Annotated in this window: 59 protein-coding genes, 2 tRNA genes and 1 pseudogene (2 of these 62 only partly in view); 8 read left to right on the forward strand and 54 right to left on the reverse strand. The window is 73.7% G+C overall.

Annotation, left to right across the window (positions count from 1 at the left end; genetic code table 11):
- From G7072_RS12035 to rpsB, 5 genes are all read right to left on the reverse strand, one after another.
- Window positions 1-637 carry the 5' portion of a phosphatidate cytidylyltransferase gene (locus G7072_RS12035; RefSeq protein ID WP_166086673.1) on the reverse strand. Its footprint begins 239 nt before the window's first position, so the window shows 637 of its 876 coding nt (coding positions 1-637); it begins with the start codon at window positions 635-637; its stop codon lies off the left edge, out of view.
- Window positions 638-645: 8 nt separating this feature from the next.
- Complete coding sequence (frr, locus tag G7072_RS12040; RefSeq protein WP_166086675.1) at window positions 646-1,203, reverse strand: ribosome recycling factor; 558 nt, start codon at window positions 1,201-1,203, stop codon at window positions 646-648.
- A 78-nt stretch (window positions 1,204-1,281) separates the two neighbouring features.
- Window positions 1,282-1,998 (reverse strand): UMP kinase, encoded by a 717-nt coding sequence (gene pyrH, locus G7072_RS12045; RefSeq protein ID WP_206063099.1) that lies wholly within the window; start codon window positions 1,996-1,998, stop codon window positions 1,282-1,284.
- A gap of 139 nt (window positions 1,999-2,137) precedes the next feature.
- Window positions 2,138-2,950, reverse strand: a complete 813-nt coding sequence (gene tsf / locus G7072_RS12050; RefSeq protein ID WP_166086677.1) for a translation elongation factor Ts — start codon at window positions 2,948-2,950, stop codon at window positions 2,138-2,140.
- A gap of 135 nt (window positions 2,951-3,085) precedes the next feature.
- Window positions 3,086-4,099, reverse strand: a complete 1,014-nt coding sequence (rpsB, locus tag G7072_RS12055; protein WP_166086679.1) for a 30S ribosomal protein S2 — start codon at window positions 4,097-4,099, stop codon at window positions 3,086-3,088.
- 373 nt (window positions 4,100-4,472) lie between these two features.
- On the opposite strand from rpsB, the gene G7072_RS12060 reads away from it, so the two are divergent.
- The gene (locus tag G7072_RS12060) at window positions 4,473-5,087 is read left to right on the forward strand and encodes a M23 family metallopeptidase (RefSeq protein ID WP_166086681.1); all 615 of its coding nucleotides are present in this window, start codon (window positions 4,473-4,475) and stop codon (window positions 5,085-5,087) included.
- Between the two features lie 7 nt (window positions 5,088-5,094).
- On the opposite strand, the gene G7072_RS12065 is transcribed toward G7072_RS12060, so the two are convergent.
- From G7072_RS12065 to G7072_RS12080, 4 genes are read right to left on the reverse strand one after another with little or no spacing between them, the layout of a single operon-like run.
- Window positions 5,095-6,027: a tyrosine recombinase XerC gene (locus tag G7072_RS12065; RefSeq protein ID WP_166086683.1), complete on the reverse strand. Its 933-nt coding sequence runs from the start codon at window positions 6,025-6,027 to the stop codon at window positions 5,095-5,097.
- Window positions 6,028-6,062: 35 nt separating this feature from the next.
- On the reverse strand, window positions 6,063-7,199 hold the full coding sequence (gene dprA, locus G7072_RS12070; protein ID WP_166086685.1) for a DNA-processing protein DprA: 1,137 nt from the start codon (window positions 7,197-7,199) through the stop codon (window positions 6,063-6,065).
- Window positions 7,196-8,818 carry a YifB family Mg chelatase-like AAA ATPase gene (locus G7072_RS12075; protein WP_166086687.1) on the reverse strand — a complete coding sequence of 541 codons (1,623 nt, stop codon included), beginning with the start codon at window positions 8,816-8,818 and terminating at the stop codon, window positions 7,196-7,198. Before G7072_RS12075 ends, dprA begins: the two co-directional genes overlap by 4 nt.
- Window positions 8,818-9,183 (reverse strand): YraN family protein, encoded by a 366-nt coding sequence (locus G7072_RS12080; RefSeq protein ID WP_166086690.1) that lies wholly within the window; start codon window positions 9,181-9,183, stop codon window positions 8,818-8,820. The genes G7072_RS12075 and G7072_RS12080 overlap by 1 nt, the downstream gene beginning before the upstream one ends.
- Window positions 9,184-9,374: 191 nt before the next feature.
- Here G7072_RS12080 and G7072_RS12085 point away from each other — a divergent pair, with 191 nt between their 5' ends.
- Window positions 9,375-9,794: a hypothetical protein gene (locus tag G7072_RS12085; protein ID WP_166086692.1), complete on the forward strand. Its 420-nt coding sequence runs from the start codon at window positions 9,375-9,377 to the stop codon at window positions 9,792-9,794.
- Here the strand turns inward: G7072_RS12085 and G7072_RS12090 are convergent.
- The 27 genes and pseudogenes from G7072_RS12090 to G7072_RS12215 all read right to left on the reverse strand — a co-directional run bounded on the left by G7072_RS12090 (window position 9,791) and on the right by G7072_RS12215 (window position 35,931).
- Complete coding sequence (locus G7072_RS12090) at window positions 9,791-10,099, reverse strand: DUF2469 domain-containing protein (RefSeq protein ID WP_166086694.1); 309 nt, start codon at window positions 10,097-10,099, stop codon at window positions 9,791-9,793. The genes G7072_RS12085 and G7072_RS12090 overlap by 4 nt on opposite strands.
- Complete coding sequence (locus tag G7072_RS12095; protein WP_166086696.1) at window positions 10,099-10,821, reverse strand: ribonuclease HII; 723 nt, start codon at window positions 10,819-10,821, stop codon at window positions 10,099-10,101. Before G7072_RS12095 ends, G7072_RS12090 begins: the two co-directional genes overlap by 1 nt.
- The gene (lepB, locus tag G7072_RS12100; protein ID WP_240916912.1) at window positions 10,818-11,651 is read right to left on the reverse strand and encodes a signal peptidase I; all 834 of its coding nucleotides are present in this window, start codon (window positions 11,649-11,651) and stop codon (window positions 10,818-10,820) included. Before lepB ends, G7072_RS12095 begins: the two co-directional genes overlap by 4 nt.
- Before the next feature lie 46 nt (window positions 11,652-11,697).
- Window positions 11,698-12,057 (reverse strand): 50S ribosomal protein L19, encoded by a 360-nt coding sequence (gene rplS, locus G7072_RS12105; RefSeq protein WP_166086698.1) that lies wholly within the window; start codon window positions 12,055-12,057, stop codon window positions 11,698-11,700.
- A 200-nt stretch (window positions 12,058-12,257) separates the two neighbouring features.
- Window positions 12,258-12,653: a GNAT family N-acetyltransferase gene (locus tag G7072_RS20050; RefSeq protein ID WP_240917286.1), complete on the reverse strand. Its 396-nt coding sequence runs from the start codon at window positions 12,651-12,653 to the stop codon at window positions 12,258-12,260.
- 117 nt (window positions 12,654-12,770) lie between these two features.
- Window positions 12,771-13,481: pseudogene (gene trmD / locus G7072_RS20055) on the reverse strand (tRNA (guanosine(37)-N1)-methyltransferase TrmD); the annotation flags it as partial.
- Complete coding sequence (rimM, locus tag G7072_RS12115) at window positions 13,478-14,044, reverse strand: ribosome maturation factor RimM (RefSeq protein ID WP_166086703.1); 567 nt, start codon at window positions 14,042-14,044, stop codon at window positions 13,478-13,480. The pseudogene trmD and the gene rimM, both read right to left, overlap by 4 nt.
- 25 nt (window positions 14,045-14,069) lie before the next feature.
- Entirely contained in the window at window positions 14,070-14,312 is a 243-nt protein-coding gene (locus tag G7072_RS12120) for an RNA-binding protein (RefSeq protein WP_166086705.1), read from the reverse strand.
- Window positions 14,313-14,316: 4 nt separating this feature from the next.
- Window positions 14,317-14,889 (reverse strand): 30S ribosomal protein S16, encoded by a 573-nt coding sequence (gene rpsP / locus G7072_RS12125; protein ID WP_166086708.1) that lies wholly within the window; start codon window positions 14,887-14,889, stop codon window positions 14,317-14,319.
- A 168-nt stretch (window positions 14,890-15,057) separates the two neighbouring features.
- Window positions 15,058-16,140, reverse strand: coding sequence for an amidohydrolase family protein (locus G7072_RS12130; protein WP_166086710.1), 1,083 nt, complete (start codon window positions 16,138-16,140; stop codon window positions 15,058-15,060).
- Between the two features lie 46 nt (window positions 16,141-16,186).
- Window positions 16,187-17,752 (reverse strand): signal recognition particle protein, encoded by a 1,566-nt coding sequence (gene ffh, locus G7072_RS12135; RefSeq protein ID WP_166086712.1) that lies wholly within the window; start codon window positions 17,750-17,752, stop codon window positions 16,187-16,189.
- A 55-nt stretch (window positions 17,753-17,807) separates the two neighbouring features.
- Entirely contained in the window at window positions 17,808-20,087 is a 2,280-nt protein-coding gene (locus G7072_RS12140; protein ID WP_166086715.1) for a [protein-PII] uridylyltransferase, read from the reverse strand.
- 112 nt (window positions 20,088-20,199) lie between these two features.
- Window positions 20,200-20,538, reverse strand: coding sequence for a P-II family nitrogen regulator (locus G7072_RS12145; protein ID WP_166086717.1), 339 nt, complete (start codon window positions 20,536-20,538; stop codon window positions 20,200-20,202).
- Complete coding sequence (locus tag G7072_RS12150; protein ID WP_240916914.1) at window positions 20,535-21,866, reverse strand: ammonium transporter; 1,332 nt, start codon at window positions 21,864-21,866, stop codon at window positions 20,535-20,537. The genes G7072_RS12145 and G7072_RS12150 overlap by 4 nt, the downstream gene beginning before the upstream one ends.
- Window positions 21,867-22,075: 209 nt before the next feature.
- The gene (gene ftsY / locus G7072_RS12155) at window positions 22,076-23,233 is read right to left on the reverse strand and encodes a signal recognition particle-docking protein FtsY (RefSeq protein WP_166090081.1); all 1,158 of its coding nucleotides are present in this window, start codon (window positions 23,231-23,233) and stop codon (window positions 22,076-22,078) included.
- Window positions 23,234-23,272: 39 nt separating this feature from the next.
- Window positions 23,273-23,443 (reverse strand): hypothetical protein, encoded by a 171-nt coding sequence (locus G7072_RS12160; RefSeq protein ID WP_166086719.1) that lies wholly within the window; start codon window positions 23,441-23,443, stop codon window positions 23,273-23,275.
- 125 nt (window positions 23,444-23,568) lie between these two features.
- Window positions 23,569-24,069, reverse strand: coding sequence for an acyl-CoA thioesterase (locus G7072_RS12165; protein ID WP_166086721.1), 501 nt, complete (start codon window positions 24,067-24,069; stop codon window positions 23,569-23,571).
- Window positions 24,066-27,629: a chromosome segregation protein SMC gene (smc, locus tag G7072_RS12170; protein ID WP_166086723.1), complete on the reverse strand. Its 3,564-nt coding sequence runs from the start codon at window positions 27,627-27,629 to the stop codon at window positions 24,066-24,068. The genes G7072_RS12165 and smc overlap by 4 nt, the downstream gene beginning before the upstream one ends.
- A 176-nt stretch (window positions 27,630-27,805) precedes the next feature.
- Window positions 27,806-28,009 (reverse strand): hypothetical protein, encoded by a 204-nt coding sequence (locus tag G7072_RS12175; protein WP_166086725.1) that lies wholly within the window; start codon window positions 28,007-28,009, stop codon window positions 27,806-27,808.
- 112 nt (window positions 28,010-28,121) lie between these two features.
- The gene (gene mutM, locus G7072_RS12180) at window positions 28,122-29,012 is read right to left on the reverse strand and encodes a bifunctional DNA-formamidopyrimidine glycosylase/DNA-(apurinic or apyrimidinic site) lyase (RefSeq protein WP_166086727.1); all 891 of its coding nucleotides are present in this window, start codon (window positions 29,010-29,012) and stop codon (window positions 28,122-28,124) included.
- A 6-nt stretch (window positions 29,013-29,018) separates the two neighbouring features.
- Window positions 29,019-29,762 (reverse strand): ribonuclease III, encoded by a 744-nt coding sequence (gene rnc, locus G7072_RS12185; RefSeq protein WP_206063443.1) that lies wholly within the window; start codon window positions 29,760-29,762, stop codon window positions 29,019-29,021.
- Window positions 29,763-29,866: 104 nt separating this feature from the next.
- Window positions 29,867-30,052, reverse strand: a complete 186-nt coding sequence (gene rpmF / locus G7072_RS12190) for a 50S ribosomal protein L32 (protein ID WP_166086731.1) — start codon at window positions 30,050-30,052, stop codon at window positions 29,867-29,869.
- Window positions 30,053-30,175: 123 nt separating this feature from the next.
- Window positions 30,176-30,694, reverse strand: a complete 519-nt coding sequence (locus G7072_RS12195; protein ID WP_206063100.1) for a DUF177 domain-containing protein — start codon at window positions 30,692-30,694, stop codon at window positions 30,176-30,178.
- Window positions 30,695-30,840: 146 nt separating this feature from the next.
- Window positions 30,841-31,326, reverse strand: coding sequence for a pantetheine-phosphate adenylyltransferase (coaD, locus tag G7072_RS12200; RefSeq protein ID WP_166086733.1), 486 nt, complete (start codon window positions 31,324-31,326; stop codon window positions 30,841-30,843).
- A gap of 22 nt (window positions 31,327-31,348) precedes the next feature.
- Window positions 31,349-31,945 carry a 16S rRNA (guanine(966)-N(2))-methyltransferase RsmD gene (gene rsmD / locus G7072_RS12205; RefSeq protein ID WP_166086735.1) on the reverse strand — a complete coding sequence of 199 codons (597 nt, stop codon included), beginning with the start codon at window positions 31,943-31,945 and terminating at the stop codon, window positions 31,349-31,351.
- Window positions 31,942-34,209, reverse strand: coding sequence for an ATP-dependent DNA helicase RecG (locus G7072_RS12210; protein ID WP_166086737.1), 2,268 nt, complete (start codon window positions 34,207-34,209; stop codon window positions 31,942-31,944). The genes rsmD and G7072_RS12210 overlap by 4 nt, the downstream gene beginning before the upstream one ends.
- A 15-nt stretch (window positions 34,210-34,224) precedes the next feature.
- Window positions 34,225-35,931, reverse strand: coding sequence for a DAK2 domain-containing protein (locus tag G7072_RS12215; RefSeq protein WP_240916916.1), 1,707 nt, complete (start codon window positions 35,929-35,931; stop codon window positions 34,225-34,227).
- Window positions 35,932-36,134: 203 nt separating this feature from the next.
- Between G7072_RS12215 and rpmB the strand changes: the two genes are divergently transcribed.
- Window positions 36,135-36,320: a 50S ribosomal protein L28 gene (rpmB, locus tag G7072_RS12220; RefSeq protein WP_166086739.1), complete on the forward strand. Its 186-nt coding sequence runs from the start codon at window positions 36,135-36,137 to the stop codon at window positions 36,318-36,320.
- Window positions 36,321-36,399: 79 nt separating this feature from the next.
- On the opposite strand, the gene G7072_RS12225 is transcribed toward rpmB, so the two are convergent.
- The gene (locus G7072_RS12225) at window positions 36,400-37,431 is read right to left on the reverse strand and encodes a thiamine-phosphate kinase (RefSeq protein WP_166086740.1); all 1,032 of its coding nucleotides are present in this window, start codon (window positions 37,429-37,431) and stop codon (window positions 36,400-36,402) included.
- 117 nt (window positions 37,432-37,548) lie between these two features.
- Here G7072_RS12225 and G7072_RS12230 point away from each other — a divergent pair, with 117 nt between their 5' ends.
- Together G7072_RS12230 and G7072_RS12235 are read left to right on the forward strand one after the other, a co-directional pair.
- The gene (locus G7072_RS12230; protein WP_166086742.1) at window positions 37,549-37,785 is read left to right on the forward strand and encodes an Lrp/AsnC ligand binding domain-containing protein; all 237 of its coding nucleotides are present in this window, start codon (window positions 37,549-37,551) and stop codon (window positions 37,783-37,785) included.
- A gap of 95 nt (window positions 37,786-37,880) precedes the next feature.
- Window positions 37,881-38,378, forward strand: a complete 498-nt coding sequence (locus tag G7072_RS12235) for a DUF3515 family protein (protein ID WP_166086744.1) — start codon at window positions 37,881-37,883, stop codon at window positions 38,376-38,378.
- A gap of 9 nt (window positions 38,379-38,387) precedes the next feature.
- On the opposite strand, the gene G7072_RS12240 is transcribed toward G7072_RS12235, so the two are convergent.
- Window positions 38,388-39,542, reverse strand: a complete 1,155-nt coding sequence (locus G7072_RS12240; protein ID WP_166086746.1) for a D-alanine--D-alanine ligase family protein — start codon at window positions 39,540-39,542, stop codon at window positions 38,388-38,390.
- A gap of 33 nt (window positions 39,543-39,575) precedes the next feature.
- Here G7072_RS12240 and G7072_RS12245 point away from each other — a divergent pair, with 33 nt between their 5' ends.
- Window positions 39,576-40,691 carry a PLP-dependent transferase gene (locus G7072_RS12245; RefSeq protein WP_166086748.1) on the forward strand — a complete coding sequence of 372 codons (1,116 nt, stop codon included), beginning with the start codon at window positions 39,576-39,578 and terminating at the stop codon, window positions 40,689-40,691.
- Between the two features lie 34 nt (window positions 40,692-40,725).
- Here G7072_RS12245 and G7072_RS12250 read toward each other — a convergent pair whose 3' ends face one another.
- Window positions 40,726-41,727, reverse strand: coding sequence for an NAD(P)H-dependent glycerol-3-phosphate dehydrogenase (locus G7072_RS12250; protein WP_166086750.1), 1,002 nt, complete (start codon window positions 41,725-41,727; stop codon window positions 40,726-40,728).
- Window positions 41,724-42,521: a lysophospholipid acyltransferase family protein gene (locus G7072_RS12255; protein ID WP_166086752.1), complete on the reverse strand. Its 798-nt coding sequence runs from the start codon at window positions 42,519-42,521 to the stop codon at window positions 41,724-41,726. The genes G7072_RS12250 and G7072_RS12255 overlap by 4 nt, the downstream gene beginning before the upstream one ends.
- A gap of 142 nt (window positions 42,522-42,663) precedes the next feature.
- Between G7072_RS12255 and cofC the strand changes: the two genes are divergently transcribed.
- Window positions 42,664-43,398, forward strand: a complete 735-nt coding sequence (gene cofC / locus G7072_RS12260) for a 2-phospho-L-lactate guanylyltransferase (RefSeq protein WP_166086754.1) — start codon at window positions 42,664-42,666, stop codon at window positions 43,396-43,398.
- Window positions 43,399-43,525: 127 nt separating this feature from the next.
- On the opposite strand, the gene G7072_RS12265 is transcribed toward cofC, so the two are convergent.
- From G7072_RS12265 to leuC, 3 genes are all read right to left on the reverse strand, one after another.
- Complete coding sequence (locus G7072_RS12265) at window positions 43,526-44,419, reverse strand: HU family DNA-binding protein (RefSeq protein WP_166086756.1); 894 nt, start codon at window positions 44,417-44,419, stop codon at window positions 43,526-43,528.
- 230 nt (window positions 44,420-44,649) lie between these two features.
- Window positions 44,650-45,243: a 3-isopropylmalate dehydratase small subunit gene (gene leuD / locus G7072_RS12270; RefSeq protein WP_166086758.1), complete on the reverse strand. Its 594-nt coding sequence runs from the start codon at window positions 45,241-45,243 to the stop codon at window positions 44,650-44,652.
- A 29-nt stretch (window positions 45,244-45,272) separates the two neighbouring features.
- The gene (gene leuC / locus G7072_RS12275) at window positions 45,273-46,682 is read right to left on the reverse strand and encodes a 3-isopropylmalate dehydratase large subunit (protein WP_166086759.1); all 1,410 of its coding nucleotides are present in this window, start codon (window positions 46,680-46,682) and stop codon (window positions 45,273-45,275) included.
- A gap of 89 nt (window positions 46,683-46,771) precedes the next feature.
- Between leuC and G7072_RS12280 the strand changes: the two genes are divergently transcribed.
- A complete protein-coding gene (locus tag G7072_RS12280) occupies window positions 46,772-47,491 on the forward strand; it encodes an IclR family transcriptional regulator (protein ID WP_166086761.1) in 720 nt (239 codons plus the stop codon).
- Between the two features lie 40 nt (window positions 47,492-47,531).
- Here the strand turns inward: G7072_RS12280 and G7072_RS12285 are convergent, their stop codons facing one another.
- The 11 genes from G7072_RS12285 to G7072_RS12335 form a co-directional block, all read right to left on the reverse strand.
- Entirely contained in the window at window positions 47,532-47,939 is a 408-nt protein-coding gene (locus G7072_RS12285; protein ID WP_166086763.1) for a hypothetical protein, read from the reverse strand.
- Window positions 47,936-48,391 carry a hypothetical protein gene (locus tag G7072_RS12290; RefSeq protein WP_166086765.1) on the reverse strand — a complete coding sequence of 152 codons (456 nt, stop codon included), beginning with the start codon at window positions 48,389-48,391 and terminating at the stop codon, window positions 47,936-47,938. The genes G7072_RS12285 and G7072_RS12290 overlap by 4 nt, the downstream gene beginning before the upstream one ends.
- A complete protein-coding gene (locus G7072_RS12295) occupies window positions 48,388-49,107 on the reverse strand; it encodes a hypothetical protein (protein WP_166086767.1) in 720 nt (239 codons plus the stop codon). The genes G7072_RS12290 and G7072_RS12295 overlap by 4 nt, the downstream gene beginning before the upstream one ends.
- Complete coding sequence (locus tag G7072_RS12300) at window positions 49,104-49,673, reverse strand: hypothetical protein (protein WP_166086769.1); 570 nt, start codon at window positions 49,671-49,673, stop codon at window positions 49,104-49,106. The genes G7072_RS12295 and G7072_RS12300 overlap by 4 nt, the downstream gene beginning before the upstream one ends.
- A 114-nt stretch (window positions 49,674-49,787) precedes the next feature.
- A complete protein-coding gene (locus tag G7072_RS12305) occupies window positions 49,788-50,357 on the reverse strand; it encodes a methylated-DNA--[protein]-cysteine S-methyltransferase (protein WP_240916918.1) in 570 nt (189 codons plus the stop codon).
- Window positions 50,354-51,901: an Ada metal-binding domain-containing protein gene (locus tag G7072_RS12310; protein WP_166086771.1), complete on the reverse strand. Its 1,548-nt coding sequence runs from the start codon at window positions 51,899-51,901 to the stop codon at window positions 50,354-50,356. Before G7072_RS12310 ends, G7072_RS12305 begins: the two co-directional genes overlap by 4 nt.
- Window positions 51,902-52,006: 105 nt before the next feature.
- A tRNA-Glu gene (locus G7072_RS12315) sits at window positions 52,007-52,079 on the reverse strand.
- A gap of 90 nt (window positions 52,080-52,169) precedes the next feature.
- Window positions 52,170-52,241, reverse strand: a tRNA-Gln gene (locus tag G7072_RS12320).
- Between the two features lie 106 nt (window positions 52,242-52,347).
- Window positions 52,348-53,574: a CPBP family intramembrane glutamic endopeptidase gene (locus G7072_RS12325; protein ID WP_166086773.1), complete on the reverse strand. Its 1,227-nt coding sequence runs from the start codon at window positions 53,572-53,574 to the stop codon at window positions 52,348-52,350.
- Window positions 53,571-55,064: a glutamate--tRNA ligase gene (gene gltX, locus G7072_RS12330; protein WP_166086775.1), complete on the reverse strand. Its 1,494-nt coding sequence runs from the start codon at window positions 55,062-55,064 to the stop codon at window positions 53,571-53,573. The genes G7072_RS12325 and gltX overlap by 4 nt, the downstream gene beginning before the upstream one ends.
- Window positions 55,057-55,263, reverse strand: partial view of a fumarylacetoacetate hydrolase family protein gene (locus tag G7072_RS12335; RefSeq protein ID WP_166086777.1) — the final stretch only. Its footprint extends 594 nt past the window's final position; the window shows 207 of its 801 coding nt (coding positions 595-801); the start codon falls outside the window, past its right edge; it ends in the stop codon at window positions 55,057-55,059. The genes gltX and G7072_RS12335 overlap by 8 nt, the downstream gene beginning before the upstream one ends.

Below are 55,263 nucleotides of genomic sequence, written 5' to 3' on the forward strand. Positions count from 1 at the left end.
CCGCCACCACGCACGCGAGGGCGGAGCCGGCGAAGCCCTCCCACGACTTCTTCGGGGAGATGACCGGGGCCATCGGGTGCTTGCCGAACAGCACCCCGGCGACGTACCCGCCGATGTCGGAGGCGGCGGTGACGGCGATGAAGGTGATGATCGCCTTCACGCCGTCGTCCTCGGCCAGCAGCAGCGCCACGAACGAGCCGAGGAACGGCACGTAGAAGATCGTGAAGACCGACGCGGTGGCGTCGCGGACGAAGCCGTCGATGCCGCGGCGCAGCAGCCACAGCATGGTGACCAGGCCCGTGACGGCGGTCGCGGTCACCAGCGGCTCGGTGCCCTCGAAGTACGCCGAGACCACCATGACCGTGCCGCCGAGCATCAACGGCTCCTGCGGCAGGTTGATGCCCTTGGCGCGGAACCCGCGGTCGAGCTCCCAGATGGCGACCAGGACGGCGGCGACCACCACGATCATGAACAGCCACTTGAGGAAGACCAGGGACACGATGATCATCGTGGCGAGGCCGACGCCGGAGGCGATGGCGAGCGGGAGGTTCCGACCGGCGCGGCTCTGCTTCGTCGCGGTCGACGGCGGGGGCCCCGACGGCTCGGGAGTGGCGGCCGGGGTGGAGGGGTCAGTCATGCGCGGCCTCAGACTTCGAGGAGCTCGGCTTCCTTGTGCTTGAGCATGTCGTCGATCGCGTCCGTGTGCTTCTTGGTCAGCCCGTCGAGCCGCTTCTCCGCACCGGTGACGTCGTCCTTGCCGACCTCGCCGTCCTTCTCGAGCTTGTCGAGGGCCTGCTTGGCGGTCCGGCGGATGTTGCGCACCGAGACGCGCCCCTCCTCGGCCTTGCCCTTGGCGAGCTTGATGTAGTCGCGGCGACGCTCCTCGGTCAGCTCGGGGAAGGTCACGCGGATGGTCTTGCCGTCGTCGGTCGGGTTCACGCCGAGGTCGGAGTCGCGGATGGAGCGCTCGATCGCCCCCATGGCGCCGGCGTCGTACGGGCTGATGATCACCACGCGCGCCTCGGGCACGGTGAAGGACGCGAGCTGCTGCAGCGGGGTCGGGCTGCCGTAGTAGTCCGCGGTGAGCTTGTGGAACATCGCCGGGTGCGCACGGCCGGTCCGGATCGACGCGAAGTCCTCACGCGTCACCTCGACGGCCTTCGACATCTTGCTCTCGGCCTCTTTGAGGGTGTCGTTGATCAAGACTGCTCCTTCGTCGTCGGGCGGCCACCGGCGAGCGGCACCCGTAGGGGGATCATGGTCGGCCCGAGGGGGCCGTGGTCACACATCCCGCGAGATCGTCGTACCGATCTTCTCACCTGCGACGACCCGGGCGATGTTGCCGTGCTCGGAGAGGTTGAAGACCACCATGGTCACGTCGTTGTCGCGGCAGAGGCTGATCGAGGTCGCGTCGGCGACCTTGAGGCCCCGCGTGAGGAACTCGTCGTAGGTCAGGTGGTCGAACTTGACCGCGCCGGGCTCGCGGTTCGGATCGGCGTCGTAGACGCCGTCCACGCCCTGCTTGCCCATGAGGATGACCTCGGCGCCGACCTCGAGCGCGCGCTGCGCGGCGACGGTGTCGGTGGAGAAGTAGGGCATGCCGGCGCCGGCACCGAAGATGACCACGCGGCCCTTCTCGAGGTGGCGGATGGCGCGGCGCGGGATGTAGGGCTCGGCGACCTGGCCCATCGAGATGGCGGTCTGCACGCGGGTGGGGACGCCCTGCTTCTCGAGGAAGTCCTGGAGGGCGAGGCAGTTCATCACCGTGCCGAGCATGCCCATGTAGTCGGCGCGGGCCCGCTCCATGCCGCGCTGCTGCAGCTCGGCGCCGCGGAAGAAGTTGCCGCCGCCGACCACGATCGCGACCTGGACGCCGCTGCGGACGACCTCGGCGATCTCGGCGGCGATCTTGTTGACGACGTCGGGGTCGACGCCGATGCGTCCGCCGCCGAACACCTCGCCCGACAGCTTCAGCAGCACTCGCTGGTATCCGCTCATCTGCTTCTCCTTCGGTGCGCTCGCCTCTGGGCGCACCCTAGTCGACCCGGACGACTGGGGGTGGTGCAGGGATGGTGCCCGCAGGACGGTGCACGCGTGGCCGGGTCCCGCGGCTGCGGGACCCGGCCACGCGGGGGGATCAGGCCCCGACCTCGAAGCGGGCGAACCGCGTCACGGTGACGCCGGCGGCGTCGAGGACGGCCTTGACCGACTTCTTGTTCTCGGAGACCGACGGCTGGTCGAGGAGGGCGACCTCCTTGAAGAAGCCGTTGAGGCGACCCTCGACGATCTTGGTGAGCGCGCCCTCGGGCTTGCCCTCCTCGCGCGCGGTGGCCTCGGCGATCTCGCGCTCCTTGGCGACGACGTCCGCGGGGACCTCGTCCCGGGAGACGTACGTCGGGCGCATGGCCGCGATCTGCATGGCGGCGCCGCGGGCGACGGCCTCGTCGCCACCGGAGTACTCCACCAGCACGCCGACGGCGGGCGGCAGGTCGGCGGCGCGACGGTGCAGGTAGGTCACGACCGGGCCGTCGAACACGGCGACGCGGCCGAGCTCGATCTTCTCGCCGATCTTGACCGCGAGGGCCTCGACGACCTCGCCGACGGTGCCGTCGCCCATCGGGACGGCCTTGAGGGCCTCGGCGTCGGCCGGCTTCGCCTCGGCGGCGACGTCGGCGATCTGCTGGGCGGTCGCGACGAAGTCGGGGTTCTTGGCCACGAAGTCGGTCTCGCTGTTCAGCTCGACCAGGGCGGTGCCGGAGGAGGCGACGAGGCCGGAGCTGGCGGAGCGCTCGGCGGCGCGCTTGGCGGCCTTGCCGGCGCCCTTGACGCGCAGGATCTCGGTGGCCTTCTCGAAGTCGCCGTCGGCCTCGGTGAGGGCCTTCTTGGCGTCCATCATGCCGGCGCCGGTCTGGTCACGGAGCCGCTTGACGTCTGCAGCGGTGATGCTCATGAGAGATGTCTTCCTTCGTCTGGGGGCGTCTGGGGGCGCCCGGGGCGTCGTGGGTGCCCGGAGGAGGTGGGTGCAGGACGGACCGACCGCCGCCCCGACCCCGGCGAGGGGGTCGGAGCGGCGGTGCGGGTCGCGTCAGGCCTGCGAGGTCTCGGTCGCCTCGGAGGACTCGGCAGCGCCGTCGGTGGTCTCCTCGGCCTGCGGGGTCTCGGAGGTCTCCGGGGTCTGGGCCGGGGTCTCGGCGGTCTCCGAGCTCTCGGCGGCCTCGGGGGTCGCGCTGCCCTCGGAGGAGGCGCCGGTGGCCTCGGCGGCCGGGGTCGACTCGGTCGCGGTGTCGCCGCCGGTGGCAGCGACGGCGGCCTCGTCGGCCTGCCCGCCCAGGAGCTCGCGCTCCCACTCGGGCAGCGGCTCCTCGCCACCGAGCTCGGCGCCGGTGGCCGCCTGCTCGCCCTTGACGCCGGCGCGGGCCATGAGGCCCTCGGCGACGGCGTCGGCGACCACGCGGGTCAGCAGCCCGACGGCGCGGATCGCGTCGTCGTTGCCCGGGATCGGGAAGTCGACCTCGTCGGGGTCGCAGTTGGTGTCGAGGATGCCGATGATCGGGATGCGGAGCTTGCGCGCCTCCTCGACGGCCAGGTGCTCCTTCTTGGTGTCGACGATCCAGACCGCGGACGGGGTCCGGGTCATGTCGCGGATGCCGCCCAGGGTGCGGTCGAGCTTGTCACGCTCGCGCTTCATCCCGAGGAGCTCCTTCTTCGTGCGGCCGGAGCCGGCCACGTCGTCGAAGTCGATCTCGTCGAGCTCCTTGAGGCGGTTGATCCGCTGGTGCACGGTCTGGAAGTTGGTGAGCATGCCGCCCAGCCAGCGCTGGTTGACGTAGGGCATCCCGACGCGCGTCGACTGCTCGGCGATCGCCTCCTGGGCCTGCTTCTTCGTGCCCACGAACATCACGGTGCCGCCCTTGGCGGTGGTGTCCTTGATGAACGCGTAGGCGCGGTCGATGTAGGCCAGCGACTGCTGCAGGTCGATGATGTAGATGCCGTTGCGCTCGGTCATGATGAAGCGCTTCATCTTGGGGTTCCAGCGACGGGTCTGGTGCCCGAAGTGGACGCCGCTCTCGAGGAGCTGACGCATGGTGACGACGGCCATGGCCTTCGACTCACTTTCGTGTGCGCACCGCGGCGCGCGGCCCGGATCTCCGGGGCCGCAGGCGGTGGTGCTGTTCTCGGTTGTCGCGGGCCGCGGGTTGCGGCACGCCCTGAGGCTCGGCGAGGACCCTCACCGACGAGACGTTCCTCGTGGGACCGAGAGGGTGCCTGCCCGCGGGCTCCGCTCCCCTGGCGGGTGACGGAGCGCTGTGCGGTTGGACGAACCTGCGATAGTCGACCCGGTTCGTGCAGGCACGGCGCGGGTCGCCACCGGTGAGTGTACGGGAGGACCGGGGGTGCTCGCGAACCGCCGGGTTGTCCACAGATCCGGGCTCGCGGCCCCGGCCGTCCGCCTATCCGGGTCAGCCTGGGCCATGCCCCTTCCCAGTCTCCTCCTCGGTGTCCTGCCCAGTGCCCCTCTCGCGCTCGGCACCGCCCTCGCCCCCGTGGCGGGGCTGGTGCTGTCGGGTCTCCTGGTCGGGTCCACCCCGGAGACGGGTACGGCGACCGCGGCCCGCTCCCCCGCCGACGGCATCGCCGCTCGCTCCGGGTCGACGGTGCCGAGGGATCCGGCGCCGGCCCGCGGGACCTGGCCGCTGGCGCCGGTGCCGTCGATCGCGCGTCCCTTCGACCCGCCCGAGCAGCGGTGGTCGGCCGGCCACCGCGGCGCGGACCTCGTCGGCCGTCCCGGTCAGCCGGTGCGCACAGCCCTGGCCGGGACGGTGTCCTACGTCGGTCGGATCGCCGGTCGCGGCATCGTGACGGTCGACCACGGCCGGGTGCGGACGACGTACCAGCCGGTGGCGGCCGTGGTGCGGCGTGGCGACGAGGTGGCCGAGGGACAGGTGATCGGGCGGCTGCTGCTGGCCGGCAGCCACTGCGCGCCGGTCGCCTGCCTGCACTGGGGGCTGATCCGTGGCGACACCTACCTCGACCCGCTCACGCTGGTCGGCGCCGTCCCCCAGCCCGTGCGGCTCTACCCCTGGTGATCCCCGCTCAGGCGCGGGGGTGGGCCTGCTCGTAGGCCGAGCGGAGCCGGTCGCGGGTGACGTGGGTGTAGATCTGCGTGGTGGCCAGCGAGGCGTGGCCGAGCAGCTCCTGGACGCTGCGCAGGTCGGCGCCGCCCTCGAGCAGGTGCGTGGCCGCGGTGTGCCGCAGGCCGTGCGGGCCGAGGTCGGGGGCGCCGGGCACGTCCGCGATCCGGCGGTGCACGACGGTCCGCACGGTCCGCGGGTCGATGCGTCCGCCGCGGGCCCCGAGGAACAGGGCCGGTCCGGACCCGGGCCGCGCCAGCTGCCCCCGGACCGCGCGCCACCGGTCCACGGCGGTCGCCGCGGGGGCGCCGTACGGGACGGAGCGCTCCTTGCGGCCCTTGCCGAGCACCCGGACGACGCGGCGGCCGTCGTCGAGGTCGTCGACGTCGAGGCCGCACAGCTCCCCCACCCGGATCCCGGTGGCGTAGAGCAGCTCGAGGACGGCGAGGTCGCGGCACCCGATCGGGTCCTCGTGGTGGGCCTGCTCGGCGGCGGCGTCGAGCAGCAGGCGGACCTCGTCCTGCTTCAGCGCCGCCGGCAGCGGCCGGTGGGCCTTCGGCGAGGCCAGCGCCGCCCCCGGGTCGGTGGGGAGCCGACCGGTGCGCGCGAGCCACGCGGTGAACGCCCGGGCGGAGGCCGAGCGACGGGCCATCGTGGCGCGGCTGCGCCCCAGCGTCTGCTGCTGGGCGAGCCAGCTGCGCAGCGCCCGGAGGTCGAGGGTGGCCACCGAGTCGTGGCCCAGCATCGTGAGGTGGGCCGCCAGCGACCTGAGGTCGCCGGTGTAGGCGCGCAGCGTGTGGGGGCTGACGTCGCGCGCCGACGTCAGGTGCCGCTCGAAGTCGGCCAGCGGCTCGACGAAGCCCTCCGCGACCTCCGGCTGCTCGGACTCCTCCACCCGCTCAGGCTAGGCGGCCCGGCACCCCGGCCCCGTCATTCCGGCTGCGGCGCGCGGCGCCAGGAGGCGCCCTCCGCCCGGACCAGCCCGACGGACCGCAGCCGGTGCAGCGCGCGGGTGGTGTCGGCGACGGAGAGGCCGGCGGCGTGGGCGACCGAGACAGCGGCCGCCGTGTGCACCAGCGGCACGGCGTCGAGCACGCGCATCTCGAGCAGGTCCAGGGCGTCGGCCGGACGCTCGGGCGCGCGACGCGGGAGGACGGTGGCCGTCCCCACCGGCGCCAGCGCCTCGACGACGTGCTCGCCGCGCGTCACGAGCGAGGCGGCCCCGGTCCGCAGCAGCTCGTGCACGCCCTCCGACGGCGCGCTGGTGACCGGCCCGGGCACGCCCATGAGCACCCGGTTGAGCCGGGAGGCCCAGTTGGCGGTGTTGAGCGCGCCGCTGCGCACGGCGGCCTCCACGACCACCGTGCCCGCGCTCATCGCCGCGATGACCCGGTTGCGGGCCAGGAAGCGGACGCGGGTCGGCGGCAGGCCGGGCCGCAGCTCGGAGACCACCGCGCCGTGCTGCGCGAGGTGGTCCAGCAGCGGGCGGTGGGCCGAGGGGTAGGCCCGATCCACCCCGCAGGCCAGCACCGCCACGGTCGTGCCCCCGACGCCGAGCGCTCCGCGGTGCGCCGCTTGGTCGATGCCGAAGGCAGCCCCCGAGACCACCGTCCGGCCCTCCGACGCCACCGCGGCGGCGAGGTCGCCCGCCACCGAGGTCCCGTACGTCGTGGCCGACCGCGACCCGACCACCGCCACCCCACCGGCTGCCACGTCGTCGAGCCGGAGCGGTCCCCGGACCCACAGCCCGAGCGGCTGGCCGCCGAGGCCGCTGACGGCGTCGACGTGGTCGAGCTCGGCCAGGCACGCCGGCCACTCGGCGTCCCCGGGCACGACGTAGCGGATGCCGGCCGCGGCCGCCCGCGCCAGCACGCCGGCCGGGTCCAGCCCGTCCTCCCGCATCCGCACGTCCTCACGCAGCCCCAGCAGCTCGCCGTCGGCGGCCAGCTCGGTCGCCAGCGCCTGCGCCCCCATCACCCCCAGCAGCCGCGCCACCCGCGGGTCGCCCGGCTCGGTCAGCACGTTGAGGCGCACCCGCGCCTCCCGCTCGTCCTGGTCGGCGCTCATCCGGCCCTCCTCGCCAGCGTCGCCTCGGCCAGCGGCTCGCCCGAGCGCAGGCGCAGCGCGACCTCCACGGCCTCCGGTCCGGGCGCCTCCCCGCCGTCGTGCGGCTCGAGCAGCGACGGGTCGAGGTCGGCCACGGTCCACGCCATCCGGTGCACCCGCGTCGCACCGCGCCGGGTCAGCCCGCCTCGGGTCAGGGCGGTGTCGACGAGGCCCAGGCCGGCGACCGTCAACGGCCACCGGGCGGACAGGGCCGGTCCCGGCACGTCGGCGTTCACCCGCCACGGGGTGCCGGCGAGCCGGAGCCCGGCGCGCTGCCGCGCTGCCGCGACGCGAGCGCGCACCGAGGCCGTGTCCTCCGGACGTCGCAGCGGGTCGCCGACCTCCCACGGCCGCACCGGCATCACGTGGCGCTCGATGTCGATGCGGTCCTTCACCGGGGCGGAGAACTTCTCGCGGTAGCCGCGCCGCTTCACCTCGCCGCACGTGCAGCGGTCCGCTGCAGGGTCGGTCGAGTAGTCGCCACAGGGGCACGGGTTCGCCCCGAGCACCACGATGGACCGGGCCGGGAACGTCGCCACGTCGTCCCCGCGGGTGATGGTGATCTCCGCGCTCTCCAGCGGCTGGCGCAGCGCGTCGACGATGTCGGCGCGGAACAGCGGGAACTCGTCGAGCAGCAGCACGCCGTGGAGCGCGCGGCTGATCTCCCCGGGGTGGACGCGGCCCGTGCCCCCGCCCAGCACGCTGACCTTCGACGCGCTGTGGTGCGGCGCCCGGAACGGCGGACGGGCGTCGGTCAGCCGGCGCGGCACCTCCCCGGCCAGCGACTGCACGGCGACCAGCTCGAGGGTCTCCTCCACGCTCAGGTCCGGGAGCAGCCCGGGCAGCCGCTCGGCCAGCGTCGTCTTGCCGGCGCCCTTCGGGCCGGTGAGGAGCAGGTGGTGCCCGCCGGCCGCGGCCACCTCGAGGGCGTAGCGCGCGTCGGCCATCCCGTGGACGTCGGCCAGGTCGAGCTCGTCGGTGCGGTCCTCGCCGCGCCAGCTGAGCACCGAGCCCGACCCGAGGGGCTCGACCGGCGGGGCGTCCGGCAGCGGCTCCCCCATCAGCAGCGCCACCGCCTGCGCCAGGCTCCGCACCCCCTCGACCTCGACGTCGGGGACCAGCGCCGCCTCCGGCACGTGCAGGTCCGGCACCACGACCCGGCGCACACCGCGGGAGCGGGCCGCCATGACCATGGGGATCACGCCGTGCACCGCCCGCACCCGCCCGTCGAGGGTCAGCTCGCCGATGAAGAGCCGCTCCGCCAGCGCCGCGACCGGGATGCAGGGCTCCTCACGCGCCCCGGCGGTCAGCACCGCCAGCGCGATGGCGAGGTCGAAGTGGGACCCGCGCTTGGGCAGGTCGGCCGGGGACAGGGCGATGGTCACCCGGCGCGTGGTGGGCCACTCGAGGCGGCTGTTGACGATCGCGGTGCGGCAGCGGTCGCGCGACTCGCTGATCGTCGGGTCGGGCCGGCCCACCATCGTGGTGGTGATCAACCCCTGGCGCACGTCGGCCTGCACGTCGATGACGTGGCCGCGGATGCCGTCGAGGGTGACCGTGCGCGCGGTCGCGACGCCCATCAGCCGATCCCCCGCACGTGCGTGAAGCGGGCGTCGCCGACGCGGTCCAGCAGCACCCCGACGAGGTCGAGCCGCACCTCCCGGGCCGGCACGTCGTGCTCGCGGAGCCAGCGCGCCGCCAGCCGTCGCAGCCGGGCGGCCTTGGCCTCGCTCACCTGCTCCAGCGGGCTGCCGAACCGGTCGTCGGCCCGGGTCTTGACCTCGCAGAACACCACCGTCGACCCGTCACGCAGGACGAGGTCGACCTCGCCGAGCTCGCACCTCCAGTTGCGGTCGAGCACGACCATCCCGAGCCGTCCGAGGTACGCCGCGGCCTGTGCCTCGCCGTACCCCCCTGTCGCCAACCGCTGGCGTGCTGTCGCCATCTCGACCACCTCCGCGGCCCACTGTCGCCGCGGGGGGCCCGGCGCGGCGGCCGACCGCTGCGAGCGGTGGAGAACGCGACCGACCGAGCGGCTGGGGAGGCTTCCGGGCCCGCTCGGTGCTCGCGCCCGACGACGATCCTTGCCAGACTTGGCGGGCAGGGAGGGTCACCGGCTCAGGGCGGAGGGGCATCATGCGCGGCAGCAGACGGACCGCTCTGGTGGTGGGCGCCGGTGTCCTCATGCTGGTGGCGGCCGCCGTCACCGGCGTCGTGCTGCTGCGCGAGATCCAGGAGCGGGGCGGCACCACCTGGGACGACTACCAGGCCGACAGCCGCGGGCTGCTGGTCCACGTCCGGGCCCGGCCGTGCGACGACCTCGACGTCCTCGACGTGCGGGAGCGCCCCCAGCGCGTCGAGGTCACCGTCGCTGTGGAGTCCGGCGGGCTGTTCTGCTCCGAGCCGGCCGAGGACCGCCGCATCCGGGTGGGGCTGGAGGAGCGCCTGGGCAAGCGCGACGTCTACGACGGGACCTGCCTGGCCGACGGCGAGCCGACCCGCGAGTGCGCGCGCGACGAGCGCCCGGCCGGCGAGCGCGACCGCGAGCGGCGCTAGGGCTTCGGCGGGTCGAGGTCCGACTCCGCGAGCTCCTCGACGTTGACGTCCTTGAAGGTCAGCACCTTCACGTTCTTGGCGAAGCGCGCCGGGCGGTACATGTCCCACACCCAGGCGTCGGTCATCGACACCTCGAAGAAGACGTCCCCGGCCTCGGTGCGCGCCTTCACGTCGACCTGGTTGCACAGGTAGAAGCGGCGGTCGGTCTCGACGACGTACTTGAAGATCCCGACGACGTCGCGGTACTCCCGATAGAGCTGCAGCTCCATCTCGGCCTCGTACTTCTCGAGGTCCTCGGTGCTCATCAGGCCTCCTGCCGGACGGGGGTCGCCAGTCTCTCATCCGCACCCGCGTCCGCGGGCGTCGGCGGCAGCGAGTCGCCCTCCGCTCGACGCACGTTGACGAACCGGCGTCGGTGGACCGCGCAGGGGCCGTGCTCGGCCAGCGCGGCGGAGTGGGTCGGGGTGATGTAGCCCTTGTGGGTCTCGAAGTCGTAGACCGGGTGGTCGCGGTGCAGGTCGGTCATGATCCGGTCGCGGGTCACCTTCGCGACCACCGACGCCGCCGCGATGCAGGCCGCGACGCGGTCGCCCTTCCAGACCGCGAGCCCCGGCACCTCGAGGCCGTCGACTCCGAACCCGTCGGTCAGCACGTACGACGGGCGCACGTCGAGGCGGGCCAGTGCCCGTCGCAGCGCCTCGACGTTGGCGACGTGCATGCCGAGCCGGTCGCACTCCTCGGAGTCGATGACGACCACCGACCAGGCCAGCGCCCGTCGTACGACCTGGTCGTAGCAGCGCTCGCGCGCCCGGGGCGTCAGCAGCTTGGAGTCCGCCAGCCCCGGCACGATGCCGCGCGACGTGGCGGGAAGGATCACCGCGCCGGCCACCAGCGGTCCCGCGCAGGCGCCCCGACCGGCCTCGTCGACGCCCGCGATGGGGTCGAGGCCGTGGCGGCGCAGCGCACGCTCGTAGCCGTAGAGGCCGGCGTCGCGGCGCACGGTGAGACCGCGGGGCAGGACGCTCACCGCCCGGCCGCCTGCCGGTCCGCGTCGTCCTCCTCGGCCGCCTCGACCGCGGCGAACGTGTCGGGCCGGCCCAGGGTCTTGGCGTGGCCCAGCGGCCAGACGACCGCGAAGACCTTGCCGACGACGTCCTCGACCGGGACGAACGCGCCCCCGGGGTCGCCGAGGTGGTAGCGGCTGTCGGCCGACTGCGAGCGGTTGTCGCCCATGACCCACAGCGATCCCTCGGGCACCTTCTGGTCGAAGGTGATCAGCGACGGCTTCTCGCCCCTCGCCAGGTAGGAGGACTCGCGCAGCGGCACATTGTTGACCCGGATCCGCCCCTGGGGGTCGCAGCACCGCACCCGGTCGCCGCCGACGCCGATCACGCGCTTGACCAGGTGGCCGCCGGTCGGGAACAGCCCGACGAGCTCGAGGCCCTTGCTCACCATGTTCTCCGCCGCGGGGGCGTCGGCCTCGTCCAGCCAGCCGCCGGGGTCGGCGAAGACCACGATGTCGCCGCGGCTGGGCTCGGCGTCGCCCCAGTAGGAGACCTTCTGCACGAGGATGCGGTCGTTGAAGACCAGCGTGTCGTTCATCGACCCCGACGGGATGTAGAACGCCTGCAGGAAGAGCGCCTTGATGCCGGTGGCGAGCAGCAGCGCGATCACCAGCAGCAGCGTGAGCTCCTGCCAGAACGGCACGGGCTTGCGGGCCTCGGCCTGCTCGTCGTCCGCGTGCTCCGGGGCCGGGCCCTCGTCGCCGAGGCGGGCGAGGTGACGGCCGCCCTTGCGGTGCCGACCCGGTGGCTTCGCCGGGCCCTCGTCCCCCGAACCGGTCGTCGCGTCACTCACGCGCCGACCCTACCCAGGCCGATCGAGCCGCCGTCGCCGGACGCGCTCAGCGCGCGACGGGCTCGCGCTTCTCCTTGATCTTGGCGGCCTTGCCGCGCAGGTTGCGCAGGTAGTAGAGCTTCGCGCGACGCACGTCACCGCGGGTGACGACCTCGACCTTGTCGATGATCGGGGTGTGCAGCGGGAAGGTGCGCTCCACGCCGATGCCGAAGGAGACCTTGCGGACGGTGAAGGTGCGGCCGATGCCGGAGCCCTGCACGCGCAGGCACACGCCCTGGAAGACCTGGACGCGCGAGCGGTTGCCCTCGACCACCTTGACGTGGACCTTCAGGGTGTCCCCGGCGCGGAACTCGGGGAGGTCGGAGCGCCTCTCGGCGCCGGCCAGCTCGTCGATGACGTTGGTCATGGTGTCTCCTCGTCGGCGCCACAGGTCGCCCACGGACGTGGGTGGGTTCGTGCTCGGGCGGTCCCCGTGGTGCCTCGTGCGCGCGACCCCCTGTGGCAGGTGCGGCGCCGGCGCTCCGCGTCAGGCGCGGAGTCCGCCGTTGAGGCTGTGGACCAAGGGGTGATTCTGCCACAGCGGCCGGGGCCGGTGGAAATCCTCGCTCAGCGGCGGCGCTTGGCCAGGCGGACGGCGCGGGGGTCGTCCGCCGGGCGGTCGGGCCGGTCGGGCCGGTAGCCGGCGCGCCGGTAGCGCCGCAGGTTCGCCTCGCTGCCCGCGCCGGTGATGAGCGCGAAGCCGGGTGCCTCCGGCGGGGCCAGCTCCTCGATGCGCTCCAGCATCCAACGACCGAGACCGTGGCCACGCAGGTCGGGCGCCACCATGAGCCGTCCGACGAACCAGGTGCCGTCCGGCTCGCTGTGGGCCCGGACGCTGCCGACGAGCCGGCCCGCGACGCGCAGCACCCACGTGGTGTACGTCGTCAGCCCGGCCACCACCTCGTCGTACGACTCCTGGAGCGGGGGGATGTCGAGGGCGTCGTTGGCCTGCGCCTCGTCCATCCAGCAGGCGCGCTGCAGGGTCAGGACCTCGCCGGCGTCGGCACGGACGGCGGGCCGCCACTCGGCCGTGCCCGGGTCGGCTCCGTCGAGGGCGGGGACGTCGTGGCTGGGGGGCAGCAGGTCGGGCCGGCGCTGCGCCGTACGTCGTACCGCCTGGGCGTGGCGCCAGGCCGCGATCCGCGCGTGGTCGCCCGACAGCAGCACCGCCGGTACGTCGTGCCCGCGCCAGGAGGCGGGCTTGGTGTAGACGGGGTACTCCAGCAGGCCGGCGTCGCCGTGGGACTCCTCGCTCAGCGACGCGGCGTTGCCCATGAAGCCCGGGAGCAGCCGGGCGACCGCCTCGACGACCGCCAGCGCGGCCACCTCTCCCCCGTTGAGGACGTAGTCGCCGAGCGAGACCTCGCGCACCTCCACCTGCTCGAGGCTCGCGTAGTGGTCGATGACCCGCTGGTCGATGCCCTCGTAGCGGCCGCAGGCGACGACGATCCGGTCGGCGCCGGCCAGGTCGGCCGCGGCGTCCTGGGTGAAGGGCACGCCGCTGGGCGTCGGTACGACGAGCACGGTGCGGCCCTCGGGCCCGTCGGCGAGGACGCTGTCGATGGCCTCGCCCCACGGCTCGGGCTTCATGACCATGCCGGCGCCGCCACCGTACGGGCTGTCGTCGACGGTGCGGTGACGGTCGTGGGTGAACGACCGGAGGTCGTGCACGCGGACGTCGAGCAGGCCCTGGGTGCGGGCCTTGCCGGCCAGCGACAGGTCGAGGACGTCGAAGTAGGCCGGGAAGATCGAGACGAGGTCGACGCGAAGGCCGCTCCCGGAGGGGGTCACTCGTCCTCGAAGGGGCTGAGCAGGCCGGGGCGGTCGGCCACGACCAGGCGTCCGCCGGCCAGGTCGACCTCGGGGACGAGGGCGCTCACGAAGGGCACCAGCGCGTCCTCCTGGCCGTTCCGGGCCACGACCAGCAGGTCCTGGGCGCCCGGGTGGAGCACGGCCTTCACGGTGCCGGCCGGGGTCCCGTCCTCGGTGACGACGCTGAGGCCCACGATCTGGAAGTCGTAGAACTCGTCGTCCTCCACCGGTGCGGAGTCCGCCGCGATGGTGACCTCGAGCAGCAGGTCGCGCGCCCGCTCGGCGGCGTCGCGGTCGGTGAGCTGCTCGAACCGGACGAGCAGGCGCTCCTGGTGCCAGCGGGTGGCGGCGACGGTGAGCGTGGCGTGCTCCGGCGCGGGGCGCCCCGGGGCGCCGCGGACGGTCAGGACGGCGCCGTCGGCGAAACGCCGGTCGGGCTCGTCGGTGCGCAGCTCGAGGCTCACCTCGCCCCGCACGCCGTGGGGCCGGCCGATCCGGCCGACCACCACGTCGCGCTCAGGGTCCTGCGGTGTCGTGCTCATCGCTGCAGTGCCGGGCCGGGACGGCTCAGCGGCGTCGGTCGACGTCGACGAAGTCGACGCGGGCCGCGCCCTTGCCGCCGATCGCACCGATGACGGTGCGCAGGGCGGTGGCGGTGCGGCCGTTGCGACCGATCACCTTGCCGAGGTCCTCGGGGTTGACCCGGACCTCGAGCAGCGAGCCGCGGCGCAGCTGCTTGTCCCGGACCGAGACGTCGTCGGGGTGGGCGACGATGCCGCGGACCAGGTGCTCCAGCGCTTCGGACAGCACGAGGTCAGGCCTTCTCGTCGGCGGGCTTCTCGGCCTCGCCGTCAGCCTTGTCGGCCTCGACCTCGGCGGTCTCCGCCGCGACCTCGGGGGTCTCGTCGGCGGGGGTCTCCGCCGGGGTCTCCGACGGGGTCTCCGCCGGGGTCTCCTCGGCCTTCGGCTCGGACTTCGCGGCCGCCTTCTTGGCCGGCTTGTCGGCCGACTTCTTGGCGGTCACGGCCTCGCCTGAGGCGCCCATGCCGGACTCCTGGAGGATCTCGTTGAAGATCTCCTGCTTGGACTTGCCCACCTCCTTGACGCGGAGGGTGCCTTCCTGGCCGGACTCGCCCTTGAACTTCTGCCAGTCGCCGGTCACCTTCAGCAGCGCGGCGACGGCCTCGGTCGGCTGCGCGCCGACGGAGAGCCAGTGCTGCGCGCGGTCGGACTTGACCTCGATCAGGGAGGGCTCCTCCTTGGGGTGGTACTTGCCGATCTCCTCGATCACACGACCGTCGCGCTTGGTGCGCGAGTCGGCGACGACGATGCGGTAGAACGGCTGACGGATCTTGCCCATCCGCTTCAAACGAATCTTGACGGCCACGAGCTGTGGAGTCTCCTTGAGATGTCGGTTCCTGGTGAGCGTGCCGGGACCAGGTGGGGACCGGGCCGGCGAGCTGCTGGGCCTGCGACTGCCGGGAGAGAGGGCCCGGCCGCACAGGACTCAGCGCGTCATTCTGCCAGACGCCGCCGATCCCCCGAAATCGGCCGCTCAGGCGACGACGCGGCCGCGCAGCACGATGCGGCTCGGCGAGCGCAGGACGCCGAGGTCGTCGAGCGGGTTCGACGGGTAGACGACGAGGTCCGCCGGTGCGCCTTCCTCGAGCCCCGGGTGGCCCAGCCAGTCCCGGGCCCGCCAGGAGGCGGCGCCGAGCGCGTCGTGGGCCGGTACGCCGATGCGGTGCAGGGCGGCGATCTCGCCGGCGATGTTGCCGTGCCGGCTGATGCCCCCGCCGTCGGAGCCGGCGTAGAGCGGCACCCCCGCCTCGTACGCCGCCATGATCGTGGCCGGCATCCGGGCGTAGAGGTCGCTCATCGTCTCGGCGTACTCGGGGAAGCGCTCGGCGCCGGCGGAGGCGTGCTCGGGGAACTTGTCGAGCTGCATGACCGTCGGCACGAGGGCGGTGCCCCGGGCGACCATCTCGTCGACGAGGTCCTCGGTCAGGCCGGTGCCGTGCTCGATGCAGTCGATGCCGGCGCGGATGAGGCCGGGGAGCACGCCGGCCCCGAAGCAGTGGGCGGTGACCTTGGCACCCTCGGCGTGGGCGGCGGCGATGGCCGCGGCGAACGCCTCGGCCGGGAAGCTCGGGGCCAGGTCGCCCTCACCGCGGTCGATCCAGTCGCCCACCAGCTTGATCCAGCCGTCGCCGCGACGCGCCTCCTGTGCGGCGTACGCCGGCAGCTCGTCGGGCTCGACCTCGTGGGCGTAGTTGCGGATGTAGCGCTTGGTGCGGCCGATGTGGCGTCCGCAGCGCACCAGCCGCGGCAGGTCGTCGCGGTCCTGCACCCACCGGGTGTCGGCCGCGCTGCCGGCGTCGCGGATCAGCAGCGCGCCGCCGTCGCGGTCGTCGATCGCCTGCTGCTCGGTGGCGGCGTCGCTGACCGCGCCGTCGTCGTCGAGGCCGAGGTGGCAGTGGGCGTCGACGAGGCCCGGCACGATCCAGCCCTCGGCCACGGTCTCGGCGGAGGCCACCTTCTCGTAGGTGACCCGGCCGTCGACGACGTACAGGTCGCGGCTCTCGCCGTCGGGCAGGACCGGTCCGGTGACGCGCAGCGCCGCAGCCTGGGAAGCCATGCCCCGACCCTAGACGCCGCGGTCCGGCGTGCGACCGCTCCCGGGACTACTTGTTGAGGTACTTCGCGACCTCGGGGGGCAGCTCGAAGCCGGAGGCGTCGAACTGTTCCTCCTCGGCGCCCTGCGGCAGGCCGAACGGGTTCGCGGGCGGGCGCTCGGCCGCCGCGGTCGCGGAGGCCTTCTCCTGCTCGGCGCGCTTGGCGGGGTTGCCGGAGACGCGCTTGCCCTTGCCCTTCTTGGCCGGAGGGCGCTTGGCCTTGGCGCGCTTGCCGGCGCCGGGCATGCCGCCCATGCCGGGGATGCCGCCGCCCTGGGCGAGGTTGCGCATCATCTTGCGGGCCTCGAAGAACCGCTCCACGAGCTGGTTGACCTCGGAGACGTGGACGCCGGACCCCTTCGCGATGCGGGCGCGGCGCGAGCCGTCGATGATCTTGGCGTCGGCGCGCTCGCCGGGCGTCATCGACTGGATGATCGCCTGGATGCGGTCGATCTCGCGCTCGTCGAAGTTGGCCAGCTGCTCGCGGAACTGCCCCATCCCGGGCAGCATCCCCATGATCTTCGACAGCGAGCCCATCTTGCGCAGCGCCTGCATCTGCTCGAGGAAGTCGTCGAGGGTGAAGTCGCCGCCCTGCCCGGTGAGCTTCGCCGCGGCCCGGGCGGCCTGGTCGGAGTCGAAGGCCTTCTCCGCCTGCTCGATCAGGGTGAGCACGTCACCCATGTCGAGGATGCGTGAGGCCATCCGGTCGGGGTGGAAGGTGTCGAAGTCGTCGAGCTTCTCGCCGTTGGAGGCGAACATGATCGGCCGGCCGGTGATCGAGCGGATCGAGAGCGCCGCGCCACCGCGGGCGTCGCCGTCCAGCTTGGTGAGCACCACGCCGTCGAAGCCGACGCCGTCGAGGAACGCCTGCGCGGTGTTGACCGCGTCCTGGCCGATCATGGCGTCGACGACGAAGAGGATCTCGTCGGGGTTCACCGCGTCGCGGATGTCGGCGGCCTGCTGCATCAGGTCGGCATCGACACCCAGGCGGCCTGCGGTGTCGATGATGACGACGTCGTGCAGCGTGCGGCGCGCCTCGGCGACGCCGTCGCGGGCCACCGCCACCGGGTCGCCGACGCCGTTGCCGGGCTGCGGGGCGTAGACGGTCACGCCGGCGCGCTGGCCGTTGACCTGGAGCTGGTTGACGGCGTTGGGGCGCTGGAGGTCGGCCGCCACGAGCATCGGGCTGCTCCCCTGGCCCTTCAGCCACAGCGCCAGCTTGGCCGCCAGCGTCGTCTTGCCGGCGCCCTGGAGGCCGGCGAGCACGATCACGGTCGGCGGCGTCTTGGCGAAGCGGATCCGGCGGGTCTCCCCGCCGAGGATCGTCACGAGCTCCTCGTGGACGATCTTCACGACCTGCTGGGCCGGGTTCAGCGCCCCGCTGACCTCGGCGCCGCGGGCGCGCTCCTTGACGGCGGTGACGAACTGCTTGACGACCGGCAGCGCGACGTCGGCCTCGAGCAGCGCGATGCGGATCTCACGCGCGGTCGCGTCGATGTCGGCCTCGGAGAGCCGACCCTTGCCTCGCAGGTTCTTGAACGTGTCGGCAAGGCGGTCGGAGAGAGTGGCGAACACGAAACACAGTCCTCGGGTCGTCCGGAAACGGCGGTGGGGAGCGGTGCTGGCGCCGTCAGGCGTCCAGAGTAGCCGCGGGCGCGAGTGTCTCACGGACCGCGTGCGCGGCCGTAGCCGCGCGCTCGTCGCTGAGCGCCCCCGCCCCCGGCTCCTGCAGGTAGAACACGTCGAGCGACTGCGGCCCGAAGGTCGAGACGTGGGCCGAGCGCACCGAGACGTCCTGGTCGCCCAGGGCCCGGCAGACCAGGTGCACCGCGCCCCGACGGTCCGCGGTGCGGACCTCCAGCACGGTCGCCTCCACCGACGCCTCGTGCCGCACCAGCACCGACGGCTCCAGGGTGTCCGGCGCGGGGCGCAGCCGCTCGGACGGGTCGAGCGAGCCGGCGACCACGGCCTCGAGCCGCTGCTGCAGCACGGTCGCGTCGACCAGGTCGTCGTCGACCTGCCACAGCGACACCGCGACCGGGTCGACGGTCCAGGCGCGCGCCGAGCGCACCGAGAGCCGCATCACCGCCAGCGCCCCCGACACGTCGGCCATCAGCCCGACCCGGTCGTGGGCCACGACGCGCACCAGGGAGCCGTCCTCCTCGCGGGCCACCTCGACGTGGAGGTACGCCGGGTCGGTGGCGGCCGCGGCGGGCACGTCCAGCTCCTCCTCGAGGTCGAGCGGCTCACGTCGTACGCCGTCGTCGGCGAGCCGCTCGCGCACCCGCCGGGACAGGTCGGCCACGAGCCGGGCGCGCCACGCGCTCCACGCCTTGGCCGACGTGGCCCGGGCGTCGGCCTCGGTGAGCACCTCGAGGAGGTCGAGCACCGCCGCGCTGCCCACCCGGGTCGCGACGTGGTCCAGCGTCGCGGGGTCGTCGAGGTCGCGGGACGTGGCGGTCTCCGCGAGCAGCAGGTGGTGACGCACCAGTGCGGCGACGACCGCGCCGTCCTCCGGGGAGAAGCCCATCCGGGCCGCCACCTCGGCGGCCACCGGCTCGCCGGCCACGCTGTGGTCGACCATCCCGCCCTTGCCGATGTCGTGGAGCACGGCGGCGAGCGCCAGCAGGTCGGGGCGGGCCACCCGGCGGATCAGGCGCGAGGCCTCGACGCAGGTCTCGACGATGTGCCGGTCGACGGTGAAGCGGTGCACGGCACTGGCGTGCGGCAGCAGCCGGACCCGCCGCCACTCCGGCAGCACCAGGTCGAGGGCGCCGGTCTGGTCGAGGGTCTCCCAGACCGCCAGCAGCCCGGGCCCCGAGGCCAGCAGCCGCACCACGAGGTCGCGCGCCTCGGCCGGCCAGGGCACGGGCAACGGGGCCGAGGTGGCGGCCAGCCGGGCCGCCGAGGCCGGGGCGAGCACGACCCCGCGCTCGGCGGCGACGGCGGCGGCGCGCAGCACCAGCAACGGGTCCGTCGCGGGGTCGGCGCCGCGGTCCAGCACGACCTCGTTGCTCGCCAGGGCGACGCCCGGGGCGAGCCGCTCCAGCCGTGGCACCCGGTTGCGCGTCGGCGGGGGCGCCGGGGCCAGCACGTGGTCGACCCGGCTCCAGGTCAGGCGGGAGAGGTGGGCGGTGCGGCGTCCGATCTGGCGCAGCCACCGCTGCGCCGCGTCCTCCGTCGACCCGCGGGCGGACCACTCGGCCAGGTCGAGGTTCGCAGGCAGCCCGTCGACCAGCGCCGACCACAGCTCGGGCGCGACCCGGTCGGTGGCGCGACCGGCGGCGTCCTGGAGCAGGTCGCGCAGGTCGAGCAGCTGCAGCCGGCAGCGCTCGAGGTCGGCGTGGGGCACGTCGACCATCCAGGTCGCGACGAGCGCCTTGAGCACCGTGGCGTCGCGCAGCCCGCCCCCGGACTCCTTGAGGTCGGGCACCGCGGCGTGGGCGAGCTCGCCGACCCGGTCCACCCGGTCGCGGACCAGGTCGCGCAGCCGGGGCAGGTTCTCGCGCGCGTTGCGGCGCCACTGCGACAGCACGTCGGCGCGCAGCCGCAGGGAGACCGAGGTGTCGCCGGCCAGGTGCCGGGTGTCGAGCAGCCCGAGGGCGACCCGGACGTCGCGGGCGGCGGCCTCGGTCACCTCGTCCAGGGCGCGCACCGAGTGGTCGAGGCGCACGTTGGCGTCCCACAGCGGGTAGAGCACCTTCTCGGGCACCTCCCCCACGTCGACGGACGGGTCGTGGACGACGACGACGTCGAGGTCGGAGTACGGCGCCAGCTCGCGTCGGCCGTAGCCGCCCACGGCCACCAGGGCGATCCCGGTGTCCTCCCGGCCGGCCACCGCGTCCTCGAAGACCGAGCGGCACAGCGTGTCGGCCTGCTCGGTCCGTGCCTCGCGCTCGGCGGCGGTCATGGGGCCCTCCTCGGGTCCTCGGTCGGGCCGGTGCCAGCAGGACACAGCACGAGACAGCAGGAGACAGCGATGCGCCCGGGCCGCGGGGGCCCGGGCGCATCGTCTCAGTCGGTCAGACGGCGGCGGAGTCGCGGTCGCCGGTGCGGACCCGGACGACGGTGTCGATCGGGCTGACCCACACCTTGCCGTCCCCGATCCGGCCGGTAGCGGCGGACTTCACGATGATGCCCACCACGTCGTCGGCGTCGCTGTCGTCGACGGCGATCTCGACGCGGACCTTCGGCACCAGCGCGATGTCGTACTCCGCACCGCGGTAGACCTCGGTGTGGCCCTTCTGGCGGCCGTAGCCGCTGACCTCGCTGACCGTCATCCCCGAGACCCCGAAGGACTCCAGGGCGGCGCGGACGTCGTCCCACTTGTGCGGCTTGATGACCGCGGTCACGAGCTTCATGCGATTGCTCCTTCGTTGCGTGCGGTGGCGTCCGTGGTCTTGGGACCGGACGCGCCGGGACGGGGACCACCTCCGCGGCTGACCAGGTCGTAGCCGGTCTCACCGTGCTCGGAGTAGTCGATGCCCTCGACCTCGTCCTCCTCGCTGATCCGCCAGCCCAGCGTGAACTTGATGGCGAGAGCGATGACGAGGGTGATGATGCCCGACCAGGCGATCGCGACCAGGACACCCAGGGTCTGGTCGACCAGGGAGCCGAAGCCGCCGCCGTAGAAGAGACCGTCGGCGAGACCGCCGACGACGCCGGAGCCCTCGGCGGCCGGGGCCGAGAAGAGACCGATCATGACCGTGCCGATGATGCCGCCGACGAGGTGGACGCCGACGACGTCGAGGGAGTCGTCCAGGCCGAACTTGAACTTCAGGCCGACCGCCCAGGCGCAGACCGCACCGGCGACCGCGCCGATGGCGAGCGCGCCCCAGATGTCCACGGCACCGGCGGCCGGGGTGATGGCGACCAGGCCCGCGACGATGCCGGAGGCGGCGCCGAGGCTGGTGGCCTTGCCGTGCATGACGCGCTCGACCAGCAGCCAGGCGAGGATCGCGGCCATCGGTGCCAGCGTGGTGTTGGTGAAGGTCAGGCCGGTCTCGGCGAGGAACTGGGTGCTGATGTCGCCCACGCTCTCGTCGATGATCAGCGAGCCGACGTTGAAGCCGTACCAGCCGACCCACAGCAGGGCGGCGCCCAGCATGGTGAGCGTGAGGTTGTGGGGCCGCATCGGGGTCGAGCCGAAGCCGACGCGCTTGCCGACCACGGCGGCCAGCACGAGGCCGGCCATGCCGGCGTTGATGTGGACCGCGGTGCCGCCGGCGTAGTCCTGCGCACCGATCTTGGTGCAGATGAGGGCGCTCTCGCTGCAGCTGAAGACCATGTGGGCGAGCGGGAAGTAGACCAGCGTCGCCCAGATCGGCACGAACAGCAGCCAGGCGGAGAACTTCACCCGGTCGGCGATCGCGCCGCTGATGAGGGCGGTGGTGATCACCGCGAAGGTCAGCTGGAACATCATGAACGTGTAGCCGTCGTACCCGAGGTCCTTCAGGCCCAGGTTGGTGAGCGGCGAGGAGAAGAAGATGCCGTCACCGCCGAACACCATCGAGTAGCCGATCAGCACCCACAGGATGCCGACGATGGCGAGTGCCGAGTAGGACATCATCATCATGTTCAGCACGGACTTGGAGCGGGTCATACCGCCGTAGAAGAGGGCCAGCGCCGGTGTCGTCATCATCAACACCAGGAGCGTGGCCACGAGCATGAACGCGTTGTAACCGTCCACGGAACCTCCAGATCAGGATCGGGTCACGCAGGTGATCCCGATGTGGTCGTTGCGGGGTGCCGTGCGGCGTACGACGTTGTGTCCGCGCGTCCCCACCCCTGCGGAGAAGAGTCCGCGAGCGAGGTTTCGCCGGCCCGCCCGCCGTGTTGCGCGGGCGTGACAAAAGCGGCCGTCAGGTTTCGGGCAGGTAAACCCTGCGCACGGTCGCGTCAGGCGTCGAGGCCGAGGAGGGCGTCGACGAACGCGCCCGGGTCGAAGGGCGCGAGGTCGTCCGCGCCCTCCCCCAGGCCGACGAGCTTGACCGGGACGCCGAGCTCGCGCTGGACCGCGACGACGATGCCGCCCTTGGCGGAGCCGTCGAGCTTGGTGAGCACGATACCGGTGACGTTCACGGCCTCGCGGAAGACGCGGGCCTGGATCATGCCGTTCTGCCCGGTGGTGGCGTCGAGGACGAGCAGCACCTCGTCGACGGCGGCCTGCTTCTCGATGACGCGCTTGACCTTGCCGAGCTCGTCCATCAGGCCGGCCTTGTTCTGCAGCCGGCCCGCGGTGTCGACGACGACGACGTCGACGCCGTCCTCCATGCCGGTGCGCACGCTGTCGAAGGCCACGCTGGCGGGGTCGGTGCCCTCCGGACCGCGCACGGTCCGGACGCCGACCCGTTCGCCCCAGGTCGACAGCTGCTCGGCCGCGGCGGCGCGGAACGTGTCGGCCGCGCCCAGCACGACCGTCTTGTCCTCGGCCACCAGGACCCGGGCCAGCTTGCCGACGGTGGTGGTCTTGCCGGTGCCGTTGACGCCGACCATCATCACGACGGCGGGCTTGCCGTCGCGGCGCTCGACCGCCAGGGTGCGGTCCATGCTCGGGTCGACCAGCGCGAGCATCTCCTCGCGGAGCACGGCGGTGACGTCGGTGGTGGTGTTGCCCTCCACCCGCACCCGCGCGCGGAGCCGCTCGACGAGCTCCTGGGTGGGTCCGACGCCCACGTCGGCGCCGATGAGGAGGTCCTCGATCTCCTCCCACGTGTCCTCGTCGACCCGCTCGCGCGACAGCAGGGCCAGCAGGCCGCGGCCCCAGGCGCTCTGCGAGCCGGCGAGACGGCGGCGCAGCCGGACGAGCCGACCCGCGGCGTCCTCGGGTCGCTCGAGCGTCGGGGTGGTCGGGCCGCGCGGCTCGGCCGGGGCCTCCGGCGTCGTGGTGACCGGGGCCCCGGTCGGGGTCGGCGCCTCACGCGGCGGCGCCAGCACGTCGGTGCCGCCGCGACGCTCGTCGAGGCGCCCACGCCGGGCACCGGAGCGTCGGACGAGACCGACGGTGAAGACGAGGCCAAGGACGGCGATCGCGACGACGAGGGAGATCAGCTCAATCACGTCGCCATCCCATCACAGGACCTGCGTCCGGCGAATTCAGCGGCGGGCGTTGTCCAGCGTCGGCAGGTGCTGCACGCCGCGCTCGAGGGCCGTCCCGAGGGCGGGAGCCAGCGGCAGGCGGCGTCCGCGGCGGGGATAGGCGACGTACGCCGTGACGGCCCCGGCGAGCAGCAGGGCGACGAGCATCATCGAGACGAGCCAGAGCATGGTCACCTCCGGGGTCGGGGAGCGGGCACGGACGTGCCCTCCGGCCACTCTGCCCATGCCCGTCGGCCGTCCCGTCGCCCCCACGCGCGGGACGTGACTCGACTCACAACTGCCCGCGGCAGTGGTCAGGCGGGCTCGGGGGCCAGCAGCGCCTCGGCGACGTCGCGGATCTCTGCCGGGATGGGTACGACGGGTCGTGGTCCCCCGCCCGTGCCCGGAGCACCCGGGCCACCGGGCTGCGCGACGTACACGTGCACGAACCGACCCTCGGCGCAGGCGTCCTCGCCGTCGCCCTGGAACAGTCCGACGCGGTAGACGACCGACGAGCTGCCGACCCGCTCGGCGACGAGCCCGAGCTCGACGGGGCGCGGGAACCGCATCTCGGCGAAGTAGCGGCACGACACCTCGGCCACCACGCCGATGGCCGGCAGCGTGCGGACGTCGAGACCGGTGCTCTCGACGAGGTGGGCGTTGACGGCGGTGTCGATGAGCTCGAAGTAGGCCGCGTTGTTCATGTGGCCGTAGACGTCGTCGTCGGCCCAGCGGGTGGTGGCGGTGCGCCAGGCGACGTAGTCGCTGCGCTGCGGTCGCGCGGGGCGGGAGGGGCCGGCGTCGGGACCGGTCACGCCGGCTCGGCCTCGCGCAGCCGCTGGCTGATGACGGCCGAGACGCCGTCGCCGCGCATGGTCACGCCGTAGAGCGCGTCGCCGACCTCCATGGTGCGCTTCTGGTGGGTGATGACGAGCAGCTGGCTGCTCTCGCGCAGCTCCTCGTAGATCTCCAGCAGCCGCCCGAGGTTGGCGTCGTCCAGCGCCGCCTCCACCTCGTCGAGGATGTAGAACGGCGAGGGGCGGGCCTTGAACAGCGAGACCAGGAACGCCACGGCGACCAGGGAGCGCTCACCGCCGGAGAGCAGCGAGAGCCGCTTGACCTTCTTGCCGGCCGGGCGGGCCTCGACCTCGACGCCGGTGGTGAGCATGTTCGAGGGGTCGGTGAGGATCAGGCGGCCCTCGCCGCCGGGGAAGAGCCGTGCGAAGACGTGGTCGAACGCCTCCCGGACGTCCTCCCAGGCCTCGGTGAAGACCTGCTCGACGCGCTCGTCGACCTCCTTGACGATGTCGAGCAGGTCGCGACGGGTGCGACGCAGGTCCTCGAGCTGCTCGCTGAGGAACTGGTGACGCTCCTCCATCGCGGAGAACTCCTCCAGCGCGAGCGGGTTGACCTTGCCGAGCATCGCCAGCTCGCGCTCGGCGACCTTGAGCCGCTTGCGCTGCTGCTCGCGGTCGAACGGCACCGGCTCGCCGGCCTGCGGGACACCCTCGGCGTCGGCGACCAGGACGGGCACCGGCTGGTCGGGGCCGTACTCGGCCGCCAGCGCGTCGAGCTCGAGCCCGAGTTCCTCCAACGCGCGCTCCTCGAGCTGCTCGAGGCGCATCCGCTGCTGGGTGCGGGCCATCTCGTCGCGGTGGACGTTGGTGGTCAGCTCGTCGTGCTCGGCGCCGAGGGTCCGCAGCCGGGCCCGGACGGCCTGCAGGGCCTCCTCCGACCCACGGCGGGACTGCTCCACCGCCGTGCGGGCCTCGGCGGCGGCGTGCACGGAGACGGCGAGGCGGTCCCGGACGACCTCGGCGCCCGTCAGCACGGCCTGCGCGACCCGGCCCTCGCGACGCACACGCTCGCGGTGGGCGATGGCGCGGGCGCGCGCCTCCCGCTCCTCGGTCGCGGCGCGCTCGAGCCCGTCGGCGCGGCCGGCGAGGGCGCGGCCCCGCTCCTCGGCGGTGCGCAGCGCGAGCCGGGACTCGGTCTCGGCGGCGCGGGCCGCGCGGGCGGCCTCGCCGAGCGCCTCGCGCTCGTCGAGCCGGGGCTCCTCGTCGGGGGCCTCCTGGGCCGCGGCCAGACGCTGCTCGAGCTCCTCGAGCCCGGCCAGGTCTCCGGCCCGGGCCTCCTCGGCGGTCGCGATGGCGGTCTCCAGCCGGTCGCGCTCCCCGAGGGCCGAGCGGGCGGTCGAGCCGTGCTGGGCGAGCTCCTCGGCGACGGCCGCGAGGCGCGCGTCGGACTCGTGGAGCTGGGCCAGCGAGACGTCGACGCGGTGCTTGGCCTCCTCGCGCTCGCGCTCGAGCTGGGACACCTCGAAGGTCAGCCGCTCGCAGCGGTGCACGGTGGCGGTGAGCTGCTCGCCGGCCTCGTCGACGGCGGCCTGGACCTCCAGCAGCGACGGCACCGCGGACGACCCGCCGGCGACGAGGTGGCTGCCGACCACGTCGCCCTCGCGGGTGACGGCGGTCAGCTCGGGGCGGGAGGACACCACGTCGCGGGCCCGGTCCAGGTCGTCGACGACCACGACGTCGGCCAGCAGCCGGCGCAGCGACGCCCGGACGCCGTCGGGGCAGTCGACGACGTCGACGACCGCGGTCACGCCGGGGGGCAGGTCGGCGGGAGCGGCGTACGCCGACGACCCGGTCGCGCCCGCCGTACCGGTCAGGAGCAGCGCGGCGCGGCCCTGGTCGGACTCCTTGAGACCGACGACCGCGGCCAGGGCCGCGTCGAGACCCTCGACGGCGACCGCGTCGGCGGCCGGCCCGAGGGTGGCGGCCACCGCCGCCTCGAAGCCCGGACGCACGCTCAGCAGCGCGGCAACGGATCCCACCAGCCCGGGTGTCGGGTCGGTCGCGCCCAGGAGCGCCGCGGCCGCGTCCTTGCGCGCCAGGCCCATCTCGAGGGCCTCCTTGCGCGCGGTCAGGCCGCTGCGCTCGCGCTCGGCGCCCTGCGCCTCCTCGCGCAGCTTGCCCACCCGGTCCTCGAGGTCGCCCAGCACCAGGGCGGCGGCCTCGTGCTCGGCGTCGAGGCCCTCCTCGCCGTCGGCCAGGCCGGCGATCCGGGTCTCGAGGGAGGTGAAGTCGCGCTGGGCGCGCTCGGCCCGGGCGGCTGCCTCCTCGCGGGCCGCGCGGAGGCGCCCGATCTCCTCCTCGGCGGCCCCGGCCCGGCTCCGCTTGGCGTTGACCTGGCCCTGCAAGCGGGCCAGCCCCTCACGGCGGTCGGCGGCCGCGCGGACCAGGGAGGCGACGCGGCGCTCCTCCTCGGCGTGGCGGCGCTCGGCCTCCTCGCGGGCGGTCAGGGCCTGCTGGAGGGCGGTGCGACGGCGCTCGACCTCCGCGGCGATCTCGGTCTCCTGGGTGCGCAGGGACCGGGCCTCGGTCTCGAGCTCCTCGGGGTCGCGTCCCGAGGGCACCGACGGCTCCGACTCCGCGTTGCGGACCCGCTCGCCGGCCAGGGCCACGGTGCCGCGCAGCCGCTCCCCCAGCCCGGTCAGGCCGAACCAGGTCTCCTGGGCGGCGGCGAGCTGCGGCAGGCCCTCCCGCAGGGCGGCCTCGAGCTCCGCCTCGGCGGAGCGCTCGGCGGCCAGCGCGGCCTCCACCGCGGCGCGACGCTCGATCAGCACGGTCTCGTCGGCCAGCTCCTGCTCGAGCGTGGTGCGGACGGTGACGACCTCGTCGGCCAGCAGGCGGGCCCGGGCGTCGCGGACGTCGGCCTGGACCACGGCCGCCTTGCGGGCCACCTCGGCCTGGCGGCCCAGCGGCTTGAGCTGGCGACGGATCTCGCTGAGCAGGTCGCCGAGCCGGTTGAGGTTGCCCTCGGTCGACTCGAGCTTGCGCAGCGCCTTCTCCTTGCGCTTGCGGTGCTTGAGGACGCCGGCCGCCTCCTCGATGAAGCCGCGGCGGTCCTCCGGGGTCGCGCGCAGGATCGAGTCGAGCTGCCCCTGGCCCACGATCACGTGCATCTCGCGGCCGATGCCGGAGTCGGAGAGCAGCTCCTGGACGTCGAGCAGCCGGCACGACTGGCCGTTGATGGCGTACTCCGAGCCGCCGTTGCGGAACATGGTGCGGCTGATCGCCACCTCGGCGTACTCGATCGGCAGCGCGCCGTCGGTGTTGTCGATGGTGAGCACGACCTCGGCGCGACCCAGCGGCGGGCGGCCGGACGTGCCGGCGAAGATGACGTCCTCCATCTTGCCGCCGCGCAGCGACTTGGCGCCCTGCTCGCCCATGACCCAGGCGAGGGCGTCGACGACGTTGGACTTGCCGGAGCCGTTGGGTCCCACGATGCACGTGATCCCGGGCTCGAGCTGCAGGGTCGTCGCCGAGGCGAAGGACTTGAATCCTCGCAGGGTCAGGCTCTTGAGGTACAACGCAGGCTCCTCACCGGTCGATCTGCGCCGAACAACGGGTGGAACCACCCGCCGGGGGAAGCCAGCGCGTCAGCGCCCGCCACCCTACCCGCGCACGCTCCCGATTCCGCGGACCCGGTGGGCAGACACACGGCCCGTCCCCGCGTGGGCGGTGACGGGCCGGTCGGGCGCAGGAGTCAGACGGGCTGCATCTGCTCGGGCAGCGTCAGCAGCTGCTCGGCGTCGAGCCGGGCCGCCAGCGCGTCGTTCTGCGCCTGGAGCCGCAGCACGACCGCCTCGAGGTCGGCGACCCGCTCGCGCAGGCGGCGGTTCTCCGAGGAGAGCCGCGTCACCGTGCGGGGGTCGGTCGCGTTCATGTAGCCGACAAGGGCCTTGGCCATCGGTCGTTCCTTCACCTGGGAGCTGGTGCACGCGGCCCGCGGGGCCTGTGGAGAGGGGCCCCGGCCGCCGTGGTGGTGGTCACTTGAGGGTCTCACGCGCTCTCGGAGACGGTCAATGCCGAGGCGTCGCCCGGGGACGGGCCGCACGGGCCCGGGGCGCGGGCTGGCAGCGCGGGCAGAAGTACGACGACCGGTTGGCGAACGGCACCCGCCGGATCGGGGTCTGGCAGCGCGAGCACGGCCGGCCCTCCTGGCCGTAGGCCTCCAGGGAGCGGTCGAAGTAGCCGCTCTCGCCGTTGACGTTGACGTAGAGCGCGTCGAAGGAGGTGCCACCCTGGGCCAGCGCGGCGCCCATCACCTCGCGCACCCGCGCCAGCACGTCGCGGACCTGGCGCCCGGTCAGCGTCTCCCCGCGACGGTCTCCGTGCAGGCCGGCGCGCCACAGCGCCTCGTCGGCGTAGATGTTGCCGACCCCCGACACCACGGTCTGGTCCAGCAGCACGCGCTTCACGCCGGAGGCCTTGGCCCGCACCCGACGCACGAAGGCCTCGTCGTCGAAGGCGTCGTCGAGCGGGTCCAGGGCGATGTGGGCGATCTCCGCCGGCACGACCGCCCCGCCGGCCGACACCATCAGTCCCCCGAACATCCGCTGGTCGACGAAGCGCAGCTCGCCGGCCGGGGTGCCGTCGTCCTCGACGAGGTGGAAGCGGACCCGCAGGTGGCGCTCGTCGGGGGCTCCGGTGGGCTGGACCAGGAACTGCCCGCTCATCCCGAGGTGGCCCAGCAGGGCGTCGGTGTCGTCGAGCGGCAGCCAGAGGTACTTGCCGCGGCGGCGCACCGCGCTCACCCGGCGACCGGTCAGGGAGTCGGCGAAGTCGGCGGGGCCGGCCAGGTGGCGCCGGACCGGGCGGGGGTGCAGCACCTCCACGCCGCCGAGGTGACGGCCCACGACGTGCTGGGCCAGGCCGCGGCGGACGACCTCGACCTCGGGGAGCTCGGGCACCGGCGGCTAGTCGTCCTGCTCGGAGCCGGCGTCCTGCTCGGCGTCCGGCGACGGCAGCGGGGAGCCCCCGTCGGTGAGCTCGGCGGCGATGGCGCGGTACGCCGTCTCGGCCGCCTGCTGCTCGGCCTCCTTCTTCGACCGGCCCTCGCCGTGGCCGTAGGTCTGGTCGCCGACCCGGACCTGCGCGACGAAGGTCTTGGCGTGGTCGGGGCCGTCGTCCTCGATGAGGTACTCCGGCACGCCGAGCGAGTGCTGGGCGGAGAGCTCCTGGAGGCTGGTCTTCCAGTCGAGACCCGCACCGAGGCCGGCCGCGGCGTCCATGAGCGGGTCGAAGAGCAGGTGCACGACCTGGCGGGAGGCCTCGAAGCCGCCGCTGAGGTAGACCGCTCCGATGACGGCCTCGACGGTGTCGGAGAGGATCGAGGCCTTCGTCCGGCCCCCGGTGATCTCCTCACCGCGGCCGAGCTTGACGTACTCCCCGAGCCCGATGGTGCGGGCGACGTCGGCCAGCGCGCGGGCGTTGACGACCGCGGCCCGCAGCTTCGCGAGCTTGCCCTCGCTGAGGTCGGGGTGGGTCAGGTAGAGCGTCTCGGTCACGACCACGCCGAGCACCGAGTCGCCGAGGAACTCCAGGCGCTCGTTGGTGGGCAGCCCGCCGTTCTCGTAGGCGAACGAGCGGTGCGTCAGGGCGCGCTCGAGCAGGTCGGCGTCCAGGTCGGGTCGCCCGAGGGCGTCGAGCAGGTCCTCCAGGGACACCGGACCCCGTCCGGGGGACGGGGACGACCCGGGCCCCTCGAGGGGCTCGGGCGTGGGCGCGGGCGTGGTCACCGGCGTGTCGGGCAACCGGGCCTCGGTCAGAGGACCGGCCGACGGTTGGCGCGCGAGCCGTACTCGCCGCACTGGCCGCACGCACGGTGCGGCAGGTGCTTGGCGCCGCACGCCGGGTTGGCGCAGGTCACCAGGGTCGGCGCGACGGCCTTCCAGGCAGAGCGCCGGTGACGCGTGTTGCTGCGCGACATCTTCCGCTTCGGGACAGCCATGACTTCTCCTTCGTCGAGCCACGTCGGGCGAGGGCCGCGGCTCTCGTCGACGTGGGTGGTGCTGGTCGGTGCCGGCGCGGTGCTGGTGCCGGGTCGGTGCTGGTCGTGCGGGTCCTGCGGGTCCTACGAGTCCTCGGTCAGCCCCTGCAGGGCGGCCCACCGGGGATCCACGGGCTCCTCGTGCTGGTGCTCGGGGTCGTCGGCCAGCCGTGCTCCGCACTCCGCGCACAGTCCCGGGCAGTCCTCCCGGCACAGCGGCTGGAACGGCAGTGCGAGCACCACGGCGTCCCGGAGCACGGGCTCCAGGTCGAGCAGGTCGCCCTGGAGCCGGCTGGTCTCGTCGTCCTCGGCGTCCGCCGCCTCGTCCTTGCCGTCGTCGTAGACGAACAGCTCGGTCAGGTCGCTGTCGATGGTGTCATCGACCTCGGCCAGGCAACGCACGCACTCCCCGACCAGGCCCGCTCGCGCGGTCCCGGTGACGAGCACGCCCTCGACGACCGCCTCGAGCCGGAGGTCCAGCTCGACCGACGAGTCCTCGGGGACACGCAGGACTTCGATCCCGAGATCTGCCGGTGCCGGCACCGTTCGGCTCACCCGACGCTCCGACCCCGGGCGGCGGCCGAGCTCGCGGGTGTCGAGCACGAGCGGCGCTCTCGGGTCGAGACGCACAGGATCACTTCCAGGGTCGGGTGACAGATCACGATCCCCATCCCGACAGCAGCCGGCACGAGGACCGTCGACAAGGGTACCGCCCGGAAGGCGGGTGCCACAAAACCTGCTCCGCCCGGTCAGCGCTCGCGCGAGGCCAGCCGCTCGGTCAGCCGGCTCAGCACGTGCGGCGGCACGAGCCTCGACACGTCGCCACCGAAGGTCGCGACCTCCTTGACCAGGCTCGAGGCGAGGAAGGAGTACTCCGGGCTGGTCGGCACGAAGACCGTCTCGACCGGCGCCAGGCTGGAGTTCATCTGGGCCATCTGGAGCTCGTAGTCGAAGTCGCTGACCGCTCTCAGGCCCTTGACCAGGACCCCGATCCCACGCTCGGAGCAGAAGTCGGTCAGCAGGCCGGAGAAGCCGTCGACCTTGACGTTCGGCCACGGGCTGACCGCCTCGCGCAGCATGTCCATGCGCTCCTCGGCCGAGAACAGCCGGTTCTTCGAGGCGTTGACACCCACCGCCACCACGACCTCGTCGAAGAGCGAGGCGGCCCGACCGATGATGTCGATGTGACCGTTGGTGACGGGGTCGAAGGACCCGGGGCAGGCTGCGCGACGCACCCGGGGACCGTACCAGGGGACCTCAGCGCGGTCCGGCGTCCTCGGCGGGCTCCGCGGGGTCGGCGGGTTGCGCGAGGAGCAGCACCGTCTCGCCGTAGCGGCGGCGGTCGACCTCGTCGTAGCCGTCGGGCCAGGCCCAGGTCCGGTCGCGCGCCGAGCGCTCCACCACCACGAGGGCGGTCGGGGCGAGCCAGCCGGCCAGGGCGGTGAGGTCGGCGGCGACGTCGGAGGAGGCCAGCGGGTAGGGCGGGTCGGCGAACACGACGTCGACGGGCGGGCTCGCGGCGTCCGGTCCCCCGGCGAGGAAGCGGGCCACCGGGGCGGCCACGACGGTGACCTCCAGGCCCAGGTCGGCGGCGTTGCGCCGGACCAGCCCGGCGGTGCGCCGGTCCTTCTCGACCAGGATCACCCGGGTCGCCCCCCGGGAGGCCGCCTCGAGACCGATCGCCCCGCTGCCGGCGTACAGGTCGAGGACGGTGAGGCCCTGCAGGGACCCGACCCGCGACTGCAGGACGGAGAACAGCGCCTCCCGCACGCGGTCGGTCGTCGGCCGGGTCGCGTCGCCCGTCGGGGTGCGGATCGTGCGCCCGCCGGCGCTGCCGCCGATGATGCGGGTCACGACTTCTCCAGGAACGCGGCCTGGTCGTCGATCTCGAGCCCCAGGACCGCCGACCGCAGCTCCTCGGCGCCCGCCAGGTCGGGGTCGGCCTCGACCAGGGCGGTCGCGGCCTCCCGGCTGGTGGTGATGAGCGCCGCGTCGCGGGCCACCGACAGCAGCCGGAGCGAGCGGTGGTGGCCGGACTGGTTGCTGCCCAGCACGTCGCCCTCGCGCCGCAGCTCGAGGTCGCGCTCGGCGAGGACGAAGCCGTCGGTGGTGGCGGCGACCGCGTCGAGGCGGTCCCGCGCCGGGCTGCCCGCCTCGCTCGTCGTCACGAGCAGGCACAGGCCGGGGTGCCCCCCGCGGCCGACACGGCCGCGCAGCTGGTGGAGCTGGGACAGGCCGAAGCGGTCGGCGTCGAGCACCACCATCGTGGTCGCGTTGCCCACGTCGACCCCGACCTCGATGACGGTGGTCGCGACGAGCACGTCGATCCCGCCCGCGGCGAACGCGCTCATGGTGGCGTCCTTGTCGTCGGCCGACATCCGCCCGTGCAGCGCGGCCACCCGGAGCCCGGCGAGGGCGCCCCCGGCTAGGCGGGGCGCCACCTCCTCGACGGCCGCCATCGGCGGCGCGGGCGGGCGTGACCGGGCGCCCGACGACTCGGGGCCCTCCCCCTCGACGTCGGTCGGGTCCTCCGGCTCGTCGGGCTGGTCCTCGCCGTCGTCGCGGGCGGCGTCGGCGGAGATGCGCGGGCACACCACGTAGACCTGGCGCCCCTGGGCGACCTCCTCGCGGACCCGGTCCCAGGCCCGGTCGAGCCAGGCGGGCTGCTCGCGGACCGCCACCACCGTCGTCTGGATGGGCGCGCGCCCGGCGGGCAGCTCGGTCAGCGCCGAGGTCTCGAGGTCGCCGAAGACGGTCATCGCCACCGTGCGCGGGATGGGGGTGGCGGTCATGACCAGCTCGTGGGGCGGGGCGGCCGGTCCCGACCCGGCCGAGGCGCCGCCGGCCTTCGCGGCCAGCGCCGCCCTCTGCTCGACGCCGAACCGGTGCTGCTCGTCGACCACGACGAGCGCGAGGTCGGCGAAGTCGACGCCCTGCTGGAGCAGGGCGTGCGTGCCGACCAGGATCCCGGCCTCCCCCGACGCGGCGAGCCCCAGGGCCTGGCGGCGGGCGGCCGCGGGCAGCGACCCGGTCAGCAGCTCGACCCGGGTGGCGTCGGGGTGCCCGCCGAGCATGCCGCCGGCGGCCAGGTCGCCGAGCATGCGGGTGATCGAGCGGTGGTGCTGCTGGGCCAGCACCTCGGTCGGCGCCAGCAGCGCTGCCTGCGCCCCGGAGTCGACCACGCGGAGCATGGCCCGCAGGGCGACGACGGTCTTGCCGGAGCCCACCTCGCCCTGCAGCAGCCGCTGCATCGGGTGGGGTCGCCCGAGGTCGGCCACGATCTCGGCCTCCACCTCCTGCTGGCCCGCGGTCAGCGTGAACGGCATCCGCTCCTCGAAGGCGTCCAGCAGCCCGCCGGCGCGACCCGCCCGCGGCCGCGCCTGCACGTGCCGGTGCCGGTGGCGTCGCTGCGCGAGCGCCGCCTGGGCCACGAAGGCCTCGGTGAACTTCAGCCGCTTGAGCGCCGCGCCCCGCTGCGCCCAGTCCTCGGGAGCGTGGAACCAGCGCAGGGCGGTCTCCTCCGTGACCAGGTCGAGCTCGCGGCGTACGGCGTCGGGGACCGGGTCGGGGACGGCCGGCATGACGTCGACTGCCGTCCGCACCGCCTTCTCGATCTTCAGCGACGTCAGCTTCCCCCGGGCCGGGTAGAGCGGCTTGAGCCCGGTGCGGTCGAGGTCGTCCTCGTCGACCTCGGGGTGGGCGAGCTCCCAGCGCAGCTGGCCGTTGAAGGCCTTGCGGACGAACTTGCCCGAGACGAGCACGCGGTTCCCCGGGCGCAGCGGCTTGGTGACCCGCCACTCCGCGACGTGCTTGCGCCGGTCGAAGAACGTCAGCCAGACGGTGTCGTCGGCGAGCTCGGCGCGGACGACGACGCGGTAGGCCGTCTGCCCGGTCCGGCGGTCCTGGTAGGGCTTCACGTCGGCCGTCGCCACGTCGACCACGACGAGCGCCAGCTCGCCCGGCACCAGCTCGGCGAGCGAGCCCACGGTGGTGCGGTCGAGGTGACGGCGCGGGTAGTGACGGAGCAGGTCGCCCACCGTGCGCAGGCCGAGCTCGTCCTCCAGCGCCTTCGCGCCGCTGCCGACGACCCCGGGCAGGCGGCTGTCCCAGCTCACCATGGCCTCACCACCGGCTCACTCCACCCCCAGCAGCACCGGGTAGCGCTCCTGCGCCCCCTCGTAGCGCAGCACGTCGATGCTGGGGTGCTCCTGAGCGAGGTGCGCCTCGCACCGGGCCGCCACCTCGTCCCCACCCTGTCCGGCGATGAGCGTGACCAGCTCGCCGCCACCGCGCAGCATCCGCTCCAGCACGTCCACCGCCACGGTCGCGAGGTCCTGGCCCACGACGACGAAGTCGCCCTCGACCGCACCGAGCACGTCGCCGGCCTCGCAGGGGCCGGCGGAGGTGATCGCCTGGCGGGCGGCGACCGTGACCGCGCCGGAGCGCGCGTGCCGGGCGGCGGCCGTCATCTCGACGAGGTCCTGCTCGAAGGGGCGGCCCGGCTCGTGGACCGCCAGCGCCGCCATGCCCTGCACCTGCGCCCGCGTCGGCACCACCGCCACGCGGACGGCGTCCTCGGCCTCGACCAGCCGCGCGGCGGCCTCCGCGGCGGGCAGCACGTCGCGGCTGTTGGGCACCACCACGACCTCGCCCGCGCCGGTGGCGCGGATCGCCTCGACCAGCCGCCCGGCGGACGGTCGACGCGTCACCTCGGACGTGACCACGGTGGCGCCCGCCTCGGCGAAGACCTCGGCGAGGCCGTCGCCCAGCGCCACCACCACGACCGCGCGGCCGGTGCGGGGACCGTGCGCCCGGGCCGCGGCGCGTCGGGCCTGCTCGACCTGCTCGGCGAAGTGGGTGACCCGGACCCGGTGCGGCCGTCCGGCCCGGATGCCCGCCTCGATCGCGGCCCCGACGTCGTCGACGTGGACGTGGACGTTCCACAGGCCCTCGCCGCCCACCACGACCAGGGAGTCGCCGAGGGGCATCAGCTCGCGCCGCAGGAGGTCGACGGCCGCGTCGTCGGCGGCGTCCAGGAGGTACATCACCTCGTAGGCCGGGCCGTCCTCGGTCAGGTCGTCGGTCGGGAGCGGGTGCGCGGAGGCGTCGGTCGGCGCCGGGAGGGGCCGGCGCGGGCGCCGTACGTCGGCGGTGAGCTCGCGGCGACCGGTGAAGGCGGCCGCGGCGGCGTCGAGCACCAGGCACAGCCCCCGTCCTCCGGCGTCGACCACCCCGGAGCGGCGCAGCACCTCCAGCTGCTCGGGGGTGCGGTCCAGCGCCTCCCCGGCAGCCCGCGAGGCGGCCTCGAACACCTGGGCGGTCCGGTGGGTCGGGTCCGCGGCCGCGGCCAGCGCCGCCTCGGACGCGGCCCGGGCCACGGTGAGCATGGTGCCCTCGACCGGGTCGCCGACGGCGGCGTACCCGGCGGCGGTCGCCGCCCGCATGCCCTCGGCCACCACCGTGGCGGCCCGGTCGTCGGGGCCCGCCGCGGCGATCCGCCGGAACAGCGCACCGACGAGCTGCGACATGATCACGCCGGAGTTGCCGCGAGCGCCCAGGAGCAGACCGCGGGTGTAGGCGGCCACGACCCTCGCGACCTCGGGCCCGCCCTGCTCGAGGGCCTCCCGCAGCGCGTCGTCGGCGGCCTCGAAGGTGAGGAAGAGGTTGGTGCCCGTGTCGCCGTCGGGCACCGGGTAGACGTTGAGGGCGTCGATCTCCTCGCGGGCCGTCCGCAACGCCTCGGTCGCCAGCGCCGAGAACCGCTGCAGCGGCTCGACGACGGCGAAGCCGACGGTGCGCCCGACGGTCCGCTCTGCCGCTCGGTCCTCCACGACCCCCACGCCCTCCCTCTCGCCCCGGCCTGCCAGGATCTGTCCGCGCGCCACAGGCTAGCGGTGGACCCCGACAGCGCCCGGGCGCGACCGGGCGCTCGCCACGATTGGCGTGGGCCTGTCCGGATCGGATACGCTAGCGCGGTTGCCCGGACGCCCACTTGGACGTCGGGGCCACTCAATCTGACCTCGAGTTTCATCAGGAGTTCACGGTGGCTGCCGTCTGCGACATCTGCGCCAAGGGGCCCGGTTTCGGCAACAACCGGCCGTGGTCGCGCAAGATCACGAAGCGTCGCTTCGACCCCAACATCCAGCGCGTGCGTGCGACCGTCAACGGTTCGCCCAAGCGCCTCAACGTCTGCACCGGCTGCCTCAAGGCCGGCAAGGTCAGCCGCTGACCGGCTGACCTCCCGACACCACCGACCGATCCCGGCTCGCCGGGGTCGGTCGCTGCTTTTGCGCGGCCCGGTCCCGCGCTCAGAAGTGGCGGAAGCCGCCCTCCCCTGCGGGCGCCTGGCCGTCGACCAGGACCCGGCCCCGCTCCTCGGCGGCGGCGACGACCTGCCCGAGGACCGTCCACCCCGCGGGCAGGGCGGTGCCCGGCGCGAACGTCGCCACCAGCGCGTGGTCGTCGCCTCCGGTGAGCACGAAGTCCGTCGGGTCGGTGCCGAGGGCCGAGCCCACGGCCTGCAGGGGCTCGTCGACGACGAGCGCGGCGCTCTCCAGCAGCGCGTCGACCCCGCTGGACGCGCACACGTGGCCGAGGTCGGCCACCAGGCCGTCGGAGACGTCGACCAGCGAGGTCGCCCCGAGCTGCACCGCCTGCGGGCCGGCTGCGTAGGGCACGACCGGGCGGCGGTAGGCGTCCACCACGGCGCGGGGTGAGCGGAAGCCCCGGCCGAGCACCGCGAGCCCGGCCGCGGCCCAGCCGAGGCGTCCGTTCACCGCGACCAGGTCTCCCGGGCGGGCCCCGCCGCGGGTCACCGGCTCCCCGTCCACCCCGCCCATCGCGGTCACCGAGACCACCACCGTGTCGGCCCGGGTGAGGTCGCCGCCGACCACGACCGCGCCGACCAGCGCCGACTCCGCGGCGAGGCCGTCCGCCAGGCCCAGCACCCAGGCCAGAGCGGTCCCGGGCGGCACCGCGAGACCCACAGTCAGCGCGGTCGCGCGCCCTCCCATGGCGTTGACGTCGGAGAGGCTCTGCGCCGCGGCACGGGCCCCGATGTCGGACGCCTCGGCCCAGTCGCGCCGGAAGTGGCGCCCCTCGACGAGGACGTCGGTGGTGAGGACCACCCGGCCTCCCCCGGACCCGCCGGCCCCGCCGACGGCCACGACCGCGGCGTCGTCGCCGGGCCCCAGCAGCACCTGCGGACCGGTGCCGAAGCGCGCCACGAGCCGCGCGATCGTGCCGAACTCCCCGACCTCGGCGAGCGTCGCCTCCGCCGCTGCGGGGGGCGCGGTCGGCGACGGGACGCGGGTGCGGTCGGCGGGGTGCGAGAGGTCCATGCCCTGCATTGAAACGCATGTCCGAGGAGGCGGTACCGGGCGGCCCTGGCACGCGGTAGGTTGAGCCAGGTTCGCCGCACCCGCCCCGATCCCAGGGCACGACGACAGGAGCACCTCATGGTTGTCCAGGCCTACATCTTGATCCAGACCGACGTCGGCAAGGCCGCGGAGGTGGCGGCGGCGATCGCCGACGTCAAGGGGGTCACGCGGGCCGAGGACGTCACCGGGCCGTACGACGTCATCGTGCGGGCCGAGGCCAGCAACGTCGACGAGCTCGGCAAGCTCGTGGTCGCCAAGGTGCAGGCGGTCGAGGGCATCACGCGGACGCTGACCTGCCCGGTCGTCCACATCTGAGGGCCCGCCCGATCCCTGCTCGCTCCCCCGTCCGTCACGCCGCCCGACCGTCGTCCCGCCTGGCCGGGACCGTCGGCCGTGTCGCGCTGCCTGTCGTGCTGCCTGTCGTGCTGCCTGTCGTGCTGCTCGCCGGGTGCACCGGCGGTGAGGGCGCGGCCCCGACGGGGCCCGGTCCGCTCGCCGTCGACGGGCCCACCGTCGCGGACCTGCCGGCACCTGAGGCCGACGTCTGCCGCGACCTGCTGGCCGACCTGCCGGCGACGCTCGAGGGACAGCAGCGGCGCGACGTGGCCGACCCCGACGTGCTCGCCGCCGCCTGGGGCGACCCGGCGATCGTGCTGCGCTGCGGCGGACCGCCCCCGCGCGGGCTCGAGCGGGACTCGGAGTGCGTGCTGGTCGACGACGTCGCCTGGTTCTTCCGGGGCAACGACCTCGTCGACCCGCAGGGCCCCGAGGTGGTGTTCAGCGTGGTCAAGCGGCTCGTCGTGGTCGAGGTGACCCGCGCCGCGTCGTACGGCCCGCCGGCGGAGGTGCTGGCCGACCTGTCCGGGCCGGTGGCCGCAACCGTGCCGGCCCGCGGCCGCTGCGTCTGACCGAGGTCCTCAGCGCAGGCCGGTGGGCCGGGTCAGCGCGAGCTGCACCAGCCGCTCCACCAGAGCCGGGTAGTCCACGCCGGAGGCGGCCCACATCCGGGGGAACAACGAGCTGGGCGTGAAGCCCGGCATCGTGTTGATCTCGTTGACGACGAGCCGGCCGTCGGCGAGCAGGAAGAAGTCGACGCGCGCCAGGCCCTCGCACGACATCACCTCGAAGGCGTCGACGGCGAGCCGCTGCACCTCGTCGACGACCTCGGCGGCGAGGTCGGCCGGCACGTCGAGCCGGGTAGCCTCCTCGGGGAGGTACTTCGCGGCGAAGTCGTAGAAGGCGTGAGCGGCGTCGACCACGATCTCGGCCGGCACGCTGGCCTCGGCCGGGCCGTCCCCGAGGGTGTCGAGCACCCCGCACTCGACCTCGCGGGCACCCGCTCCGGCTGACTGCTCCACGACCACCTTCGGGTCCCACCGTCGGGCCTCCTCGACGGCGGCGTCGAGCTCGTCCGGCCCGTCGACCTTGCTGATGCCGATGCTGGAGCCGCCCCGGCAGGGCTTGACGAAGACGGGGAAGCCGAGCGCGTCGACGGCGTCCCGGATGCGCTGCGGGTCGGTGCGCCAGACCCGGTCGGTGACCACGACCCAGGGCAGGGTGGGCAGCCCCGCCGACTCCAGCACCATCTTCATGTACTGCTTGTCCATGCCGACCGCGGAGGCGAGCACGCCGGACCCGACGTAGGGGACGTCGGCGAGCTCGAGCAGGCCCTGGACGGTGCCGTCCTCCCCGAAGGGGCCGTGGAGGAGCGGGAACACCGCGTCGACGGCACCGAGCTCCTCGGGCACCTCGCCCGGGGAGCGGACCGAGAGCTCGCGGCGCTGGTCGAGCACCAGGGTCGGTCGCCCGGGGTCGACCTGCGGGAGGTCGTCGGCGGAGGTCAGCGCGAGGTGGGCCGAGGTGGCCGACTCGAGGACCCAGCGTCCGTCGGTCGCGATGCCGACCGGCACCACGTCGTACTTCTCGGTGTCGATGGCCGCCAGCACGCTGCCGGCGGTCACGCAGGAGACGGCGTGCTCGCTCGAGCGTCCCCCGAAGAGCAGGGCGATGCGGGGCCGGCGACCGGACGAGCCCTCGGACGGGGTGCCGGACGGGGGCGTGAGGGCGCTCATGGTGAGCCGACCCTACCCGCCTAGGCTGGCCGCATGAGTGACCCTGCCGCGCAGCCCGACCCCGCGTCGCGGGCGTCGCACGCGCCCGCCCTGTCCCCCCGGACCGTGGTCGTGACGGCCGGGCGGCCGCCCCACGAGCCCGACCAGCCGCTGAACACCCCGCTGACCCCGGCCTCGACGTACGTCGCCGGCGGGGACGTGGAGTACGGCCGCTACGGCAACCCGACGTGGTCGGCGTTCGAGACCGCCCTCGGCGAGCTGGAGGGCGGCCGGGCGCTGGCGTTCTCGTCCGGGCTGGCGGCGGTCAGCACCGTGCTCGGGCTGGTCGGCCACGGCGCGAAGGTCGTCGCCCCGCGGCACGCCTACAGCGGCACGATCATGCAGCTGGCCGACCTGGAGTCGCGCGGGCGGATCGCCGCCACGCTCGTCGACGTCACGGACCCGGCCGCGATCGCGGAGGCCTGCCAGGACGCCGCCCTGCTGTGGCTGGAGTCCCCCACCAACCCCGCCCTGGAGGTGGTCGACCTCGCGGCCGTGGTCGCCGCCGGGCACGCGGCCGGCGTGCACGTCGTGGTCGACAACACCTTCGCCACCCCGCTGCGCCAGCAGCCGCTGTCGGTGGGCGCCGACATCGTCGTGCACTCGGCGACCAAGTTCATCGCCGGGCACTCCGACGTGCTGCTCGGCGCGCTGGTCGTGAGCGACCCCCAGCTGCTCGACGAGCTGAAGAAGCGGCGCGACCTCGAGGGGGCCGTCCCCGGCACGTTCGAGACCTGGCTGGCGCTGCGCGGCCTGCGCACGCTGGCGGTCCGGCTGGACCGGGCCGAGGCCAACGCCCAGGTGCTCGTCGAGAGGCTGCGCGAGCACGCGGAGGTCGGCGAGGTCCGCTACCCCGGGTTCGGGGCCATCGTGTCCTTCGTGCCGACCCGCGGGCCGCTGGCCGCCGACCTGCTGTGCCGCTCGACGACGTTGTGGGTGCACGCCACGAGCCTGGGCGGGGTGGAGTCGACCTTCGAGCGTCGGCGCCGGTGGAAGTCCGAGGCCGCCACCATCCCGGAGGCGCTGGTGCGTGCGTCCGTCGGGATCGAGGATGTCGAGGACCTCTGGGCCGACCTGGACACCGCGCTGAACGGGCTCGCCTCGGCCTGAGCCGGGTGGGCCGGGGCGGTCCAGGAGCGCGCGGTCAGTCGCGCTCGCGCTTGGTCTCGCGCGAGGCGAAGCTCTCCATCATCTCGTGGGTCGTCCACTTCCCCACCACGACCTGGTGCACGCCCTCGACGAGCGGGGCGTAGATCTCGTTGCGCTCGGCCAGCGCGAGGATCGAGGCCGCCGACTTCACGCCCTCCGCGACCTGGCGGGTGGAGGCGGTGATCTCCTCGGTGGTCATGCCCTGCCCGAGCTTCTCGCCGAAGGTGCGGTTGCGCGACAGCGGCGACGAGCAGGTGGCGACGAGGTCGCCCATCCCCGCCAGACCCATGAGGGTCAGCGGGTCGGCTCCGAGCTTGACCGCCAGCCGCGCGGTCTCGGCCAGGCCGCGGGTGATGAGCGAGGCGGTGGTGTTGTCACCGAAGCCGAGACCGACCGCCATGCCGACGGCCAGGGCGATGACGTTCTTGTAGGCGCCCCCGAGCTCGCAGCCCACCACGTCGACGCTGGAGTAGGGACGGAAGCGGGGGCCGTGCAGCCACTCCCGCAGCTGGTCGGCGACCGGCTCCGAGGCGCAGGCCACGACGCTGGCGGCGGGCTCGCGGGCGGCGATCTCGCGTGCCAGGTTGGGCCCGGTCAGGACGGCGATGCGCTCGGGCCCTGCGCCGGTGACCTCGGCGATGACCTCGCTCATGCGCTTGAGGGTGCCGAGCTCGACGCCCTTCATGAGCGACATGAGGATCGCGTCCGGCGGCAGCACCCCGGCCCAGTCGCCGAGGTTGGCGCGCAGCGTCTGCGACGGCACGGCCAGCACGACCAGCTCGGCCCCCTTCGCGGCCTCGGCCGGGTCGGCGGCGGCGCGGACGGCGTCCGGGAGCCGGACGCCCGGCAGGTAGTCGGTGTTCTCCCGCTGCTGGTTGATGGCGTCGCACACCTCGGGCCGGCGTCCCCAGATCGTCACCTCGTGGCCGGCGTCGGCCAGCACCAGCGAGAACGCCGTCCCCCAGGAACCAGCGCCGAACACGGCCACCTGCGTCATCTGCTTCTCCTTCTCGACGCCAGGCGTCGGTGCTTGCCGCGCGCTGCGCGCGGGTCCCGGTGGGGGTTGCCGATCTGTTGCACCCCGGCGCTGCGGGGGTCGAAGCGGGCCGGCGGGGCCTGCTCGTCGCGGATCTCCTCGAGGAGCCCGGTGACCGCCGCCATGATGCGCTCGGTGGCCTGCCGCAGCAGCTCGGGGGTGACGGGCTGCCCGCGCAGGTCGTCGAGGTCGACCGGAGGACCGGCCGTCACGTGGATGGTGTGCCGCGGCAGCAGCCGCGGGCGCGTGCTGTAGGGGTAGAGGATCTCGTGGGCGCCCCACTGCGCGGCGGGGACGACAGGGACGCCGGCGCTGAGCGCGATGCGCGCCGCCCCGGTCTTGCCCACCATCGGCCACAGGTCGGGGTCGCGCGTCAGCGTGCCCTCGGGGTAGACCACCACGAGCTTGCCGTCACGGACCGCGCTCACGGCGGCGTCGAAGGCGCGCGAGGCGTCGGTGGTCATGCGGTGCACCGGGATCTGACCGCTGGAGCGCAGCACCCACCCGGCGAAGAAGACGTCGAAGAGGGCGGCCTTGGCCAGGTAGCGCGGCACGCGGCCCTGCTCGTGCACGAAGTGGGCGAAGGTGAGCGGGTCCAGGTGCGAGGCGTGGTTGGCCACGAGCACGGCGCCGCCCGTGCGTGGGACGTGCTCGCTCCCGGACCAGTCGCGGCGGGTCAGCGCCAGCAGCACGGGCTTGACGATGGCCACGCCGACGGAGAAGGCGACGCCCCGACGCTCACGTGTCCGTGCCACGGCGACCTCCTCACCTGTCCGGGCCACGGCGGAGGACCGGCGCGTGGCGACTCGGGAACGAGAACGAAACCCTACTGCCCGCGGCGCCGCTCGGACGGACACCGCGACCGGTCCGTCGTCGCGGCTGAGACAATCGGCGACGATGACGCCGACGCCCTCCGACCTCCCGCCCGCGGCTGCCCACGACCGGGGACCCGACGGGGTCGACGTGGTGATCCCGGTCAAGCCCCTCGACCGGGCCAAGTCGCGCCTGGCGGTGCTGGGCGACGACGTACGGCGCGACCTCGCGCTGGCGTTCGTGCGTGACGTGCTGACCGCCGTCCGAGGTGCTGCCGGGCTGCGCGAGGTCGTCGTCGTCACCGCCGACGAGCAGGTCGCCGCCCTCGTCCGGTCGGAGCTGGGTGGCCGCGCCCGTCTCGTCGCCGACACCGAGCCACGCGAGCTCAACCGGGCGCTGCACCGAGGCGTCGACGACCTCCGCGCCACCCGCCCCGACGCGGACCGCACCGCGGTGCTCGCGCTGTGCGCGGACCTGCCCGCCCTGACCTCGCGCGCGCTGGGCGACCTCCTCGCCGTCGCCCCCCGGTCCGGGGCCGGCTTCGTCGCCGACCGCACCGGCACCGGGACGACGGCGTACCTCGCGCCGCCGGCCCTGTTCGACCCCCGCTTCGGCCCGGGGTCGCGGGACGCGCACGCCCGCGCAGCGGTCGACCTGACCGCGCGGGTGCCCGCCGAGCTGCGCGCGGACGTCGACAGCCCCGCCGACCTGGCGCCGCTGGTGGCGCACCCCCACCTCGGCGGGGCGACCCGCGCCGCCCTGGCCCGGCACGGGCTGGACCGCGACGCGCTGGCCGGCACCGCCCTGCCCCGCGCCTGACCCCGCCGGGCACCCGTCTGGCGCACGCCAGACGCACGCCAGACGCACGCCAAACGCACGACAGCCCCGTCCTCGGCGAGGACGGGGCCGTCGGGACACCAGGACGCCGGGACCGGCGTCGCTGTGCTCAGGAGCTGGAGGCGGACTTCTTCGCCGTCGACTTCTTCGCGGTGGACTTCTTGGCCGTGGACTTCTTGGCGGTGCTCGAGCTCGACGAGCCGGAGGAGCTGCTCTTCTTGGCCGGCGCCTTCTTGGCGGTCGAGCTGCTGCTCGACTTCTTCGCCGTCGACGAGCTCGACGAGCTCGACTTCTTCGCGGGTGCCTTCTTGGCGGGCGCCTTCTTCGCCGTCGAGCTGCTGCTCGACTTCTTCGCGGTCGAGGTGCTCGAGGAGCTGCTCTTCTTGGCCGGGGCCTTCTTGGCGGTGGAGGTCGTCTTCTTCGCGGTGGAGGACGCCGACTTCTTGGCCGTGGTCGAGGCCTTCTTCGCCGTCGAGGTGGTCTTCTTCGCCGCCGTCGACGCCTTCTTGGCAGGTGCCTTCTTCGCCGTCGAGGACGACGAGGAGGAGGACGTGGCCTTCTTGGCCGCACCGGCGGCCTTGATGGCCGGCTGGGCGGCGGCCGCGGCGGCCTTCTTCGCCGGGGCGGTGGCCTTCTTGGCCACCTCGGCGGCCTTCTGGCCGGCGCTGGAGCCGCGGACGTTGGAGACCGCACGCTCCGCCGGCTTGGGCAGCTTGGGCAGCTTCTTGGCGCCGGAGACGACGGCCTTGAGGTCAGCGCCGGCGGTGAACTTCGGCACGGCGGTCTTCTTGGCCTTCACGCGCTCGCCGGTGCGCGGGTTGCGCACCCAGCGGGCCTCACGGACCCGCTTCTCGAACGATCCGAACCCGGTGATGGCCACCTTCTCCCCGCGAGCGACCTCACGGGTGATCGTGTCCAGGACGGACTCGAGCGCGTGCTGTGCCTGCTTGCGGTTCCCCTCGTATCGGTTCGAGAGCGCATCGATCAGTTGGGTCTTGTTCACTGGACATCCCTTTCGTGAACGGCTCTGGGGCCGAACCTCTGCACGGCGCCTGCCTGCACGCTAGGGAAAAGTGAAGGGCCTCACAACGACTCTCCGGGCTTTTGGCGTTGTTTCTTGGGGGATTCCGGCCGCCCGGTCCGCGCCGCACCGGCCCGCCGACGGCCGCCCGCACGGACGTCGCGACGCGTTTCCCCTGCAGGGCAAGGGGATCGGGTCTCGCGTGTGGCTCGTCAGCCGTGGATCGTGACGGGCTTGAAGCTCGGACGCGTCGTCTCGTACGACGTGATGTCCTCCTCGTGCGACAGCGTGATGCCGACGTCGTCGAGACCGTTGAGCAGCCGGTAGCGCGTGTAGTCGTCGATGTCGAAGGGCGCGGTGAGCGCGTCGGCCTGGATGGTGCGGGCCTCGAGGTCGACGACGATCTGCGTCGTGGGGTCGTGCTCGATGAGCTTCCACAGCTGCTCGACGACGTCCTGGCTCACCTGCGCGGCGAGCAGCCCTGCCTTGCCCGAGTTGCCGCGGAAGATGTCGGCGAAGCGGCTGGAGACGACGACCTTGAAGCCGAAGTCCATCAGGGCCCAGACCGCGTGCTCGCGCGACGAGCCGGTCCCGAAGTCGGGTCCCGCGACCAGCACGGTCGCCCCGGCGTGCTCGGGACGGTTGACCACGAAGTCGGGGTCGTTGCGCCAGGCCGCGAAGAGGCCGTCCTCGAAGCCGGTGCGCGTGACGCGCTTGAGGTAGACGGCGGGGATGATCTGGTCGGTGTCGACGTTGCTGCGACGCAGCGGCATCCCGGTGCCGGTGTGCTGGGTGAAGGCGTCCATGACGGATCCTCTCGGTCGGGGCGGTCGGGTCAGACCCGCGCGGGCAGGTCGGCAGGGCTGGCGAGGTGGCCGGCGACGGCGGTGGCCGCAGCGACGGGGACCGACACCAGGTGCGTGCGACCGCCCTTGCCCTGACGCCCCTCGAAGTTGCGGTTCGACGTCGACGCGCTGCGCTCGCCGGGGGTGAGCTGGTCGGGGTTCATGCCCAGACACATCGAGCAGCCCGCTCCGCGCCACTCGGCGCCGGCGGCGAGGAAGACCTTGTCGAGCCCCTCGGCCTCGGCCTGCAGGCGCACGCGCACCGAGCCCGGCACGACGAGCAGCCGCGTGCTGTCGGCGACGGTGTGGCCCCCGATGATCTCTGCCGCCAGGCGGAGGTCCTCGATGCGGCCGTTGGTGCACGAGCCGACGAACACGGTGTCGACGTCGATCTCGCGCATCGGTGTGCCCGCCTCGAGCCCCATGTACTCCAACGCCTTGGCGGCGGCGATCTTGTCGCCCTCGCTCTCGAAGGCCTCGGGGTCGGGCACCGAGCCGCCCAGGGGCACGCCCTGGCCGGGGTTGGTCCCCCAGGTGACGAACGGCGTCATGGTGGAGGCGTCGAGGACGATCTCCGCGTCGAACGTCGCGTCGTCGTCGGTGACCAGCGTCTTCCAGTGCGCGACGGCAGCGTCCCAGTCGGCGCCGGTTGGCGCCTCGGGCTTGCCCTCGATGTAGTCGAAGGTGGTCTGGTCGGGGGCGATGAGGCCGGCCTTGGCCCCCCACTCGATCGACATGTTGCACACCGTCATGCGGCCCTCCATCGAGAGCTCCTCGATGGCCTGGCCGCGGTACTCCACGATGTAGCCCTGTCCGCCGCCGGTGCCGGTGTGCGTGATGAGGGTCAGCACGAGGTCCTTGGCGGTGACGCCGGCCGGCAGGCTGCCGTTCACGGTGACCGCCATGGTCCTCGGCCGCGCCTGCATCAGCGTCTGGGTGGCCAGCACGTGCTCGACCTCGGAGGTGCCGATGCCGAAGGCGATCGAGCCGAAGGCGCCGTGGGTCGAGGTGTGGGAGTCGCCGCACACGATCGTCATGCCGGGCTGGGTCAGGCCGAGCTGCGGTCCGACGACGTGGACGATGCCCTGGTCGACGTCGCCCAGCGGGTGCAGGCGTACGCCGAACTCCGCGGCGTTCTTGCGCAGCGTCTCGACCTGGGTCCGGGACACCGGGTCGGCGATGGGCTGGTCGACGTTCAGCGTGGGGACGTTGTGGTCCTCGGTCGCGAGCGTGAGGTCGGGTCGGCGTACGCGGCGGCCGGCGAGGCGCAGCCCGTCGAAGGCCTGCGGGGAGGTGACCTCGTGGATGAGGTGGAGGTCGATGTAGAGCAGGTCCGGCTCACCCTCGGCCTGGCGGACGACGTGCTCGTCCCACACCTTCTCCGACAACGTGCGTCCCATGACGCCACCTCCATGCATCGCTGTGTGATCTGTCTTTCGGTCCCCGATCCACGCTTGCATATCAGTATGCGAGACGGCATGATCAGAGTATGGACAACTCTAGCGGAGTCGGCGTCCTCGACAAAGCCGCCCTCGTGCTCTCGGCCCTGGAGTCCGGACCTGCCACGCTGGCGGGCCTGGTCGCTGCCACCGGCCTGGCCCGGCCCACCGCCCACCGCCTCGCCGTGGCGCTGGAGCACCACCGGCTCGTGGCCCGTGACATGCAGGGACGCTTCGTGCTCGGGCCCCGGCTCGCCGAGCTCAGCGCCGCCGCCGGCGAGGACCGGCTGCTGGCCGCCGCCGGGCCGGTGCTGGCCCGGCTGCGCGACATCACCGGCGAGTCCGCCCAGCTGTGGCGCCGCCAGGGCGACCACCGGGTCTGCGTCGCCGCCGCCGAGCGGCCCTCCGGCCTGCGCGACACCATCCCCGTCGGCTCGCAGCTGACGATGCGTGCGGGGTCCGCTGCGCAGGTGCTGCTGGCCTGGGAGGACCCCGAGCGGATGCACCGGGGCCTGCAGAACGCCGCCTACTCGGCCACCGCGCTCTCGGGCATCCGGCGCCGGGGATGGGCGCAGTCGGTGGGCGAGCGCGAGGCGGGTGTCGCCTCGGTGTCCGCCCCGGTGCGCTCCCCCTCGGGCAAGATCATCGCCGCGGTGTCGGTGTCCGGACCGCTCGAGCGGCTCACCCGGCAGCCCGGCCGGATGCACGCCCCTGCCGTGCTGGCGGCTGCCGACCGGCTGTCGGGCTCGCTGCGCCGCGGCGACGAGTGAGCCGGCGGGACCGCGGCGGAGCCGGCCGGGTCGGCCGGGCTCAGTTGAAGTACCAGGGACCCGCGAAGCCGAGCAGGCCGAGGAACCACGCGAGGTACGGGCGGTAGAACCCGGACCGGTCGTAGGTCTCGCCCCGCAGCGCGGCGTGCGCGGCCCGCTGGCGCTCGCGGAACGACGTGAAGTGCAGCCACACCGACGCCGCCATCAAGGCGATGCCCGCCAGGCAGCGGATCGTGACCGCCGGGTCGTCGGAGCCGATGATGAAGAAGACGAACAGCGGGATGCCGCCGATCGGGAGCACCATCTGCGGCAGCATGCGGAACGTCAGGAAGTTGCTCTCGATGCCGGCCGCCGCGACGTCGGCGTCCTGCCGCCGCGCCGCGAGCTCCTCCGGGCCGGCGCTCCCGCCCTGGTCGCCGCGTGCCGGACCGGGACCGGTGGTGCTCACGCGGACCCCTCGGGTGGCTCGTGGTCGCGGCGGTCACCGAGCCGCGGCTCGGCACGGCCGTCGCGGATGGCCTCGATCTCCTCGGCCAGCTCGGGGTCCGACTCGCGCAGCTGCCTCAGGCTCGCGTCCATCCCCCGCTCCAGCTCCTGACGGACCTCGACGGCGGACCAGTGGGTGTCCACGCCGCGCATGACCTGGTGCCAGTCGGTCTGGCGCGCGTCGATGCGGCGCTGGAGCTCCTGACGGGCACGGCCGTTCTCCCCGTCACGGTCGGCGGCCGCTTCCGCCTGGCGCCGCTCGGCCTGCTCCGTGCGGAACCGGTCGCGCGCCTGGGCCACCTCCTCGCGCGCAGCGCTGACCTGCTGCTGCAGCTCGACCTTGGCGCGGTCGGACGCGGCGACGGCCGCGCGGAGCTCGGCCAGCGCCTGCTGGGCGGCGTCGTTGCTGCTCACCAGGCCGCGTCCGCGGTCTCGTTCACGTAGTTGCCGGCTCCGTAGTTGGTGCCCACGACGCTGAGCTTGAGCACGGCGTTGGTCGCCTTCATGACCGCCGCGAGGCCGGCTGCCGCCTTCAGGAGCGCGGGGATGAGCTTCGACAGGTCCTGGACGAAGTCGATGGCGCGGCGCACGAGCGAGACGATCTTGCGGATGTTGCCGCCGAAGGTGGCGATCTCCTTGAGAATCTTGGCCGCCGTCAGCGACAGCACGATCTCGTCGACAAAGCTCAGGCACTCGGCGATGAGCTCGCAGGTCGTGCGTGTCATCTCCAGCATGTTCTGGATCTGGCGCGAGATGAGGGTGCACGCCTCCTGCTGGGTGGCGTGGGCGTCCGACACCTGGCTCAGGTGGGTGAGCGCCGCGGAGGACGCGGGCCCCTCCCACGCCTCGGGGAGCGCGGTGACCATCGCGGCGTAGTTCTCCGAGATGTCACCGAGCGCGGTGCCCGCGCTGGCCCAGGAGGCCGACATGGCATCGACGGTGCCGAAGTCGCCGGCGATGGGGTCGAAGATCGACCCGATCAGGTCGAAGCCGACCTTGCGGGTCACCCAGTCGATGCCCTGGATGACGTAGCCGCAGTCGTCGCGGAGGCTGTCGATGAGCGCCCCCTCGGCGCCGGTCATCTCGGCGGCGTAGAGCTCGGGCGAGCGGTGGGTCAGCGTGATGGTCACTCGTTCTCCTCGAGGAAGTCGCCGTAGTCGTGGATGTCCTCGGACGCCTCGCCGACGTCGCCGAAGTTCTCCGTCATCTGGATGCCCTGGTCCACCACGTCGAGCGGGGACGCGGGCGTGCCGTGCTCCGGTGGCTTGTACTGGTCGAAGAAGTTGGGCAGACCGTTGTCGGCGTAGCTCTCGGCGATGCCCGGCAGGTTGATGGCGGTGCTGACGCCCTTGCCGGCGTGCTTGACGGCGCCGGGCAGCCCGGTGGGTCCCCCCGGAGGGGCCACCTCGCCGTCGACGGCACTGATCCGGGGCGCCAGCGTGTTCATGGCGCCGGCGATGTGGTCGTCGGACTGCACGTAGCTGTCCAGCGTCTCCGCCATCGCCTGCATCCGTTGGCGGGCCCCCTCGACACCGGTGCTGATGCCCTCGGTGGCGGTGGAGTACGCGTCGCTGTACTGACCCTTGAACACCTGCAGGAAGCCGGTGAAGGCGTCGGTGTGACCGCAGTTGGTGGTCAGGAAGTCGTGGATGCGCTGCAGCTCGTCGGCGTTCTGCGACAGCGCGTCACGCAGCACCCCCAAGCCGTCCGGATGTACGCGGTACTCGCCCGTCATTGAGAACGCCCCCTGGCTGTCGACATCGGTCGAAGCGCATCATTCCCACTCGAAAGGTGATCGAACCACCGACGCTCAGAGCAGCCTCGGCTCGAGGGCCCCCTCGAGCTCCAGCAGCACCCGCTTGCGGTCCATCCCGCCGCCGTAGCCGGTGAGCGCCCCCGACGCGCCCACGACGCGGTGGCAGGGCACGATCACCGGGATCGGGTTGCGTCCGTTGGCCACCCCGACGGCGCGGGCGCCGTGCCCGGTGCGGCCGAGTCCCGCGGCGATCTCACCGTACGTCGCGGTGGTGCCGTAGGCGATGCCGCGCAGCGCCGTCCACACCTCCTGCTGGAACGGCGTGCCGTGGGGCGCCAGAGGCAGGTCGAAGTCGGTCCGCTCGCCGGCGAAGTACGCCGCCAGCTGGGCGGCCGCGGCGACCAGCACCGCCTCGTCGTCGGCCCGCTCCCCCGGCACGGGTGCCGCCGCTCCACCGGCCGCCGCCCGCGCCGCGTGCACCCGCACGCTCGCCGCCTCGCCGGGGCCGTCGGGCATCTCGCCGAGGAACTCCACGGCGCTCAGCGCACCGTCGCGGGCCACGAGCCGCAGAGGTCCGACCGGGCTGTCGACCTCGGTCCAGCGGGTCCTGTCGTGCGGTGTCATCGGGGGTCCTCTCGTGGGGTGGGTGTCGTCGAGGTGGGTGCGGCCAGCGCGTCGAGGCGCTCGGCCCACAGGTGCATGACGGCGTAGGAGCGCCAGGGGCTGACGCGGTCGGCGAAGTCCGCCAGGGCGCCGCTGCCGCTGACACCGTGGTCGGCCAGCACGGCACGCACGGCGACGTCACCGGGCAGGAAGACGTCGGGGTCGCCGAGCGCGCGCATCAGCACGTAGTCGGCCGTCCACGGTCCGACGCCCTTGAGCGCCAGCAGCCCGGCGCGGGTCTCGGGCCGGCCGGCGCTGCGGTCGAGCGCCACCTCCCCCGCGGCCAGCGCGGTCGCCAGCACCGCCAGCGTCGCCTGCCGGCTGCGGGGCATCGGCATCGCGTCGCCGGGCAGCGCGGCCACCTGCGCCGGCGTCGGGAAGACGCGGGTCACGCCGTCGCGGTGCAGCGCCTCGGGCAGGTCGTCCCCGGCGAGCTCGGCGAGCACCCCGCCGAGGCGGTTGGCCGCCTTGAGCGACACCTGCTGGCCCAGCACGGTCCGCAGGGCGATCTCGTCGCCGTCGACGTGGCCGGGGGTGCGCAGTCCCGGTCGGGACCGCAGCGAGCCGGCCAGTACCGGGTCGTCACCGAGCGCGGAGCCCACGGCGTCGGGGTCGCAGCCGGCGTCGAGCAGCCGCCGGCACCGCTCGACGGCCGAGCCGACGTCGCGGACGTCGGACACGGTCAGGTGGCCGCGCACCAGGCCCGTGACGGCGGCGTCGGCGAGGTCGAGCCGGACCACGCCGTACCCGTGGGGCAGCCGGAGGCTGCGGGTGTACCACCCCGGCCCTGCGGCTTCCACGCGCGGCACCAGGTGGAAGGCGAGGAACTGGGCCATCCGGTCGGCGTCGAAGGGCAGGCGGACCGGGATGCGGACGTCGACGCCCACGACGGCGCCGGGGCCGGCGGGTGCCGACCCGCTGCGCGACCGTCCGCCCCTCAGCTCGGTCGGCGTCGCGGCGTACACCTCCTGCACGGTGTCGTTGAACTGCCGGACGCTGGCGAAGCCGGCCGCGAACGCGATGTCGGCCGTGCGCCAGTCGGTCGTCTCGAGCAGGACCCGGGCGTCGTGGGCACGGCGGGCGCGCGCCAGCGCCAGCGGGCCGGCCCCGAGCTCGGCGACCAGGAGACGGTTGAGGTGGCGCGCGCTGTAGCCCAGGCGCGCGGCCAGGCCCTCCACGCCGTCGCGGTCGACGACACCGTCCGCGATCAGGCGCATCGCGCGACCGGCGGTGTCGGCCGCGACGTCCCAGCGCGGGGAGTCCGGGGTGGCGTCCGGCAGGCACCGGCGGCAGGCACGGAACCCCGCCGCCTGTGCCGACGCCGCCGTGGGGTGGAAGGTGACGTTGCGCTGGTGCGGCGTCCGCGCGGGGCACGAGGGCCGGCAGTAGATGCCGGTGGTGCGGACCGCGGTGTAGAAGACCCCGTCGAAGCGGCGGTCGCGGCTCGAGACGGCGCGGTAGCACGCGTCGGCGTCGGGGAGCGCGAGCGCGGCGGACGGTGTCATGTCCCCATCCTGCGTCGTCCGCGGTCGTGGTGCTAGCGGGAATCGGACGCCGCCCCACGCACGAGAAAGGGCCCTGCCTCGTGGAGACAGGGCCCTCCATTCTCGTACCCCCGACCGGATTCGAACCGGCGCTACCGCCTTGAGAGGGCGGCGTGCTAGGCCGCTACACAACGGGGGCGTGAACCGCGAGAGAGCCTAGCGGAGGGCGGTGACCCGGCCAAATCGGCCGGCCCGTGCCTCCCGCGCACAGCGGGACTCTCGTCGTTCGCTGGGGTACTAGGACTCGAACCTAGACTAACTGGACCAGAACCAGTCGGGCTGCCAATTACCCCATACCCCATGGGATGTGGGCCTCTCGCGAGACCCGGTCGGCTTCTCTCGAAGCCCGGTTGAGAATACACGTCAGGCCGGGTCTGACCAAAAGCGGGGACCGCCCGAGAGGTGCCTCACACCGGCCCCGCGGACACCGCCTGGGCGGGCTGCTGCTCCGGCTCGTCGAGGTGGGGTGGACGGGTCGTGGTCTGCACCTTCATCCGCCTGGCCAGCCACAGCACGAGCACGGCGTACACCAGCGACTGGGTGAGCGTGACCGGGATGTTCCACCAACTGACGTCGCCCGGGTCGAGGGCGGAGTCGAGGTCGGTGAAGGCGATCGCGAAGCCGAACGCGAGGTAGTTGTTGAGCACGTGCAGGGCGATGCCGGCCTCGAGCCCCCCGGTGCGGATCACCAGCCAGGCGGCGATCAGCCCGAACATGAAGCGGTCGAAGAACAACGGCGGGTCGAACTGCAGGTGCGCCACCGCGAAGAGCAGCGCGGTCAGCACGATGCTGATCCACTTGTGCCGCGCCAGCGCCCCGATGGCCTGCAGCAGGTAGCCGCGGAACGCGTACTCCTCGCCGGCGGCTTGGAAGGGCGTGGTGAGGAGCACGACGACCGCCAGCGCGATGGTGGTGCCGGTGACGGCGTTGGCCTGGCCGGCCACGTCGGGGTTCGCGCTCTGCGGCACCAGCGCGCCGACGACCACCTGGGCGATCAGCGCGACCACGGCCATGCCGGCACACCCGGCCATGAACGTCCAGCGCAGCTTGGGCACCACCGAGGAGGACCAGCGCAGGCGCAGGTGGTGCAGCCAGCGCATCACGAGACCGACCCACAGGATCATCGCGCCGAGGGCGACGTTGAGGTAGAGCAGCCCCGAGGGAGTCAGCTTCTCCAGGGTGGCGGCCTGGAAGATGCGGTCGCCGTAGCTCATGTCCCCGGGCTCGAAGAGCGCGGCGACGAGCAGCACCGGGAAGGTGATCAGTGGGAGCACGATGACCAGACCGAGGACCACGAGCAGGACGCCGACGAGGGGCTTCCAGGTCCGGTAGGTCCAGGTCCGCAGCATCTGGTGGTAGGGCCGGGGCTCGGGGTGCGGGAAGGCCCAGCGCGGGTCCGGCTCCGGCGGCGGCTGGAACGGGGGTGCGGGCTGCTGCCAGCCCGGCGGCGGACCCCAGCCGGGAGGCTGCTGGCCGTACGGCGACTGGCCGTACGGCGGCTGCGGTTGCGGGTAGGGCTGCGGGTAGGGCTGGGGGTAGGGCTGGCCCCACCCCGACTGGCCGTAGGGGTCCTGGCCGGGGGGCGGACCCCAGCCGGGCTGCCCGTACGGCGGCGCTCCCCCGGGGCCGCTCATGCCGCGACGGCCCCGTCGAGGCGGGCCAGCGAACGCTCGCGCCCGAGCAGCTCCATGGACTCGAAGAGCGGCGGCGAGATCCGACGACCGGTGATCGCGACGCGGACGGCGCCGAAGGCGTTGCGCGGCTTGAGGCCGAGGTCCTCGATCAGCGCGCTCCGCAGGGCCGCCTCGATCGACTCGGTCGTCCACGCGTCCAGGGAGCCCAGCGCCTCGCGAGCCGCCCGGACCACGGTCTGACCGTCCTCGGTCTCCACCAGCTTGGCGGCGTCCGCGGGGTCGAGCGCGAAGCCGTCCTCGGCCACGAAGAGGAAGCCCAGCATGTCCACGGACTCCGCCAGGTTGCCCATGCGCTCCTGCACCAGTGGCGACGCCGCCGCCAGCAGCGACGACTCCTCGCGCGAGAGCGGGTCGTCCACGAGGCCGGCGGCGTGCAGGAAGGGGACCATCCGGCGCGCGGCCTCCTCGACGGGCAGCGCCCGCAGGTGCGTGGCGTTGATCGCCTCGGCCTTCTTGAGGTCGAAGCGCGCCGGGTTGGGGTTGACCCGGTCGATCTCGAAGGCCGCCACCATCTCCTCCATGGAGAAGATGTCGCGGTCCTCGGCGATCGCCCAGCCCAGGAGGGCCAGGTAGTTCAGCAGCCCCTCGGGCAGGAAGCCCTGGTCGCGGTAGCCGAGCAGGTTGGCCTCCGGGTCGCGCTTGGACAGCTTCCGGTTGCCCTGGCCCATGACGTAGGGCAGATGGCCGAAGCGGGGCGGCGTACCGCTGCCGACGCCGATCTCGGCGAGCGCGGCGTGCAGCGCGATCTGCCGCGGGGTCGAGGACAGCAGGTCCTCGCCGCGCAGCACGTGGGTGATCTCCATCAGCGCGTCGTCGAGCGGGTTGACGAGCGTGTAGAGCGGGTGGCCGTTGCCGCGCACCAGCACGTAGTCGGGCACGTGCTCGCTCTGGAAGGTGATCTCGCCGCGCACCAGGTCGTCGAAGGTGATCGCCGCGTCCGGCATCCGGAAGCGGACGACCGGGCGGCGGCCCTCCTCGACGTACGCCGCGCGCGCCTCGTCGCCGAGGTCGCGGCAGTGGCCGTCGTAGCCCGGGGTGCGGCCCTCCGCACGGGCCTTCTCGTTGCGCTCGTCGAGCTCGGCCTGCGAGCAGTAGCAGTGGTAGGCCTTCCCGGCGGCCAGCAGCTTGTCGGCCACCTCGGCGTAGGTGTCGAAGCGCTCCGACTGCCGGTAGGGGCCGAAGTCGCCGCCCACCTCCGGGCCCTCGTCCCAGTCGAAGCCGAGCCAGCGCATGACCTCGAGGATCGTGTCGTAGGACTCCTGGGAGTCGCGCGCGGCGTCGGTGTCCTCGACGCGGAAGACGAACGTGCCGCCGTGGTGGCGCGCGAAGGCCCAGTTGAACAGCGCCGTCCGGGCCAGGCCGACGTGCGGCGACCCCGTCGGTGAGGGACAGAACCGGACGCGGACGGGAGACGCCGGGGCGTCAGTCACGGGAGACCACCTTGTTGTTGAGAGTGCCGATGCCGTCGATGACGACGTCCACCTCGTCGCCGACCTCCATCGGCCCGACGCCCTCCGGGGTGCCGGTGAGGATGACGTCGCCGGGCAGCAGGGTCATGACGGAGGAGACGTAGGAGACCAGGGTCGGGACGTCGAAGATCAGGTCCTTCGTGGTGCCGTCCTGCTTGAG

It is taken from the genome of Nocardioides sp. HDW12B, assembly GCF_011299595.1.
Classification (GTDB): Bacteria; Actinomycetota; Actinomycetes; order Propionibacteriales; family Nocardioidaceae; genus Marmoricola_A.

Coding starts and splice junctions, on each gene's coding strand:
- pyrH (WP_206063099.1), bottom strand. CDS start 1,998: ATGAGCGGATACCAGCGAGTGCTGCTGAAGCTGTCGGGCGAGGTGTTC.
- tsf (WP_166086677.1), bottom strand. CDS start 2,950: ATGAGCATCACCGCTGCAGACGTCAAGCGGCTCCGTGACCAGACCGGC.
- rpsB (WP_166086679.1), bottom strand. CDS start 4,099: ATGGCCGTCGTCACCATGCGTCAGCTCCTCGAGAGCGGCGTCCACTTC.
- G7072_RS12060 (WP_166086681.1), top strand. CDS start 4,473: ATGCCCCTTCCCAGTCTCCTCCTCGGTGTCCTGCCCAGTGCCCCTCTC.
- dprA (WP_166086685.1), bottom strand. CDS start 7,199: ATGAGCGCCGACCAGGACGAGCGGGAGGCGCGGGTGCGCCTCAACGTG.
- G7072_RS12075 (WP_166086687.1), bottom strand. CDS start 8,818: ATGGGCGTCGCGACCGCGCGCACGGTCACCCTCGACGGCATCCGCGGC.
- G7072_RS12080 (WP_166086690.1), bottom strand. CDS start 9,183: ATGGCGACAGCACGCCAGCGGTTGGCGACAGGGGGGTACGGCGAGGCA.
- G7072_RS12085 (WP_166086692.1), top strand. CDS start 9,375: ATGCGCGGCAGCAGACGGACCGCTCTGGTGGTGGGCGCCGGTGTCCTC.
- G7072_RS12090 (WP_166086694.1), bottom strand. CDS start 10,099: ATGAGCACCGAGGACCTCGAGAAGTACGAGGCCGAGATGGAGCTGCAG.
- rplS (WP_166086698.1), bottom strand. CDS start 12,057: ATGACCAACGTCATCGACGAGCTGGCCGGCGCCGAGAGGCGCTCCGAC.
- G7072_RS20050 (WP_240917286.1), bottom strand. CDS start 12,653: ATGGACGAGGCGCAGGCCAACGACGCCCTCGACATCCCCCCGCTCCAG.
- rimM (WP_166086703.1), bottom strand. CDS start 14,044: ATGAGCACGACACCGCAGGACCCTGAGCGCGACGTGGTGGTCGGCCGG.
- G7072_RS12130 (WP_166086710.1), bottom strand. CDS start 16,140: ATGGCTTCCCAGGCTGCGGCGCTGCGCGTCACCGGACCGGTCCTGCCC.
- G7072_RS12140 (WP_166086715.1), bottom strand. CDS start 20,087: ATGACCGCCGCCGAGCGCGAGGCACGGACCGAGCAGGCCGACACGCTG.
- G7072_RS12145 (WP_166086717.1), bottom strand. CDS start 20,538: ATGAAGCTCGTGACCGCGGTCATCAAGCCGCACAAGTGGGACGACGTC.
- G7072_RS12160 (WP_166086719.1), bottom strand. CDS start 23,443: ATGCTCTGGCTCGTCTCGATGATGCTCGTCGCCCTGCTGCTCGCCGGG.
- G7072_RS12175 (WP_166086725.1), bottom strand. CDS start 28,009: ATGGCCAAGGCCCTTGTCGGCTACATGAACGCGACCGACCCCCGCACG.
- rpmF (WP_166086731.1), bottom strand. CDS start 30,052: ATGGCTGTCCCGAAGCGGAAGATGTCGCGCAGCAACACGCGTCACCGG.
- G7072_RS12210 (WP_166086737.1), bottom strand. CDS start 34,209: ATGGTGAGCTGGGACAGCCGCCTGCCCGGGGTCGTCGGCAGCGGCGCG.
- G7072_RS12225 (WP_166086740.1), bottom strand. CDS start 37,431: ATGGACCTCTCGCACCCCGCCGACCGCACCCGCGTCCCGTCGCCGACC.
- G7072_RS12230 (WP_166086742.1), top strand. CDS start 37,549: ATGGTTGTCCAGGCCTACATCTTGATCCAGACCGACGTCGGCAAGGCC.
- G7072_RS12240 (WP_166086746.1), bottom strand. CDS start 39,542: ATGAGCGCCCTCACGCCCCCGTCCGGCACCCCGTCCGAGGGCTCGTCC.
- G7072_RS12245 (WP_166086748.1), top strand. CDS start 39,576: ATGAGTGACCCTGCCGCGCAGCCCGACCCCGCGTCGCGGGCGTCGCAC.
- G7072_RS12250 (WP_166086750.1), bottom strand. CDS start 41,727: ATGACGCAGGTGGCCGTGTTCGGCGCTGGTTCCTGGGGGACGGCGTTC.
- cofC (WP_166086754.1), top strand. CDS start 42,664: ATGACGCCGACGCCCTCCGACCTCCCGCCCGCGGCTGCCCACGACCGG.
- leuD (WP_166086758.1), bottom strand. CDS start 45,243: ATGGACGCCTTCACCCAGCACACCGGCACCGGGATGCCGCTGCGTCGC.
- leuC (WP_166086759.1), bottom strand. CDS start 46,682: ATGGGACGCACGTTGTCGGAGAAGGTGTGGGACGAGCACGTCGTCCGC.
- G7072_RS12280 (WP_166086761.1), top strand. CDS start 46,772: ATGGACAACTCTAGCGGAGTCGGCGTCCTCGACAAAGCCGCCCTCGTG.
- G7072_RS12305 (WP_240916918.1), bottom strand. CDS start 50,357: ATGACACCGCACGACAGGACCCGCTGGACCGAGGTCGACAGCCCGGTC.
- G7072_RS12310 (WP_166086771.1), bottom strand. CDS start 51,901: ATGACACCGTCCGCCGCGCTCGCGCTCCCCGACGCCGACGCGTGCTAC.
- G7072_RS12325 (WP_166086773.1), bottom strand. CDS start 53,574: ATGAGCGGCCCCGGGGGAGCGCCGCCGTACGGGCAGCCCGGCTGGGGT.